The 56,746-nt window shown below is 64.0% G+C and carries 53 protein-coding genes and 2 tRNA genes (1 of these 55 cut by a window edge); 33 read left to right on the top strand and 22 right to left on the bottom strand.

Going from position 1 to position 56,746, the window contains the following annotated elements:
* Positions 1–766, top strand: the 3' portion of a protein-coding gene (locus tag G7Y50_RS06170) for a hypothetical protein (protein WP_165053298.1). The gene continues 374 nt to the left of window position 1, outside the view; the window shows 766 of its 1,140 coding nt (coding positions 375–1,140); its start codon lies off the left edge, out of view; its stop codon occupies positions 764–766.
* Between the two features lie 4 nt (positions 767–770).
* Here the strand turns inward: G7Y50_RS06170 and G7Y50_RS06165 are convergent, their stop codons facing one another.
* The 8 genes from G7Y50_RS06165 to G7Y50_RS06130 are packed head-to-tail and all read right to left on the bottom strand — an operon-like array spanning position 771 to position 8,064.
* Positions 771–1,241, bottom strand: coding sequence for a hypothetical protein (locus tag G7Y50_RS06165; RefSeq protein ID WP_165053301.1), 471 nt, complete (start codon positions 1,239–1,241; stop codon positions 771–773).
* Positions 1,205–1,525: a hypothetical protein gene (locus G7Y50_RS06160; RefSeq protein ID WP_165053304.1), complete on the bottom strand. Its 321-nt coding sequence runs from the start codon at positions 1,523–1,525 to the stop codon at positions 1,205–1,207. The genes G7Y50_RS06165 and G7Y50_RS06160 overlap by 37 nt, the downstream gene beginning before the upstream one ends.
* Before the next feature lie 10 nt (positions 1,526–1,535).
* The gene (locus G7Y50_RS06155) at positions 1,536–3,038 is read right to left on the bottom strand and encodes a protein kinase (protein WP_165053319.1); all 1,503 of its coding nucleotides are present in this window, start codon (positions 3,036–3,038) and stop codon (positions 1,536–1,538) included.
* Positions 3,028–3,801, bottom strand: coding sequence for a PP2C family serine/threonine-protein phosphatase (locus tag G7Y50_RS06150; RefSeq protein WP_165053321.1), 774 nt, complete (start codon positions 3,799–3,801; stop codon positions 3,028–3,030). Before G7Y50_RS06150 ends, G7Y50_RS06155 begins: the two co-directional genes overlap by 11 nt.
* 1 nt (position 3,802) lies before the next feature.
* Positions 3,803–4,351, bottom strand: coding sequence for an FHA domain-containing protein (locus tag G7Y50_RS12245; RefSeq protein WP_370457999.1), 549 nt, complete (start codon positions 4,349–4,351; stop codon positions 3,803–3,805).
* Positions 4,351–4,986: a 4Fe-4S cluster-binding domain-containing protein gene (locus G7Y50_RS06140; RefSeq protein WP_165053325.1), complete on the bottom strand. Its 636-nt coding sequence runs from the start codon at positions 4,984–4,986 to the stop codon at positions 4,351–4,353. Before G7Y50_RS06140 ends, G7Y50_RS12245 begins: the two co-directional genes overlap by 1 nt.
* On the bottom strand, positions 4,977–6,962 hold the full coding sequence (locus G7Y50_RS06135) for an AAA family ATPase (RefSeq protein ID WP_165056983.1): 1,986 nt from the start codon (positions 6,960–6,962) through the stop codon (positions 4,977–4,979). The genes G7Y50_RS06140 and G7Y50_RS06135 overlap by 10 nt, the downstream gene beginning before the upstream one ends.
* Entirely contained in the window at positions 6,952–8,064 is a 1,113-nt protein-coding gene (locus G7Y50_RS06130) for a hypothetical protein (RefSeq protein ID WP_165053329.1), read from the bottom strand. The genes G7Y50_RS06135 and G7Y50_RS06130 overlap by 11 nt, the downstream gene beginning before the upstream one ends.
* 265 nt (positions 8,065–8,329) lie before the next feature.
* Here G7Y50_RS06130 and G7Y50_RS06125 point away from each other — a divergent pair, with 265 nt between their 5' ends.
* On the top strand, positions 8,330–8,689 hold the full coding sequence (locus G7Y50_RS06125) for a YccF domain-containing protein (RefSeq protein WP_165053331.1): 360 nt from the start codon (positions 8,330–8,332) through the stop codon (positions 8,687–8,689).
* Positions 8,690–9,009: 320 nt separating this feature from the next.
* On the opposite strand, the gene G7Y50_RS06120 is transcribed toward G7Y50_RS06125, so the two are convergent.
* From G7Y50_RS06120 to G7Y50_RS06110, 3 genes are read right to left on the bottom strand one after another with little or no spacing between them, the layout of a single operon-like run.
* Positions 9,010–9,576: an ORF6N domain-containing protein gene (locus G7Y50_RS06120; protein ID WP_165053333.1), complete on the bottom strand. Its 567-nt coding sequence runs from the start codon at positions 9,574–9,576 to the stop codon at positions 9,010–9,012.
* Positions 9,537–10,169, bottom strand: coding sequence for an MFS transporter (locus tag G7Y50_RS06115; protein ID WP_370457993.1), 633 nt, complete (start codon positions 10,167–10,169; stop codon positions 9,537–9,539). The genes G7Y50_RS06120 and G7Y50_RS06115 overlap by 40 nt, the downstream gene beginning before the upstream one ends.
* Positions 10,170–10,223: 54 nt before the next feature.
* Positions 10,224–10,370: a hypothetical protein gene (locus tag G7Y50_RS06110; protein WP_165053339.1), complete on the bottom strand. Its 147-nt coding sequence runs from the start codon at positions 10,368–10,370 to the stop codon at positions 10,224–10,226.
* 214 nt (positions 10,371–10,584) lie between these two features.
* On the opposite strand from G7Y50_RS06110, the gene G7Y50_RS06105 reads away from it, so the two are divergent.
* From G7Y50_RS06105 to G7Y50_RS06070, 8 genes are all read left to right on the top strand, one after another.
* Positions 10,585–11,331, top strand: coding sequence for a DUF4143 domain-containing protein (locus G7Y50_RS06105; RefSeq protein ID WP_206214785.1), 747 nt, complete (start codon positions 10,585–10,587; stop codon positions 11,329–11,331).
* Positions 11,295–11,831: a DJ-1 family glyoxalase III gene (locus G7Y50_RS06100; protein WP_241156465.1), complete on the top strand. Its 537-nt coding sequence runs from the start codon at positions 11,295–11,297 to the stop codon at positions 11,829–11,831. The genes G7Y50_RS06105 and G7Y50_RS06100 overlap by 37 nt, the downstream gene beginning before the upstream one ends.
* Before the next feature lie 200 nt (positions 11,832–12,031).
* Positions 12,032–13,033 carry a spermidine synthase gene (locus G7Y50_RS06095; RefSeq protein WP_165053344.1) on the top strand — a complete coding sequence of 334 codons (1,002 nt, stop codon included), beginning with the start codon at positions 12,032–12,034 and terminating at the stop codon, positions 13,031–13,033.
* Positions 13,027–14,241, top strand: coding sequence for an acetate/propionate family kinase (locus tag G7Y50_RS06090; RefSeq protein WP_165053347.1), 1,215 nt, complete (start codon positions 13,027–13,029; stop codon positions 14,239–14,241). Before G7Y50_RS06095 ends, G7Y50_RS06090 begins: the two co-directional genes overlap by 7 nt.
* A gap of 270 nt (positions 14,242–14,511) precedes the next feature.
* Positions 14,512–16,764, top strand: a complete 2,253-nt coding sequence (locus tag G7Y50_RS06085; protein ID WP_165053350.1) for a molybdopterin-dependent oxidoreductase — start codon at positions 14,512–14,514, stop codon at positions 16,762–16,764.
* 138 nt (positions 16,765–16,902) lie between these two features.
* Positions 16,903–17,121 (top strand): DUF4332 domain-containing protein, encoded by a 219-nt coding sequence (locus G7Y50_RS06080; RefSeq protein ID WP_165053353.1) that lies wholly within the window; start codon positions 16,903–16,905, stop codon positions 17,119–17,121.
* A gap of 9 nt (positions 17,122–17,130) precedes the next feature.
* Positions 17,131–17,409 carry a hypothetical protein gene (locus G7Y50_RS11935; protein ID WP_206214783.1) on the top strand — a complete coding sequence of 93 codons (279 nt, stop codon included), beginning with the start codon at positions 17,131–17,133 and terminating at the stop codon, positions 17,407–17,409.
* A 95-nt stretch (positions 17,410–17,504) separates the two neighbouring features.
* On the top strand, positions 17,505–18,386 hold the full coding sequence (locus tag G7Y50_RS06070; RefSeq protein ID WP_165056441.1) for a TetR/AcrR family transcriptional regulator: 882 nt from the start codon (positions 17,505–17,507) through the stop codon (positions 18,384–18,386).
* A 286-nt stretch (positions 18,387–18,672) separates the two neighbouring features.
* Here G7Y50_RS06070 and G7Y50_RS06065 read toward each other — a convergent pair whose 3' ends face one another.
* The 4 genes from G7Y50_RS06065 to selA all read right to left on the bottom strand — a co-directional run bounded on the left by G7Y50_RS06065 (position 18,673) and on the right by selA (position 23,095).
* Entirely contained in the window at positions 18,673–19,230 is a 558-nt protein-coding gene (locus G7Y50_RS06065; RefSeq protein WP_165056440.1) for a C-GCAxxG-C-C family protein, read from the bottom strand.
* Positions 19,231–19,282: 52 nt separating this feature from the next.
* Positions 19,283–19,379, bottom strand: a tRNA-Sec gene (locus tag G7Y50_RS06060).
* 255 nt (positions 19,380–19,634) lie between these two features.
* Positions 19,635–21,617 carry a selenocysteine-specific translation elongation factor gene (gene selB, locus G7Y50_RS06055; RefSeq protein WP_165056439.1) on the bottom strand — a complete coding sequence of 661 codons (1,983 nt, stop codon included), beginning with the start codon at positions 21,615–21,617 and terminating at the stop codon, positions 19,635–19,637.
* Positions 21,614–23,095, bottom strand: coding sequence for an L-seryl-tRNA(Sec) selenium transferase (selA, locus tag G7Y50_RS06050; RefSeq protein ID WP_165056438.1), 1,482 nt, complete (start codon positions 23,093–23,095; stop codon positions 21,614–21,616). Before selA ends, selB begins: the two co-directional genes overlap by 4 nt.
* Before the next feature lie 671 nt (positions 23,096–23,766).
* Here selA and G7Y50_RS06045 point away from each other — a divergent pair.
* The 10 genes from G7Y50_RS06045 to G7Y50_RS06000 all read left to right on the top strand — a co-directional run bounded on the left by G7Y50_RS06045 (position 23,767) and on the right by G7Y50_RS06000 (position 30,515).
* A complete protein-coding gene (locus G7Y50_RS06045; RefSeq protein WP_165056437.1) occupies positions 23,767–24,246 on the top strand; it encodes a DUF3990 domain-containing protein in 480 nt (159 codons plus the stop codon).
* A complete protein-coding gene (locus G7Y50_RS06040) occupies positions 24,246–24,497 on the top strand; it encodes a hypothetical protein (protein WP_165056436.1) in 252 nt (83 codons plus the stop codon). Before G7Y50_RS06045 ends, G7Y50_RS06040 begins: the two co-directional genes overlap by 1 nt.
* Positions 24,490–24,699, top strand: a complete 210-nt coding sequence (locus G7Y50_RS06035; RefSeq protein WP_165056435.1) for a DUF3791 domain-containing protein — start codon at positions 24,490–24,492, stop codon at positions 24,697–24,699. Before G7Y50_RS06040 ends, G7Y50_RS06035 begins: the two co-directional genes overlap by 8 nt.
* Positions 24,700–25,547: 848 nt before the next feature.
* Positions 25,548–26,711 carry a YedE family putative selenium transporter gene (yedE, locus tag G7Y50_RS06030; RefSeq protein ID WP_165056434.1) on the top strand — a complete coding sequence of 388 codons (1,164 nt, stop codon included), beginning with the start codon at positions 25,548–25,550 and terminating at the stop codon, positions 26,709–26,711.
* Between the two features lie 56 nt (positions 26,712–26,767).
* Positions 26,768–26,974 (top strand): sulfurtransferase TusA family protein, encoded by a 207-nt coding sequence (locus tag G7Y50_RS06025; protein WP_165056431.1) that lies wholly within the window; start codon positions 26,768–26,770, stop codon positions 26,972–26,974.
* 70 nt (positions 26,975–27,044) lie between these two features.
* A complete protein-coding gene (locus tag G7Y50_RS06020) occupies positions 27,045–27,305 on the top strand; it encodes a DUF3343 domain-containing protein (protein ID WP_165056429.1) in 261 nt (86 codons plus the stop codon).
* 16 nt (positions 27,306–27,321) lie between these two features.
* The gene (locus G7Y50_RS06015) at positions 27,322–28,473 is read left to right on the top strand and encodes an aminotransferase class V-fold PLP-dependent enzyme (RefSeq protein ID WP_165056427.1); all 1,152 of its coding nucleotides are present in this window, start codon (positions 27,322–27,324) and stop codon (positions 28,471–28,473) included.
* A 283-nt stretch (positions 28,474–28,756) separates the two neighbouring features.
* Positions 28,757–29,017, top strand: a complete 261-nt coding sequence (locus tag G7Y50_RS06010) for a DUF3343 domain-containing protein (RefSeq protein ID WP_165056425.1) — start codon at positions 28,757–28,759, stop codon at positions 29,015–29,017.
* A gap of 54 nt (positions 29,018–29,071) precedes the next feature.
* Positions 29,072–29,695 carry a sulfurtransferase-like selenium metabolism protein YedF gene (gene yedF, locus G7Y50_RS06005; RefSeq protein WP_165056423.1) on the top strand — a complete coding sequence of 208 codons (624 nt, stop codon included), beginning with the start codon at positions 29,072–29,074 and terminating at the stop codon, positions 29,693–29,695.
* Positions 29,696–29,951: 256 nt separating this feature from the next.
* Positions 29,952–30,515 carry a TetR/AcrR family transcriptional regulator gene (locus G7Y50_RS06000; RefSeq protein WP_165056421.1) on the top strand — a complete coding sequence of 188 codons (564 nt, stop codon included), beginning with the start codon at positions 29,952–29,954 and terminating at the stop codon, positions 30,513–30,515.
* Between the two features lie 141 nt (positions 30,516–30,656).
* Here G7Y50_RS06000 and selD read toward each other — a convergent pair whose 3' ends face one another.
* Entirely contained in the window at positions 30,657–31,733 is a 1,077-nt protein-coding gene (selD, locus tag G7Y50_RS05995) for a selenide, water dikinase SelD (protein WP_165056419.1), read from the bottom strand.
* A 792-nt stretch (positions 31,734–32,525) separates the two neighbouring features.
* On the opposite strand from selD, the gene G7Y50_RS05990 reads away from it, so the two are divergent.
* From G7Y50_RS05990 to G7Y50_RS05975, 4 genes are all read left to right on the top strand, one after another.
* Entirely contained in the window at positions 32,526–35,732 is a 3,207-nt protein-coding gene (locus G7Y50_RS05990; RefSeq protein WP_165056417.1) for a molybdopterin-dependent oxidoreductase, read from the top strand.
* Positions 35,732–36,664 carry a 4Fe-4S dicluster domain-containing protein gene (locus G7Y50_RS05985; protein ID WP_165056415.1) on the top strand — a complete coding sequence of 311 codons (933 nt, stop codon included), beginning with the start codon at positions 35,732–35,734 and terminating at the stop codon, positions 36,662–36,664. Before G7Y50_RS05990 ends, G7Y50_RS05985 begins: the two co-directional genes overlap by 1 nt.
* Complete coding sequence (locus G7Y50_RS05980; RefSeq protein ID WP_165056413.1) at positions 36,657–37,418, top strand: cytochrome b/b6 domain-containing protein; 762 nt, start codon at positions 36,657–36,659, stop codon at positions 37,416–37,418. Before G7Y50_RS05985 ends, G7Y50_RS05980 begins: the two co-directional genes overlap by 8 nt.
* A 164-nt stretch (positions 37,419–37,582) precedes the next feature.
* Positions 37,583–38,476 carry a formate dehydrogenase accessory protein FdhE gene (locus G7Y50_RS05975; RefSeq protein ID WP_165056411.1) on the top strand — a complete coding sequence of 298 codons (894 nt, stop codon included), beginning with the start codon at positions 37,583–37,585 and terminating at the stop codon, positions 38,474–38,476.
* Between the two features lie 77 nt (positions 38,477–38,553).
* On the opposite strand, the gene G7Y50_RS05970 is transcribed toward G7Y50_RS05975, so the two are convergent.
* The 4 genes from G7Y50_RS05970 to G7Y50_RS05955 form a co-directional block, all read right to left on the bottom strand.
* Positions 38,554–39,210 carry a hypothetical protein gene (locus tag G7Y50_RS05970; RefSeq protein ID WP_165056409.1) on the bottom strand — a complete coding sequence of 219 codons (657 nt, stop codon included), beginning with the start codon at positions 39,208–39,210 and terminating at the stop codon, positions 38,554–38,556.
* 436 nt (positions 39,211–39,646) lie between these two features.
* Entirely contained in the window at positions 39,647–40,699 is a 1,053-nt protein-coding gene (locus tag G7Y50_RS05965; RefSeq protein WP_241156591.1) for a DUF5692 family protein, read from the bottom strand.
* A 133-nt stretch (positions 40,700–40,832) separates the two neighbouring features.
* The gene (locus G7Y50_RS05960; protein WP_165056407.1) at positions 40,833–41,450 is read right to left on the bottom strand and encodes a TetR/AcrR family transcriptional regulator; all 618 of its coding nucleotides are present in this window, start codon (positions 41,448–41,450) and stop codon (positions 40,833–40,835) included.
* A gap of 452 nt (positions 41,451–41,902) precedes the next feature.
* The gene (locus G7Y50_RS05955; protein ID WP_165056405.1) at positions 41,903–42,703 is read right to left on the bottom strand and encodes an SDR family NAD(P)-dependent oxidoreductase; all 801 of its coding nucleotides are present in this window, start codon (positions 42,701–42,703) and stop codon (positions 41,903–41,905) included.
* Positions 42,704–43,075: 372 nt separating this feature from the next.
* Between G7Y50_RS05955 and G7Y50_RS05950 the strand changes: the two genes are divergently transcribed.
* The 3 genes from G7Y50_RS05950 (at position 43,076) to G7Y50_RS05940 (ending at position 45,275) form a co-directional block, all read left to right on the top strand.
* Positions 43,076–43,402 (top strand): Veg family protein, encoded by a 327-nt coding sequence (locus G7Y50_RS05950; RefSeq protein ID WP_165056403.1) that lies wholly within the window; start codon positions 43,076–43,078, stop codon positions 43,400–43,402.
* Between the two features lie 186 nt (positions 43,403–43,588).
* Positions 43,589–43,664: transfer RNA gene (locus G7Y50_RS05945), tRNA-Ala, on the top strand.
* A gap of 399 nt (positions 43,665–44,063) precedes the next feature.
* The gene (locus G7Y50_RS05940; RefSeq protein ID WP_165056401.1) at positions 44,064–45,275 is read left to right on the top strand and encodes an MFS transporter; all 1,212 of its coding nucleotides are present in this window, start codon (positions 44,064–44,066) and stop codon (positions 45,273–45,275) included.
* Positions 45,276–45,433: 158 nt separating this feature from the next.
* Here the strand turns inward: G7Y50_RS05940 and G7Y50_RS05935 are convergent, their stop codons facing one another.
* Complete coding sequence (locus tag G7Y50_RS05935) at positions 45,434–46,900, bottom strand: PLP-dependent aminotransferase family protein (protein ID WP_165056981.1); 1,467 nt, start codon at positions 46,898–46,900, stop codon at positions 45,434–45,436.
* Between the two features lie 109 nt (positions 46,901–47,009).
* Here G7Y50_RS05935 and G7Y50_RS05930 point away from each other — a divergent pair, with 109 nt between their 5' ends.
* Genes G7Y50_RS05930 through nrfD (G7Y50_RS05920) form a run of 3 tightly spaced genes read left to right on the top strand, consistent with a single transcriptional unit; the run spans position 47,010 to position 51,331 of the window.
* Entirely contained in the window at positions 47,010–49,433 is a 2,424-nt protein-coding gene (locus tag G7Y50_RS05930) for a molybdopterin-dependent oxidoreductase (RefSeq protein ID WP_165056397.1), read from the top strand.
* 8 nt (positions 49,434–49,441) lie between these two features.
* Positions 49,442–50,059, top strand: coding sequence for a 4Fe-4S dicluster domain-containing protein (locus G7Y50_RS05925; RefSeq protein WP_165056979.1), 618 nt, complete (start codon positions 49,442–49,444; stop codon positions 50,057–50,059).
* Positions 50,060–50,071: 12 nt separating this feature from the next.
* On the top strand, positions 50,072–51,331 hold the full coding sequence (gene nrfD, locus G7Y50_RS05920; protein ID WP_165056392.1) for an NrfD/PsrC family molybdoenzyme membrane anchor subunit: 1,260 nt from the start codon (positions 50,072–50,074) through the stop codon (positions 51,329–51,331).
* A gap of 175 nt (positions 51,332–51,506) precedes the next feature.
* On the opposite strand, the gene G7Y50_RS05915 is transcribed toward nrfD (G7Y50_RS05920), so the two are convergent.
* Positions 51,507–52,796 (bottom strand): ATP-binding protein, encoded by a 1,290-nt coding sequence (locus tag G7Y50_RS05915; RefSeq protein ID WP_165056390.1) that lies wholly within the window; start codon positions 52,794–52,796, stop codon positions 51,507–51,509.
* A 226-nt stretch (positions 52,797–53,022) separates the two neighbouring features.
* On the opposite strand from G7Y50_RS05915, the gene G7Y50_RS05910 reads away from it, so the two are divergent.
* The 3 genes from G7Y50_RS05910 to nrfD (G7Y50_RS05900) all read left to right on the top strand — a co-directional run.
* The gene (locus G7Y50_RS05910) at positions 53,023–55,458 is read left to right on the top strand and encodes a molybdopterin-dependent oxidoreductase (protein WP_165056387.1); all 2,436 of its coding nucleotides are present in this window, start codon (positions 53,023–53,025) and stop codon (positions 55,456–55,458) included.
* An 8-nt stretch (positions 55,459–55,466) separates the two neighbouring features.
* Positions 55,467–56,084 (top strand): 4Fe-4S dicluster domain-containing protein, encoded by a 618-nt coding sequence (locus tag G7Y50_RS05905; RefSeq protein ID WP_165056977.1) that lies wholly within the window; start codon positions 55,467–55,469, stop codon positions 56,082–56,084.
* 12 nt (positions 56,085–56,096) lie between these two features.
* On the top strand, positions 56,097–56,746 hold a 650-nt coding region (nrfD, locus tag G7Y50_RS05900; RefSeq protein ID WP_165056975.1), incomplete at its 3' end, for an NrfD/PsrC family molybdoenzyme membrane anchor subunit.

Genomic DNA, 56,746 nt, shown 5'->3' with positions numbered 1-56,746 from the left:
TAGTGAGCTAGAGGCCTTAGGCAACTATCGTGGTGCTGTCAGCTTGCTAGACAGATTGAAGAGACAAGATCTCCTTCTTCGGAAAGCTCATGCCGCTTTTGACTTGGGAAACTATTCTGAGGCGCTACGCTTGCTTGATGGCGCGGGTGATTACAGAGATTCTTTGGAGCTGAGGGATGCGATTCTTCTTGAAGAAAAGCGACACGAAGCCGAAGCCCGGCGAAATAGCATTGAGTTGTCATTAGCAAAGCATAAGGAGGAGAGAAGGGGGCTTCGCGGCTATCTCTCTAGCTTAGAGGAGCTAGACTCTCTAAAGAGTCCAAAGAAGAACCTGTATCTACAGATTGCGCTTAACTCCGTGATTGCGTTTCTTGTGGTTGGTCCCGTCTCGCTGTACGGCCTTTTCAGCGGTAGCATTCTCTGGACAGAATGGGATTCTGCAGTAGGAGCATTTTTGAACCTGGCAATCCTTCTCTCCATCGGTCTCTCGTTTGCATGGATTGCGTGTTTGATTATAGGCTTGGCAAAAAAATACGAGCAGATGAAGACGGAGCAACGAGCTGCAATAATTCGAGAATCGCTTCCTACGCGTTTCGCCTATACCGAACTTGGCATCGATGATTTGCGAGCAAACCGGTCTAGCCGAAATAGACAGTTCTCTGTTGAGTTGTCGAAAGACGCCTTAGAAAAGCGTATAGGAGAACTCGACTCTGTAGTTGCTAAGCTGGAATCCGAGCTGCAAGAGATAGCGTCGTTGATGGATTAGACTGTCAAGATGATCGTCTTACAAACACAATCTGGCTCACATCAACAGGCATTTGGGACGGATCATTGTTGTCGACAAAGATTGCTCCTTCGAATTTCGATTGCGCCAACGAGTCCCTGATCGCATCAAAGTGCACTTCAATTTGGTCTGGCGTGATGACCTCAATCAGCAGCCAGAATTCTTGTTTCTTTGTCTTGTCGTACGCATACGGCCTTCCCTCGTCGATGCTTTTAGCGTATTCGGCAAAGGCATCGACGTATCGCTCTTCTTTCTGTCCTTTCTTTTCTATTTCATCTTTAATGTTGTCTTCTAATTGCTTGCTCGTGTAGGTAAAACTTTCCACCTCGGCAGAGAACTCATCCTTAGTTATTTTACCTGCCCTTAGCTCACCGAGGGCTCTTTCGTAAACGCTTCCAGCGTCGTTTCCCCTTCTGTCTTCTATATGCTCATAGCCATCAACTCTGAAGTGATCCACGTAGATGACGTATTTCGGACGAACGATAACCAGGTCGACGCTTCCTTCAATCTTCTCTTCTGGGGCAATGCAGATATCACTTCCGAAAAAACGATCATTTGCTCTGAGATGTCTTCAAATCCGAACATATTAACCGGGTCATTCCGATGTTCACGTACTGCATCATTAAACAGTCCCACAATGTGAAGGTAAAGCTCGTACTCAGCCCCGTTTTCCACGTTTCGTTTCGCAGTTGGCTGTCCATAGGGCTTCGATCTTCCCTCTTTAATATAGTCTACAGTCATGCCGCCACTCCTACTCCTCCTCGAAAGCCGCTACGAACATATCAGGAAGTGCTTCCCTCAAGGCGACTCTCCCTATTTCGGCCTGCCTTTGGGGGAGTTTTGCGATGAGTGCCCTTCCCTGCTTCTCCCACTCGTCAAGGAGGTAATCTGCCCTTGCCGCAGATTTTGATCCAGTGACTTCAGAATAGGCTTTCAAGATACGATGATTCTTGATGTCAATGAGGTGCGCCATCGCTTCGTTGTCTCCGCTGTGGGCGAGCGAGACGATATCATTGAGACCATTTCTATTGAGGTCATATCCTCTGAAAAGAATCGGCCCAGATGGGTCTAGAATTGCCTGCAGTTTAACCATCTTCACTTCAGGGTTGTCGCCTGCTTCGATGATTCGCACGGCTTTCTGACAACCCGGAAACTCTTCGAGAAAATCGATCAGCTTTTGATCGGGTCTTCCTGCAAGGCAATTCGCAGCGCTCTTCCAGTTGTTTCTGAGCAACGTTGCAAGTTCGATTGGGCTGCTGGCTACATCTGGGCTCCAGATGGGACTATAGTGAGCCGTCGTTTGCCGCCGCGTATATGCTCTTTTTCCCTCTTGAACTGCGGGCGATCCGCCGCTCAGCCATTCGCCTACCTCTCTTGCACCCCACCTGTTGTCCTTCTCCCATACGAGAAGACCGTCAATAAGCAACTTCCACCTAGGGTCGTCGATGCTGGTAGTTGAGTAATTACCCGCCAGACATCGTGCGCGCGCATCGTCTTCAGAAACCTCTGTTCCGTCAGCCATTGAGAAAAGTTTCGTCCCTGTATAAAGTTCGTAAAGCATCGCTCCGAGCGAAAACCAGTCGGATTTTGGTGTCGAAACTTTAAAATGAACCTCAGGAGCTGAATAGTGCCAGGTGCCTTTTGCCATGGTGGTTAGATGGGAAAACGTTTGCTGTGATTTTGCTAGGCCAAAATCAGCAAGAACAAGGTCAAGAGGGTCGTCGGACCTCACCAGAACATTAGCTGGTTTCAAATCCCGATGGGCAATGCCAGATCCAAGTCCGTGCAGATATTCTAGCGCCGAAGCCATTTCCTTCAGCACATCGACAAGCGTCTCCTTGGCTAATCTTCCTTCTTGACTGCTTGCCCAATCTTGGATGGAACCCAGCTGACAGTATTCTTGAATCTCCCATGTTCCGTCATCTTCGTCATGGAAGTCTATGAGGCGAACAACGTGCTTTGGATCTGCCGAGCGAAGAAGCAGCATTGCCATAGGGTCGGGAGAAATACCCGCACGGTAAAACTTAAAGAAAAGAAGCTGCTTCGTCTCTTTATCTTTGAGTAGGGCAACATCTGCCTCGCCTCCAGATGCTGGCAGATCATAGAGATACTCGTAACGGCTCGACACTTCTTTGGGAAGAAGAAGCCTGCGGGTCTTCGAAGCGGATGTCTTGCCAGTTTCCCTTCTTGTCAGCTCTGTTTCTCTTCGAGTTTTTCCCGCTGTAGCGTTCTCGATCCTTGTTTTATCGGACACGACCCTCTCCTTGACGCGGCTCTTCTTCTTGGGTGATAGCATCAATGATCAATGCTGAGAAGTTATCTGTGATTTCATGATTTTGCATTTCGTTCCAGATCCGATTTACGGCATCTATGGCCGTGACGTTCTCGCGGCATATCCTCAGTAGCGTCTCCTGGCTCAATGTACCCCAGATCCCGTCGGAGCACAGAAGATAACGCTCGTTTTCGCTACCTGGATTCTGAGACCACGCATGCGGGTCGATATTATTTGTGCCCCCAATTGCTTGCGTGATGGCTGAAGTTTCAGTTGATATACGATCATCCACGCTCATTTGTCCCAGGTAGTTTCCGTTGATCTTGTAAGCGCGGCAATCGCCAACATTCAAGAAAAGAAGAGACTCTTTTGCGAGACACAGTGCAGCAAAAGCAGCCCCCATTTTTGGAGCTCCCCATGCTTTTCCTGCTTCAGATACTCTATTCGATATATTGCGAAATTGCTCGACAGTGGCACTTAGGTCTGTAGGCATTTTGTATCTGGCCATTGCCGCAGCAACCAAAGCAGCAGCTTCTGCGCCGCCATCATAGCCGCCCATGCCGTCAACGACGGCAAAAGTAACAGACTCTTCGCAAAGCCCGGACCATTGCAAGATCGCATGGTCTCCGAGTCCGATAGTCGTTCCCAGAACAATGGCATCTTGGTTATGCGAGCGGCTTGGCCCGACGTCAGTAAACCCTGCGGCGCTTATCTGCGCGATAACGCGTTTTGCGTTGCTTGTCACATTAGGGCTCCTTGTCAATAGTTAGCTCTATGCTAGTTCCGAGTTGTATTCTCGTCGGAAGAGAGAGCTGGTGTTTTGTTCCAGCGGTAATGGGGTGATCTAGTTCGGGAATACGAGTGCCGTTGGTTGATCCGCAGTCAATCACAGAGATGTAATTCCCGCTTTCGTCTACGGTGATCACGCAATGCTTTCGCGAGATAGTGTCGTAGTGCCTCGCGGCAGCAGCAACGTCTTTGTTCGAGCTTTCTCGTCCGATGGTGACAGTTTCGCCATATGCGATTTGGATGCTTCTTGCAGAGGGGAAGTGGATTGCCACGAAACTATTGCCGGATGCTCCAACAGGGGTTCCGCATTGCCAGCATTCTTCGTTTGTATTTCCAATCGCTCCGCAGCACGGGCAGATTGCAGTACCAGATATTGACTTTTCGACTTCGGTATCATCTTGCGCTGATCTGGTGGTTGCGGGTGTGATTTGCGAAATCTCTGCCCATACAACATTGCAAAACGTTGTTCCCTCGGGATGTCGGCCTCCGCACAGCGGACAATTCATTAATTTGACCATGAGGTTTCTCCGATCTGGACGCCTTTCTTTTCCAAGATCTTTTCAATGGCGATCATGTCCTCATTTCGCGGTATTCCTGAAAAGGTGATAGTAGCTCCAGCTACATTTACCTGCAGTTGATTGCTCGCATTGATAAGAGCCTCCTTGAACGCAGCGCTGCAGGCTCTCATGAATACGAGTTGCTGGTTTTCGCTTGCGATAAGTGACCCGCTGCAGCTTTGCTCGGCAATATATGGTCCGAAAACGCAGGCATCCATTAAAGAGATAAGCTGAGGGCAGATCAGCTTCGCTTCTTGCTCGGTTCTGCCTGTAAACATTATTAAGTCGATCTGTTTCTTGCCCATCTGGCGAACTCTTCGTACAAGGTCGGCTAGCGCCCTGCTTTGCTGCGTGGGCTCTCCGCCTGTAATGGTTATACCGCAAAGATTATCACGCTGGATCATGCTCATTATCAGCTCAGCAAGTTCGATCGTTTCAACAATTTGTCCGGCTCCTGTTTCCCAGGTGTCTTTGGAGACGCAACTTGGGCAGCGAATGTCGCATCCTTGTAGCCAAAGACCGAGCCGTCTGCCAGGACCGAGAGTGGTGACAGGTGAGCAGATTCTGTTTATCTCTATGAGCACAGCCTTAGCTCCACTGCCATGTGGTCTTGCTCGTTCAGAGCAAAATCAGCTATCTCTGCTGCGGTATTTGGTGCCAGGTCAAAAAGAGATCTGCCTAGCGGGTTTGTAAGATATGCTTCAAGCGCAAGCGCAATTCCGCGTCCGCCCATATCAAGATGCTCGGGCTTCGTTGCCATGAGGATAAGTTTTTGTCGCGCGTTGTCTCGTATGGTTATTTCGTTTCCAACACGAATCCTGACGTTTGAGAGAATCGTGTCTATGAAATTATTGGCAAGGTTTTCAGCCGTCTCTCCGTATATCGGCTTGAACACAACGATGTTATCCCCGATGCGTCCAAGCAGCTCGGGCCTTCGAAGCGTATCGCGGAAGTGACTCTCGACCGCGCTACGAATGGTTTTTTCGTACAAAGCAGCTTGAGAGGGATCGTTCATGTCAACGCGAAGTATGTCGCCTGCCGCTGCAACGCCTTGGTTGGACGTGAAGATGATGATCGTCTCCCCGAAGTGGACAGTTTGTCCTGAGCCATCAGTGAGCCTGCCGTCGGATAGAATTTGAAGAAAGAGATCGTAAACTTCTGGCCCTGCTTTGTCCATTTCATCGAACAAAACAATCGAGTGAGACCGTTGTCGAACTGCGTTCGTCAATTCTCCGCCGGATCCGTATCCAACATAGCTGGGTGGTGCTCCGATGAGGCGAATCTTTGCGTGGTCATCTTGAAATTCCGACATATCAAAACGGATTAGAGCCTGGTCATCTGCAAAAACCAGCTCTGCGATCGCTTTGGCCATTTCGGTTTTGCCAACACCCGTTGGTCCAGCAAAGTACAGTACGCCCTTCGGTGCGGTTGATGGCTTTCTCTGATGGGCCCCTGTCAAGCCAAGGGCTGATCTCTTCAGAATGTCGAGCACCTTTGAAACGGCTTCAGGTTGACCCAGAACGCGTCTCGTTAGTAATTCTTCGCCAATAGTGAGTTGCTCTCTCAGTCTAGGGCTTTGCCAAGGATTGTCCGAAAGGCCCTCTCGATAAGATCGGACGGCTGCTTCGATGCTTTCTGTAAGTGCGCCGGCGCTATTTGCAAGTTGGATGGCCTCGAACATGCCGCGTGTGGAAAAGCCTTCGGTGGCGTCTGCAAAACGTTTTGCAACTTCGGTAATGTTTTTGTCGTCAACTTGCCCGGTAATCAGCAGTTCGGCAATTTGCTGTCGAGTGTCAACGCTTGGCTTCGGTATAGGGATTTGTCTAATGCCGTCGCCGTATGTTAGCCATGTTGGCAAGTCATCGAGTTTGTCAACTAGCCAAATGATAGGACGTCGAGTCAGCCCCGCGCCGTTTTCTCTCGGGAAACGCAGGGGCTTCCCGTTGTACAGCGCATGTGCATTTGCTATTTCCAGACTTGAGAGCATTAACTTCTCAAGTGCTGGATCTGGCCCTTGACTGGTGTGTGCCGCTTGGGACGTGTAGTCAATTACGAGAGCGAGCGAGGGGTCGTTACTTTGTGCCACAATTTCTGCAATCGCATCCAGCCCCTCGAAGGAAGCAGTTGAGGGACTTTGCTCCCCTCGGCTATTTGCCGCTCTCTCTAATGGCGTTTGCATTAATCTTGAAAGAGTTTTTTTGTCCATGCGGCTTTCAAGATGCTTCATGATAGCTGCACGATCGTTTCCGGCAGAGCTTTTTTCTATTGCTAATCCTCTGAGTGGGTCAAAAGTTAGAAGGCCATCAAATTTCGATTCGGTAAGTGCTCGCCAGATAGCGTTGATTGTCGTATCGGGGCGAATCGCGTCTCCGGTATGCAACGGATGAAGATCATGAACTTCTCCGTAAATGATGCAAACTGCAGCGATTGGCAGAGAGGCGTAAAGGGTCCTTAGCCATAGGGGGGCAGCTCGGTTTGAGCTCATAAGCCATGATTCTGGGATAGATACGCCGCTCTTTTGGCGGATGGGCTCTTCTTGGTTGTGGCAATTACCGTTCACGGATTATTCCTGTCTCCTGCTGCTTCTTTCGGCCGTCGCTTCTCTTTTTGCGTTCTTTTTCGATTAACTCTACGGGTCGAGTGCCAGCTGCTCTTTCGCTTGTCAGCGTTAGCTCGATTCCTTGGTCGCTCATCTTTTCTCGCATTGCGTGAATCTGACTGCAGCTAGCTTTCTCTACCTCAGTATCCTCTTCGAGGCCATGTTCTTCAAACGCAACTATTCGTGTGAACATCATCCCATTGTTCGGGTTTATTTGGGTTCTAAGTGCATAATCACTGTAATTCGGATGTTCTGCGAGCACTACATTTCCGAAATCTGTAACGTCGAAGCTTTCTAGGGGGCTGTATCCCAATTCTGCGAGCGCATCCTGGAGAGCCTTCGAGATGTAATCTTCGTCTTGCTTTTTGGCGTGTTCTATCTCGGCTTTCTTTATCAAACGTTTGAGCTCTTCGTACTCTGCCTGGGTTGAGATTTCGATGGCGACATCGCGTGCTCTTGCAGCGGCAGAGTTTGTTATACCTTCAATGCGCAAAAGCTCATTAGCAGCAAGCTCTCTGAGGTTTTGAATGTAGAGCAGTTGACTCAGTTCAGTTTTCACTGTCAGCAAATCGCCTCTTGCTTGTGCGATGTCATCGCTTTTGCTTAGACTGATTATCCTTTCGACTAAGCTCGCAGCGTTACGCCTATTTCTCACGGTTGCTATAATTGATAGGAGTTTATCGATCTCTTCAAAGCTTATTCTTGTTTGATCGTCCTGTTGATTTGCCTGGGGCGCATGCGTGTGCATTCTTATTGCGGAGGTGTCGAGTGGGGCGGCGCATCCTTTCATTTTGCCCACAATTCTTTTTGCGTAATCCCTATCAGATTGCAGCTGGATTTTCGATATTGTCGAACGGAGTTCGTCTTCCCACTTGATGAGCTCCGCGCGGTCATTTGACTTTGCTTTTGGGATGGATAAAAAGTCTGGGTTATCGAGTTCGGCTAGCGCTTTCTGGCACTTGCCGACTAAAGCTTCACATCGCCGCTCAAGGGCTTCGCTCTCCCTTCGGAGTAACTCCGCTTCGGAGACAACCTTGCATTTATAGCACTTTGGCCCGCTCATAAAAACCTCTTAGTTGCTGGAGAAACCATTAGGCTTTGCCTAGTATGTGACGAATAGTTTACCAGACCATCGTTGTGACATCCGAGCCTCTGTCATATCATGGGGATGATCGTATTGCGTCTATTGCATCGTTTGGGTAGCTTAATCTGGAAAGCAGTGGTTGACCCTGATAGTTTCGTCTAAAGTGGTGAAACGCATCTCCTGTTGAGCAATTGCCAGATAATGGCGTTGAGGTGTTGAATCACGCGACGACGGAAGGAAGGCTATGCGCACAGTCGGGAACATCATCTGGATCATCTTCGGCGGGCTGTTCACGGCTCTGGGGTGGGTGCTCGCCGGAATCATCTTCTACGTGACCATCGTGGGCATTCCGCTGGGGCGGCAGTGCTTCAAGTTCGCGAGCCTCACCCTGGCGCCGTTCGGCAAGGAGATCAGCTACGGCGGGGGAGCGCCGTCGCTTCTGGCTAACATCGTCTGGCTGCTGGTCATCGGCCTGTGGGAGGCGATCTCGTACGCCGTCCTCGGCGCGCTGTGGTGCATCACCATCGTGGGGATCCCGTTCGGCTTGCAGCTGTTCAAGCTGGCGAAGCTGAGCCTGTTCCCCTTCGGTGCCGAGATTAGGTAGGAGCTCTTTGCGGCCGCAGCCGCCGCAGCCGCATTGCTCCAAAAACTATGCTTAACGGTAATAGAGTAATTTGAGGCGCTCCACCCTTTTTGTGCGGCGGTGGGGGAAGGCGATAAGGCGTTCTGTCCGCTGCCCTCGCGGGGTGCTGTCTATTATTGCAATGGCTTCGGGTGCGATAGTTCTCGCCAGATCAGTTTCGAAACTTTAAGATTTTTGAAGTTTTGAAACTGATCCTAGGTTGCGGGGATGCGAAAGGCACCCCTTTGATCATCAGGGATGAGAGACATCCGAATGCGGAAAAGGCCCTGCGGACGAGGGTCCTACCTCTCGAGGCGCGCGAGGACGGCGCGCACGGACTCCTCGTCCTCGATGCGCTCGTCGGTCGTCCTCTGGTACTCCAGCTGGCACAGCTCCACGGCGCGGATTTGCTCGAACATGGCGGCGTTGCCGGCGATGAAGTGGCGCATCTCGACGAAGGCGTCCATGATTTGGACGCTCACGCGAATGGCAGTCTCGCTTCTGAGCACGGCGGAGAGCATTGCCACACCCTGCTCGGTGAACATATTCGGGAGCTTGCGGCGTCCGCCGCTGCCCTCTGCCCGTTTTGAAGTCACAGTTTGTGATTTCGAAACTCCCCACTCGTCCTTGCTCAGCTGAAAGCAGAAGTGTTCGGGGAAGCGTTCTTGGTTACGGCGAACAGCTTGGTTGATGATCCTGGTTTCCACCCCGTAAAGCATCGCCAGGTCGCTGTCGAGCATGACCTGGGTGCCGCGTACCGTATAGATAAGGTCGCGTATGGCCGGCTCGCTCACGGGGACGATCGCGGCCAACGCGCCTTCTTCCGCCTTCACGGGCTCGGTGGACGGGCCCCTCTCTTCGCTTGCCATAGCTTCCGCCTCTTCGCTCTTTGTCTGGTGAGGCGGATTATACCAATCGGGGAAGGCGCTTGCGTGGGAGAGCCATCTAGGGCATGGTCGCCTTTGCCACATCTTAAGCGGCTCCTCTTTCCAATGGCAACGCCCTCGCCATTCTCATTGACGCCTACGGTGCCGACGAAAGCCTCGTCGCCAACGCCTCCGTCGACGATGAACAATGCCATCATGTACAGAACCGTGAAGTAGCACAGGCAGACGAAGAGCACTTCAATCGTCAGGGGGATCGTCGCCTTCCGCCAGCCAGGCTTGACCTCGTCCTCCTTCTCGTCGTCCTGGGCTGCCCCCTCTGCCTGGCTCGCCATGGCCTTGGGCCTCATCGACGGCAGGAAGGCGATCAGCATGATGAGGATCGGGATGGTGATCAGGTAGACCTTAAACGCGTCCTGCCATCCTCCCACGGCGAACAGACCGGCGCAAAAGGACATGATCGTGCCCATGACGGACATTGCCGCGTTGTACCAGCCGACCATCTTCCCGTGCTCTTTGTCATCTTGGGACACAGGCGACAAAGGGCCATGCGCCAAGTGACAAATAATGCAGGCCATGCTGCCGTTGGGTGATACGTGCCGTTAGGCGTGACCCTATGGCATCTGCTGCGCTTATGCCGACAGCATGTTGACGTGCTCGACGGGCTTGCCAAGAAGGGCGTTCCGTGCGAGTTCTGCCGCGCTGGAAAGAGCTGCGACGATGTCGAGCTCGTACCTTGCGATGCCGGCGATGGCTTTCAGCTCTCCTTTGCGAGCCATTTGGTGACTGGCAATCCCTCGCGGTACCGTCAATCACCTGACTGCCGGCGCCAAAGCGGGTTGTCAGCCAGCACATGTTTTCAAGATGCGCCATGGAGGAAATCGCGTGGTTGTATAAGGTTTCGCCGCGCATCTTCTGGTTGGGAGGCATGTAATTCTATTGACAAAAGCATTCCCATGGGCGGCAACTTGTCATTAGCTGAACGTGCTCGCCTTGGCTACCGGCTCGCTCACCAATGCCTCAAAGATCCAAGCCACATTCAAGAGCGTGCTGAAGAGCGACATCAGCCTCAACACCGTGAAGTCATATATCGGGTACCTGGAGGACTCGTTCCTGGTGAGCGCGGCGAGCCGTTATGACGTCAAAGGGCGCAAATACATCGGCGCGCCGCTCAAGTACTACTTCGAGGACGTGGGATTGCGCAACGCCCGGGTGGGATTCCGCCAAGACGAGGAGAATCACCTGATGGAAAACGTCGTCTACAACGAGTTGCGCTACCGGGGCTTCTCGGTCGACGTCGGTGTTGTTAGGGACCGGGAGTACGATGAGGGCGGAGTTCGCCGCTCTGTGACCCGTGAGGTGGACTTCGTGGCAAACCTTGCCGGCAGGCGCTATTACGTCCAATCGGCATTCGCCATTCCGGACGTAGCGAAAGCCGATCAGGAGAAAGCTTCGCTCCTTGGAGAAGCTGAGCTTGCTTCCCTTCGGCGCCGAGATCAGGTGATGGGCTCTTCGGCGCATGGAGATTTCGCCGTCGATCTGACAGGTTGCGAATTCGCGCGGCGATCGTGCCCTCGGGGCGTTATGCTCGATGCATTCATGAATGGCCAACTGCAAGTGCTGTTCGCAGGTGCTGTGAGGAAGGGGACGCTATGGGATGCGCTGTGGAGTGCAAGGCTGCCGAGGACTGCCGGGTGGCGGTCATGCTGGGCGGGGGCTTCGAGACGATTGAGGCTCTGACTTCGGTTGACGTGCTGCGCCGCGCAGGCGTGGAGGTGGTCACGGCGTCGGTCATGCCCACGCGCGAGGTGAGCTCGGCACAGGGGGTACCCGTCACGGCCGACGTGGCGGTGTCCGACGGCGACGTTGACCTGGGCAGCTTCGACGCGATCATCCTGCCGGGCGGCATGAGGGGCTACGAGAACCTCTCCGACTGCGAGCCCTTGCGCGCGGCGCTCGCTTCCCAGCTCGAGGAGGGGCGCCTGGTCGCGGCCATCTGCGCCGCCCCTATGCTCCTGGCGCACCTGGGCCTGCTCGACGGCCGCCGCGCCACATGCTACCCGAGCTGTGAGGACGTGTTCCCCGCGGGCGCGTACCAGCCCGACGACGTGGTGCGCGACGGCAACCTCATCACGGGAAGCGGACCGGCGAAGTCGCTGCCGTTCGCACTCGCGGTGCTTGAGGCCCTGGCGGGCGAGGACGCGGCCGCGCAGGTGGCGTCCGACATGCTCGCCTGCTAGGCAGTATGAGCTGGGCGGCGCCGTGGTGCTCGGTGCCGTGGTGACTGTGCTGTGGTGACGCCGCCGATACCGTGATGATAGTTGCCATCGCGTGAACGCGATGGGGCAACGTCGCGCCGTTCGGGGGATCCAGCAGGTATCATGGGATGAGCTGAAAGACGACGCGCCCTTGCGGGCGCGCTTCGGGAAGGGGGCGTGCTATGGCGAAGACGGGCGCGGGCAGAGTTGCCGGCCTGGCGGGACGCGCGAAGGGCGCGGCGCTCGTGGCGGCGGGCGTCGGCGTGACGGCGGCGAACGCGCTGGCGGTGCGCAAGCTGCTCCAGCTCGACCCGCACGTGCGGCGCACGGACGCGGGGCTCGCGCGGGTGTACACCGTGTGCGCCGAGGACGGCGAGTGCATTCGCGTGCTCAACGTGGGCGGTGCGTACCAGTCCGCCACCTACCTGGGGGAGCGCTGGCATGAGCCGGTGTTCGAGTACCACCGTGCCTTCGACCGCATGTTCGAGGCTGCGGGCGCGGACGCAGGAGCGGCTGTCGGCGCCGACGCCGAGGGCGCCCAGCCTGTCGGCGCCGCCCAGCCCGTTGGCGCCACTCGCCCCGCCGACGGCGCCCAACCCGCCGGTGTCCCCTTCGCCATCCGCGACGTGCTCATGATCGGGGGCGGCGGGTGCGCGTGGCCCAAGCACGCGCTCATGACGCGGCCCGGCCTGCGCGTCGACGTGGTGGAGTCGGATCCCGCCATCGCCGAGATCGCGCGGCGCTTCTTCTTCGTCGACAAGCTCGAGCGCGAGCTCAGCGCGTGCGAGGGATCGGCGCAGCGCTTCAACCTCGTCGTCGACGACGGCCTGGGGTACCTCGCCGGCTGCGAGAAGCGCTACGACGCCATCTGCAACGACGCGTTCGCGGGCGCTGCCGCGGTCGCCGACCTGGCGGGCGCCACCGGCGTGCGCGCGGTGAAGGACCGCCTGAACCCGGGCGGCCTCTACCTGGTGAACGTGGTGAGCGGGCCCGAGTGGCGGGAGTTCCGCCACCTCATCCGCCTCATCAACGAGCTGGACCGCCTCTTCGCGCACGTGACGGTGACCTTCGCGTCTGACGAGCGGTTCAGCGACAAGGACAACTACCTGGTGATCGCCTCTGACGCGGAGTACGCGTTTTCCGACGTGATCCCGACGCCTGAGAGGAATGATGCCGCATGCTAGTGCTCGTGGTGAACGCGGGGAGCTCCTCGCTCAAGTCGCAGCTCATCGAGACCGAGGGCAAGGACGCGCGCATGAAGTGCCTGGCCGAGAAGGTGGGCACGGAGCGCGCGTTCATGAACGTGTCGTTCGCGCCCGACTTCCAGAAGGTCACGTACAACGTGGCGGGGCTCACGGTTGAGCAGTGCCTGCGCAAGCTGCTCGACATCATGGTGGACGACCCGGAGAGCCCCATCAGCGGCCTCGATCAGATCGACGCCATCGGCAACCGCATCGTGGCGGGCGGAGAGTTCTTCACCAAGGCCACGCTTATCGACGACGAGGCGCGCGCCAACCTGGCCAAGTGCGAGGAGCTCGCGCCCCTGCACAACCCGCCGGCTGACGCGTGCATCGACATGACGCGGAACCTCCTGCCGAACACGCCGCAGGTGGCCGTCTTCGACACGGCGTTCCACCAGACCATGCCGCCGAAGGCGTACATGTACCCGCTGCCCATGCGCTACTACGACGAGTACTCCATCCGCCGCTACGGCGCGCACGGCACGAGTCACCGCTACGCGGCGCAGCAGGCGGCGAACCTGCTCGGGCGGCCCCTGCGCGACCTGGGCCTCATCACGTGCCACCTGGGCAACGGCGGCTCCATCACGGCGGTCAACCACGGAAAGTCCATCGACACCACCATGGGCTTCACGCCGCTCGAGGGCCTCATGATGGGCACGCGCTCGGGCTCGATCGACCCGGCCATCATCACCTACATCATGCGCCGCGAGGGCATCACGTTCGACGAGATGGACGAGGTCCTGAACCGCAAGAGCGGCATCCTGGGGATCGCGGGCTCGAGCGGCGACATGCGCGATGTGCTCGACGCGGCCGCGCGCGGCGACGAGCACGCGGAGCTCGCCATCGACATGTACGTGTACCGCGTGCAGAAGGCCATCGGCAGCTACTACGCCGCCATGACGCGCACCGACGCCGTGGTGATGACGGCGGGCATCGGCGAGAACTCGGCTGACCTGCGCGAGCGCATCTTCCGCGGGCTGGCGCACATGGGCATGATCCTGGACAAGGAACGCAACAACGTGGAGGGCGCCATCGGCATGAACCGCGTGATCTCCATCGACGACAGCCCCATCAAGATCTGCGTGGTGACCACCGACGAGGAGATGCGCATCGCTCGCGAGACCGACAACCTGGTGAGCCAGCTGAGGTAGGGCGCGCGGCACGGGGGCGCGGCAGGCGCCCAGGCGAGACGGGGCGCGCGGGCTGCGGCGCCGGCGCCGCGTTGGCGCTTGCGCCCGGCAGGCGCCCGGTACACGCGCATCAGCGCCGCGCGAAACTAGCCGCCGGGGTACTTTTGGCCATGGCGGCTGGTCGCGCGCGGCTTCTATAGTGGAGCCATGATCTGCGGCGAGGGAAAGGGGGATTCTTTCGGTCTGCACCGACGGCGACCGCGGTCGGTATCCTATCAAAAGGAGAGAGTCATGGCTGAGAACGAGAACGTGGAAGTCTCTGGATGCGCTGATGAGAACGTGGAGGTCCTGAGGGCCGGCTGCTTCTTCTGCCACGTGCGCTGCGGCGTGCTGGTCACGAAGAAGGACGGGCGCATCGTCGACATCAAGGGCGACCCCGACTGCCCGCACAACAAGGGGTACGTGTGCTCGCGCCTGGAGAAGGGCCGCTTCCTCGACGGCTTCGTGTACAACGAGAACCGCCTGCGCCGCCCGCTCAAGCGCGTCGGCGAGCGCGGCGCCGGCCAGTGGGAGGAGATCACGTGGGACCAGGCGTTCGACGAGATCGCCGCGAAGCTGAGCTCCCTGCGCGACGAGTACGGCCCCGAGACGCTGGCCTTCACCGAGGGCACGGCGCGCACGTGGAGCTGGCTGCACTACAAGTTCACCAACCTGTTCGGCAGCCCGAACACCGGCGGCAACGGCACCATCTGCTACAGCTCTGACATGTGGCTCGAGCCCTGCACCTACGGCGGCTTCTGCTCGGACAAGTCCGACTGGGTGAACGCCGACCTGGTGGTCCTGTGGGGTCGGAACACCATCGCCTCCGAGCCGCTCCTGTGGCACTGGGTTGACACGAACCGCAAGGAGCGCGGCGCGAAGCTGCTGGTCATCGACCCGCGTTGCTCGGAAGTGGCCCAGCAGGCCGACCTGTGGCTGCAGATCCGCCCCGGCACCGACGCGGCGCTGGCGCTCGGCTTCATCAACGTCATCATCGCCGAGGACCTCTACGACCACGAGTTCGTGGACGAGTGGTGCATCGGCTTCGACGAGCTCGCCGCGCGCGCAGCCGAGTACCCGCCCGAGAAGGTCGCCGAGATCACGTGGATTCCCGCTGACAAGATCGTCCAGGCCGCGCGCATGTACGCCACCATCAAGCCGGCGTGTTTGCCGTGGGGCCAGAAGGGCGGCGACGCGAGCGGCATCAACGCCTCGAGCGCCATCCAGGCCAAGGCCATCCTGCGCGCCATCACGGGCAACCTCGACAAGAAGGGCGGCGATCAGCTGGCCCCGCCGTCGCGCTTCCCACCGGCGTTCTACGAGCACTACGCGCTTTCCCAGGAGCAGCGCGACAAGATGATCGGGAACGACCGCTTCCCGGGCCTCACGTTCAAGGGCTGGGACGTCATCTCGCAGGCGTACCCGTCGTTCTACCCGTACTCCAACGCGCCGCTTCTGTTCCGCGCCATGCGCGACGGCGACCCGTACCCGGTGCGCGCGCTCATCGTGCAGGCTGACAACCCGGTCATGGCGTTCTCCAACACGAAGCTCGTGGTCGAGGCGCTCATGAACCTCGACCTTCTGGTGGTGCATGACTACTTCATGACGCCCACCGGCGCCCTGGCCGACTACGTGCTGCCGGCGGCCACGTGGCTCGAGCGCCCCGACAACTGCTACGCGGTCATGAACCACCGCCCCATGTACTTCGGCGCGCAGGCGCGCGTGATCGACCGCTTCGAGGGCGGCGCCGACATCGACTTCCGCGACGACTACGAGTTCTTCTACGGCCTGGCCGTCCGCTTGGGGCAAAAGGACAAGTGGTGGGGCCCGAAGGCCGAGGACATGCTCGACTTCCAGCTGGCGCCCATGGGGCTCACGCATGAGAAGTTCTACAACGACGTGAAGTACATGGCCGGCCAGAAGAAGTTCGAGAAGTACAAGGAGCCCGGGTTCAAGTTCCTCACGCCGTCGGGCAAGGTGGAGCTCAAGTCGTCGGTGGTGGAGAAGCTCGCCGCGGAGACGGGCCTGCCGTTCGACCCGCTGCCGCACTTCGAGTACCCGGCGGCCAGCGTGGAGAACCATCCCGAGTGGGCAGGCGAGTATCCGCTCGTCATGATCACGGGCGCGCGCTTCATGCCGTTCTACCACTCCGAGCACCGCCAGCCGGGGCCGTACCGCGACTTGCATCCCGACCCCATCTTCGACATCCACCCGTCGACGGCGGTTGACCTGGATATCTGCGACGGCGACTGGTGCTGGATCGAGACGCACATGGGCCGCATCAAGCAGCGCGCGCGCAAGACCTCCAGCGTGGACCCGCGCGTCATCAGCGTGCAGCATGACTGGTGGTTCCCCGAGAAGGAGGAGGCGTACCCGTCGCTGTTCGGCGCCTTCGAGTCGAACGCCAACGTGCTTCTGGACGACGACCCCAACTCGCTCGACCAGCTCATCGGCGCGTGGCAGCAGACGGGCGTCGCCGTGAAGGTGTACCGCTGCGAGGACTAGGATCGCTTGAGCTTCGGTTGACGAGCGAGAACGAGGCGAGCGCGCCCGAGCTTGGGCCTTCGGGCGCCCTGGGTGCTCCGGGTGCTCCAGGTGCTCTGGGCGCGCTCGCAGAGCCGATTCGAGGAAAGGATGGCCGCCATGGCTGCCGAACTGGACAAGCTGTTTGGAATCACCCCCGAGGGCATCGAGAAGCTGAACGAGCAGGGCATTGCCACCATCGAGGAGTTCTACGAGGTTGCCAAGCACGTCGACTCGCGCGGGGAGCTGGCGGAGAAGACGGGCCTCGACCCGTTCAAACTCGAGGAGTGGTCCTCGACGGCGGGGAACTTCATCCTGATGACCAACTGCGAGTGGTAGGAGACTTCCATGTGCTTCCGACCTCCTGAGGCCGCGGCAGGCGAGATCGTGTGCCCCGGCTGCTATATCGTCGTCATGCCCAACCCCGACGGCACGTGCCCTGAGTGCGGGGCCATGATGCGCCCGCCGGCAGGCGTCGCGCGTCCGGGCGCTCCAGGTGCGCCGGCGGCCCCGGGTGCGCCGGGCATGCCGGCGGCCCCGGCTGCCCCGGGCGCCCCGGGCGTGCCTGCGGCCCCGGGCGCTCCGGTGCCGCCGCCCGCGCCCCGATCACCGCAGGGTGAGGAATAGACGACGCAGCGTCTTCGGCCGGCGCGCTCGTTCTGACGGGCGCGCCTGCTTTGGCGGGCGCCGCGCGGGTGCTTACCGAGAGACAGGGGGGCGCTGTGGTTCGAAGAAACGTTGAGGCGAAGCTGAGCTTGGCGGAGTCGTTCGCCGAGCTCGCGGAAGCGATGCCGCTTGACCGCATCACCGTCAACATGGTTGTCGACCAGCTGGGCAAGCATCGCAAGACGTTCTACTACCACTTCTCCGACAAGAGCCAGCTCGTCGTCTGGCTGTTCCGCTACGAGCTCGCTTGCAAGCTGGAGAAGACGTTCGAGTCCGGCCAGCTGGTGTACGAGGCGTCGGACGACCGATACGCGGCGTTTCCCTACTACGTGCGCAACGTGGACGAGGACGGCCGCATCTACAACGCGCTGTTCTTCGACGCGGCGTACAGCTGTTTCGAGCGCCGTCGCGCGTACTATCGCAACGTGCTCTCGTCGCTGGGGCCGGGGACGCTCGAGCACTACCTGCTTGAGCTGTACCGCCCTGCCCTGACTGACGACATCCGCTACCTGATCGACCGCGAGCTGGCGAAGTGCAGCGCCATCTCGCGCGAGAGCCTGCGCATGCGCATCGACCGAGGAAGCTCGGTCGCCTTCCTCGCGGACTTCTTCACGGGCGCGTTCATATCGCGCTACATCCAGCGTCTGAACTACGCGCCGATCGGGCGCACCGCCGAGCAGGTCTCGCCGTTCGAGAACGTGATCCACGACTCGCTCGGCTGGATCATCCGTCAGGAGGTCGCGCGGGTCTCCTCGGCGCTCGACGACGTGAGGCTTTCGGCGGCGGACTCGGAGGGCTCGACGGGTTTGGGGAGTCCGGCGGAGGCGGCGGGCTTGACGGAAGCGGGGAGTCCGGCGGAGGCGGCGGACTCGGAAGGTTCGGTGGACTCGGAAGGTCCGACATGCGCGGCGGGCCTGGCGGAAGCGGCGGGACGCTGACCGAGGAACGTGTAGCAGGACGGGCAGCTGACGGCGCCGGGCTCCACGGGCGCGCCGCAGGCAGGGCAGAGCCCGTCATCGGCGGCCTGCCCTGCGGCGCTCATGCAGGCGCCGCACATGACGCATGGTATGCACATGACCCCTCCTCCTCGCGCGGGCGTGTCCTTGCGGTCAAGCTTACGCGCTTTCTCGCATGTGCGCTATCCACGTGCCGTGATGTGGGCATGGCGCTGGTCTGAGCCTGCGCGTGGGCTCAGGCGTCAGCTTCGCGTTGACGTCTGCGCGCTTATGCCAGGTTGTGCTTCTGGAGGGACTCGAAGAGCAGCCGCGCGCCGCTCTCCAGGTAGGCGTCGCAGCGGTGCGGGGCGGGCACGCTGCTGAGCTCCTTCAGCTCGCGGCAGCAGGTGGTGCCGTGCGCGGCGCGAAACGCCTCCGTGAACTCCTTCGCCACTTCGTAGGTGTGCTCCTTGGTGGTGCGCTGGGCGCTTCCGTCGCTCGCGCACGCGCTGATGACGGCCACGCCGGCCGACACCACGCCGCAGGTTTCGGCGTTGCCGCCCATGCCCGCGCCGAACCCCTCCATCATGCGGAAGAGCGTGTCCTCGTCTACGGGCGTGAAGCGGGAGAACGCGCAGGCGACCGACTGCGCGCAGTTGTGCCGCCGCTCGTGGCGCGCGAGCACCTCGGATGTGAGCGCGCGAGCCGAGGGCTCGGCGAGGTCGGCGGACGGGGCGTGATCGGAGGGCTCGGTTTGCTTGGTGAGTGGGGCGCATTCGGCAGGCTCGGCTTGCCTGGCGGGCTCGACGGCTCCGGCAGGTCTGGCGGCTTCGTTGGGGTGGGGCATGGCGATCCTCGCGTGGACTCAGGCAGCGTGCGTGCTGCGGGCTTGCGGATGCTGGCGGAGACGTGTGCGAATCGAACACACCCGAGACGTTCTGCGCGTCTCACAACGGCTTTGAAGGCCGCGGGAGCCACCAGGCCCCATCCGTCTCCCCGTGACGTGCGGTCGGGCGCTCGCGTTGCGCGCCTGCGCCCGCTTGCCCGAACCCTGTCGATAATAGCGCGGAATGCGCCTGCGCTGCGTGGAAATCGCCTTCCAGTCGACGGCGCGCGGCGAGTGTTCGACAGGCGCGAGTGGCTCGGGCGCTGCGGGCTCCGCGCGCGTTCTGCCCCGCCCCGTGCCTGCTGTGGGCGGCTCGGGCGCTGCGGGCTGCGAGTCTCCGCTCTGCCTCGCTTCGCGTCCGCCCGCTACACCAGCGTGCGGAGGTCGCCTGCGCGGCGGGTCACGCCGGTGTTGTCGAGCAGCTCGAGCAGGGGCATGGCGAACTTGCGCGAGACGCCCATGGCCTCCTTGAGGTCAGCGGCGGTTGACGGCCCGTGCGCGCTGATGTGGGCGACGACCGCCTCCCGGCAGCGCTCGATCGCGCCGGCGGCGTAGCAGCGGCTGGCGTCGACGCGCACGATGCGCCCCTCGCGCTCGAGCGCCGTGGCGGCCTTGCGGGCGATCGCCGGGTCGATTCCCAGGTCGGAGGCGATGCTCTCCAACTCGGGCGGGGTGACGCCCGCCTCGACGAGCGCCTGCTCCAAGGTGTCTGCGGCGCGCTTCTCGGCGGCGCGTGCCCCCGCACCTGCCCGGGGGTGGCTCACCTCGCCGTCGGCGTGGGCTGCGATGCCGCGCCGCTCCGCCTCGTCGAGCAGCGCGCCGAAGCACCCGGCGTCGGCGAGGTGAGCCACCTGCTGGCGCAGCGCCTCCTTGGAAAGCCCCGTGGCCTGCGGGTTCGCCGTGTGGAAGTTCAGCAGCGCCCGCTCCATGCGTGCGAGCGTCTTCTGCACGAGCGCGCTTGGCGCGTACCGCGCGGGCCGCGCGCCGAGCACGGCGACGCCTCCCGCCTCGTGCAGGTGCGCAAGGCTCGCGCGCACCTGCTCCTCGTCAAGCCCGCAGGCGCGCGCGACATCGTCGGCCGTCTCGGGGAGCGCGGCCAGCTTGAGGTGCGCCCCCACGGCCGCGTCCACGTCGCCTTCGGCCAGCGCCTCGAGCAGGACGTGCTCCTCGGGTGCGAGGTTGGTGCGCCGGCGCGGGTGCGGGCTGAGGACCGTGCCGCCGCCGATGACGTGCACGGGGGAGTACGAGCGCACGACGAACTGGTCGCCGTAGGCCACAGGGAGCGGCTCTTCAAGCCTGATCTGCGTAAACGCGTGCTCTCCCGAGTTCATGGACGCGGCGCCGTCCATGAGCAGCACGCGCCCGAGGACCTCGCGCGTGCCGTGCGCCACGTGGACGCGCGCGCCGGTCTTGAGCGGGCGGCCGAACGCGAGCGGGTCGAGGTAGGTGAACGCGGCGTCGAAGCGGTCCGATGTGCTCGCCGCCTGCGGCGCGCACAGAAAGTCGCCGGGGCGCACGTCATCGGTGGAGAGCCCCGCGAGGCTCGCGGCCACGCGGTTGCCCGCCGCGGCCTGCTCGCACGCGATGCCGTGCATTTGCACCGATCGCACGCGGGTGGCGCGGCCCGAGGGCAGGACGCTCAGCGCGTCGCCTTCCGAAAGCGTGCCGCTCCACAGCGTTCCCGTGACCACGGTGCCGAAGCCTTTCACGGTGAACACGCGGTCGACGGGCAGGCGCGCGGGCCCCGCCCCCTTGGTGCGCTGCGCATGGCGGCACGCTTCGTCGAGCGCGGCGCGCAGCTCGTCGAGCCCCTCGCCCGTGCGGCTCGACACGCCTATGACGGGCGCGTTCGCAAACGGGCCGCTGGCCAGGCGCGACCTCACCTCGTCCTCCATGAACGCGCGCCACTCCTCGTCAACCAGGTCGACCTTGGTGAGCGCCACCACGGCGGTGCGCACGCCGAGGATCTCGAGCACGGCCATGTGCTCGACGGTCTGCGGCATGATGCCGTCGTCGGCGGCGATCACGAGCAGCGCCACGTCGACGCCGGTGGCGCCTGCCACCATGTGGCGCACGAACTTCTCGTGCCCGGGGACGTCGACCACGCCCAGGGCGCGTCCGCTCGGAAGCTTGAGCTGGGCGAATCCCAGCTCGATGGTGATGCCGCGGCGCTTCTCCTCGGCCAGGCGGTCGGGGTCGGTGCCGGTGAGGGCGCGCACGAGCGACGACTTGCCATGGTCGATGTGCCCGGCGGTGCCCAGGATCAGGGAGGGCGCGGGTGAGGGCGAGGGCGAAGGCGAAGGGGAGGGCGAGGACGGAGGCGTGGTTGAGGGCTGCGCGGCGCTCATAAGGCGCTCCTCTCGTCGCCTGCGTGCGCGACGTGCGCGAAGTAGGCTGCCAGCGCGCGCGTGATCTCGCCGACCTCGCCCTCGCCGAGGATGGTGCGCGCGTCGAACAGGAGCGCCTCCTGGTGGATGCGCGCGATGATGGGCACGGGGTTAACCCTGACCAGGTACTCCTCGCATTCCTGCGCGCTGCCGCGCGCGAAGCCCAGGCGCACGGCGTAGGTGTCGATGTCGCGCATGGGCAGCGCCCCGCCGCCCGCGCGGCTGATCTCGGGGACCACCGCCACGTCGGCGCAGCCTTCCGGCAGCACGGCGCGCATGCGGGCCGCAAGCGCGCAGGCGCGCTCGCGCACCTGCTCGGCGGGCGCCTCGAGCATGCGCAGCGTGGGGATCTCGGCGCGCGCCAGCTCGGGGTCGAGGTAGAGGCGCAGCGTGGCCTCGAGCGCGGCGAGCGTCATCTTGTCGAGGCGCAGCGCGCGGGCGAGCGGGTTTCTCTTCAGGCGCCCGATGAGCTCGGCCGACCCGACGACGATGCCCGCCTGCGGGCCGCCGAGGAGCTTGTCGCCTGAGAACGACACGAGGTCGCATCCCGCCGCGAGCGAGGCGCCCACGGTCGGCTCGGCGTGCTCGCCGAGGCTGCGCATCTCGAGCAGCGCGCCCGAGCCGAGGTCTTCGTACACCAGGATGCCGGGCGCGGAGGCGTCGCGCGTGCGGCGCGCGGACGTGGCGGCGTCGGCGATGCGGCGCAGCTCGCGGGCGCTCACGCTCTCGGTGAAGCCGATCATGCGGTAGTTCGACGTGTGCACCTTGAGCAGCATGGCGGTGTCGTCGCTGATGGCGCGCTCGTAGTCGAACGCATGCGTCTTGTTCGTGGTGCCCACCTCGCGCATGCGCGCGCGGGAGAGCTCCATGATGTCGGGGATGCGGAACGATCCGCCGATCTCCACCAGCTCGCCGCGCGACACGACGGCCTCGTGCCCGGCGGCGAACTCGGAGAGCACCATCATGACGGCCGCGGCGTTGTTGTTCACCGCGATGGCCGCCTCGGCGCCGGTGAGCTCGCAGATGAGCTGCTCGCAGTGGGCGTGGCGGCTCCCGCGGCACATGCCCTCCGTGTCGTACTCGAGCGTGGAGTAGCCGCGCGCCACCTCGGTCACGGCTGCCACGGCGCTCTCGGCGAGCACGCTGCGCCCGAGGTTGGTGTGCACGATCACACCCGAGGCGTTCACCACGTGGCGCAGAGACGGCATGAGCATGCGCTCGGCGAGCGTGCGCGCCTGCGCGGCCACGGCGTCGACGGCGACGTCGGCCTCGCGCCCCGCGCGCAGGTCAGCCCGCGCGCAGCTCACCGCCTCGCGCACCGCGCCCAGAAGCGCCGCGTGGGGGAGCACGGCGCGCATGTGGTCGAGCAGCGAGCTCGCCAGGACGTCGTCGACGCTCGGAAGGCTCCGAAGCCGCTCGTTGAGGGAAGAGGTGGTCATAGGTGCTCCGTTCGCTGCTTGAGGGTTCCGCGCCAAGGCTCTGGGCGCAAGGGCGCGCACCCGACGCCGCGCGGGGTTTTGCGCGACGTCGGGAAACATCGAATTCTGAGTATACCCGTATGGGGAAATCGTCAGGGGCCTTTACGGCAAAAACGGCAGTTTATCGCGGAAGCGGCGCGAGCGGCGAAAGGGCTGGCAGGCGTCAGGGTCCGGCAGATGCCAAGGATTGACAGGAGGCAGGGCTCGGCGGGCGACAAGGGCCGGCGAGCAGCGGCGCTCGACAGATGACAAGGCTCGGCGGGCGACAAGGGCTGGCGAGCAGCGGCGCTCGACAGGCGGCAGGGCCTGGCAAGCACCGATAACGGCGTCTTTTCATCCACCCCGCACCAAAACGTGGATGAAACAAGGCCGTTATCGGTGGTCTAGCCTCTTGAAACCGCCGATAACGGGCCCTTTTCATCCACTTTCGCCGGGAAACCGCCGATATTGGGATGTTTCCATCCAGAATTTTCCTAAGGTGGATGAAAAGGCACCGTTGTCGGTGTCGTGAGTGATTCAGGGCTGCGGGAGGGGGATTGCAGACGCGAGCCCGATAGGAGCTATAATGGCGAAAAGCGACAGGCGCTTCTGACGGGAGGATGCGAAGACCGAAGCGAGGAGGCGAGCTCGGCATGGAGCTTTATCACGGGAGCAACGTTGAGGTGCGAAACCCCAAGCTTCTAAAATCGGATAGACGTCTCGACTTCGGGGCGGGGTTCTACTTGACGAGCAGCTATGACCAAGCCGCTCGGTGGGCGGTTCTCACCGCGAAAAGGCGCGGCAAGGGGATTCCCACGGTTTCGTCGTTTGAGTTCGATGAATCACGTCTGCCTGAGTTGAGCGTTCTGCGTTTCGAGGACGCTACGGTGGATTGGCTCAAATTCGTCGGCGATAATAGGTTCGGGCGCATTAAGTCAGATAATTGGGATATTGCGATAGGCCCCGTGGCAAACGATGCCACCATGCCGGTCTTGAGTCTCTTCTTCGCCGAGGTGTACACGGAAGAAGAAACGATACGCCGCTTGCTTCCGCAAAACCTCAAGGATCAGTATGCGTTCAAAACTCAAAGAGCAATCGACTTGCTGAGGTTTCGTGAGGTGGTGAGGGCGTGATGGGCATTCGGTCGCACATTAACAGCTACTATGACAATGCAGTGGTGGGGCGTATCGTCGAGAAGTATGGCATTGCGCCCATGGAGGCGCTGGAGTCGTATCTGCACTCTGAGGCGTATCGGATGTACCTTGACCCTGAGCTCGAGATGCTGGAGTTCTCCCCTGCGGGGATTTTCGATATGTGGGAAAGCGAGCAAGTCACAGGTGATCCGCGCAACTCCCTTTACATAAGGAGGGATGAGTGTGCCTAACGAAATGGAGTTCTTCATCTTCCTTCTTGAGAAATACGCGGAGGAGAAGGGCGTGACCGCGACGAGCGCATTCGACCAGTGGGATGCTCATGGCATTACGCAGGAGATATACGACAACTACGAGATGTACCACAGCGAGCGCATCGAGAACGCCTTCGAGGATATCGACAGCCTGCTGACGACGGGAAAGCACGCGTGGTAGAGCATCCGGCGGCGGTCGACAGGGGGGCAAGACTCGGCGGGCGACAAGGGCCGGCGAGCAGCGGCGCTCGGCAGATGACAAGGCTCGGCGGGCGGCAAGGGCTGGCGAGCAGCGGCGCTCGACAGGTGGCAGGGTCCGTCAAGTACCGATAACGACATCTTTTCATCCACCACGCACCAAAACGTGGATGAAACAAGGTCGTTATCGGTGGTCTAGCCCCTTGAAACCGCCGATAACGGGCCCTTTTCATCCACTTTTGCCGGGAAACCGCCGATATCGGGATGTTTCCATCCAGAATTTCCTGAGGTGGATGAAAAGGCACCGTTGTCGGTGTCGTGGGTGATGCAGGGCTGAGGGAAGGGTATTGTATGGTTCGGCGTGCTTTGCGCGCTCCCTCTGGGCGCGCGATTCGGGCCGATGGGCGCCTTGCACGCTTGTCGCGCGCTTTCGGACGTGCTTATAGTAGGGGAGTCGCGAGGCGGGCTGTATTCTGCGCTGCCCGTCGCTTCTGCTCATAGGCGACGCTTCCCATATGGCTCCGAAGGGAGCCTGCGCATGCGGCTATTCTGCTTGCGGCTCTTGAAGAGAGCCCGTGGACGTGGCTGCTCCGCTTGCGACTTCGAGAAGAGCCCGCAGGCGCGGCTGCTCCGCTTGCGGTTTCGGGAAGAGCCCGCGGACGCTGCTCTGCATGCGGCTCCGAGGGGAGCCCGCGGGCGCGGTTCTGCTTGCGCCCGTCTTTTTTCTGCACCGTTTTCCCAGTTAGGACCTCCTGCGACGCTTTCGCCGCGCCGCATGACGTGCGCGTGGCAAAGGCGTCTTGCAGGGACGTTTTTCGAAAGAAGGAACTTGTGGACCTGTTCACTCAGAAGAAGGGGCTCGCGCTCGTGGGCCTCATCGTCGGCGTGGGGCTGGCGATCCTGGCGTTTCTCGGCAACCCGTCGAACATGGCGCTGTGCGCCGCCTGCTTCATCCGCGACATGGCCGGCTCGCTCAAGCTGCACACCGCCGCCCCCGTGCAGTACTTCCGTCCCGAGATCGTGGGCCTGGTGGTGGGCTCGTTCTTGATCGCGGTGGCCACGCGCGAGTACCGCTCGACGGCGGGGTCGTCGCCCATGACGCGCTTCGTGCTCGGCTTCATCATGATGATCGGCGCGCTCGTGTTTCTGGGCTGCCCGCTGCGCATGGTCATCCGCATGGCGGCAGGCGACCTGAACGCGTGGGTGGGCCTCGTCGGCTTCGTGCTCGGCGTGGCCACCGGCGCGCTCTTCCTGAAGCGCGGCTTCTCGCTCGGGCGCGAGTATGACACCAACAAGGCGGCTGGCGCAGTGCTGCCCCTCCTGCTCATCGTGGGCCTCGTGATCAGCGTCGCCACGACCGTGTTCGTCGTGAGCGAGACGGGCCCCGGCTCCAAGCACGCGCCGTGGCTCGCGGCCCTCGTCGTCGCGCTCGTGGTGGGCGCGCTGGCGCAGAAGGCGCGCATCTGCTTCGCGAGCGGCCTGCGCAACGCGTTCCTCGTGCGCGACTTCGAGATGCTTCTGCCCATCGCGGGCATGTTCGTGGTCATGGTGATCTACAACCTGGCCACGGGCAACTTCAAGCTGAGCTTCGACGGCCAGCCCATCGCGCACTCCCAGCACCTGTGGAACATCCTCGGCCTGTACGCCGTGGGCCTCGGCGCGGTGCTCGCCGGCGGCTGCCCGCTGCGCCAGATGATCCTGGCCGGCCAGGGCTCGTGCGACGGCGCCGTCACCTTCCTCGGCATGCTGGTGGGCGCTGCGTTCGCCCACAACTTCGGTTTGGCGGGCGCGGCAGCGGCGGCGGCCACGGCCGAGACCGCCGCGGTGGCGGGCGGCCCGGCCTTCGCCGGCCAGCTGGTGCTCGTGTGCGGCATCGTCGTGCTGCTCGTGATCGGCGCGGCCAACGTGCGCAGGCAGAAGGCCGCCGCATCGGCGCCTGCTGCGGCGAAGGCTCCGGCGCTCGACGCCGACGAGGCCGCTCCGGCGGCCAACTAGCGCGAAGCGCGTGGAAATGACAGGTGGGCGCGTGCGCCCGGCGAGAAAGGAATATCATGATCGAAGTAGATGCCCGCGGGCTTTCCTGCCCCGAGCCCATGCTGATGGCCACCGACGCTGTGCGCTCCTCGAACGGCGAGGAAGTGCGCGTGCTCGTGAGCTCGGCCACGGCGCGCGACAACGTGAGGAACGTGGCGCGGAAGGCCAAGCGCGAGGCCGTGGTCGAGGAGCTCGGCGCCGACTTCGCGATCACCATCAAGTAGCGAGGGCGGGCGAAGGTAGGCGAAGGCGAGAGGCGAGGGCAGGCGAAGGCGAGAGGAGGCGGGCAGCGGAATGGGGAAGGCGACGCCGCACGTCGTAGCGACGTTCTACACGACCACGGCGGCGCTCGCCATGCAGAAGGCGGGCGTGCGGCACGGCCTGCGCGGGCGGCTCGCCCCCATCCCGCGCCAGCTCTCCGCGGGCTGCGGCTTCGCGTGGCGCGAGCCGGCCGAGGGCGGCGCGGAGGTCGCATCTGCGGCCGCCGACGCCGTGCGCGCCGTTCTCGAAGCCGAGGGGATCGAGGCTGAGGGCGTGGTGCTGCTCGACCTGTGAGACGAGGATGACGACGATGATCTACTTTGACAACGCGGCGACCACCTTGCAGAAGCCGCCCGAGGTGGCCCGCGCGGTGACGGCGGCGCTCTCGTCGTTCGGCGGCGTGGGGCGCGGCGTGCACCCGGCCTCCCTGGCCGCGGGGCTCGCCGTGTACGAGGCGCGCGACGCGGTGGCGAGCCTGCTCGGCGCGCCGGGCGCCGACCGCGTGGCGTTCGCGGCGAACGCCACGGCGGTCCTGAACATCGCCATCCGCGGGCTTCTGCCGCAAGGCGGCGTGGCGGTGACCACGGCGGCGTCGCACAACTCGGTGCTGCGCCCGCTGTTCGCCGCGCGCGACGAGCGCGGCTGCGAGGTGCGCGTGGCGCCGCATGACGCGCGCGGGTCGCTCGACTACGCCGCGCTCGAGCGTTTGGTGCGTGGCGCTGATCTCGTGGTGCTCACGCACGCTTCGAACCTCACGGGGGACGTGTACGACGCCGCGCGCGTCGCGCACGTTGTGCACGAGGCCGGCGCGCGTGTGATCCTCGACGCGGCGCAGACCGCCGGCGCGCTTCCCGTCGACATGGCGGCGCTCGGCGTGGACGTCCTGTGCTTCACGGGCCACAAGAGCCTGATGGGGCCGCAGGGCACGGGCGGTCTGTGCGTGGCCGCGGGCACCGACGTGCCGCCGCTTCTGGAGGGCGGCTCGGGCACGCACAGCTTCGACGAGCGCCACCCGCGCTTCATGCCCGAGTCCCTCGAGGCGGGCACGCTCAACGCGCACGGCCTGGCGGGCCTGGCGGCGGGCGTGGCGTACCTGCAGGCGCGCGGCATGGCCGACGTGGCCGCGCACGAGGCGTGCCTCGTGCAGCGCCTGCGCGCGGGCCTCGTGCGCATGCCGGGCGTGCGCGTGCTCGGCGGCGGGGAGGCTGCGGGGCATTGCGGCATCGTGGCGCTCAACGTGGGCGAGGCCGACTCGGCCCTCGTGGCCGACCGCCTGGCGACCGAGTGGGGCATCTGCACGCGCGCGGGCGCCCACTGCGCGCCGCTCATGCACCGCGCGCTCGGCACCGAGTCCCAGGGCGCCGTGCGCGTGAGCTTCGGCGCCTTCAACACCGAGGAGGAAGTGGACGCGTGCCTGGAGGCCCTGGAGGTGATCGCGCATGACGTATCGCGTGGGCGTTGACATCGGCTCGACGGCGGCGAAGGGCAGGTCGACACGCGCATAGCGGCCTTCGTCGAAATGCTGTAGGCTGGTGCGAAGCAAGGCCGGTGCGAGGGAAGCGCGGGCTGACGCGTGGCGAAGGGGCGCGGGCGGCCGCGCAGCGGAAGCTCAGCGGGGGCCAGCGGAGGCTCAGCGTGGGCCAGCGCAAGCCAGCCCCGGGCCAGCGGAAGCCGGTCCCAGGCCAGCAGCAGGAAGCAGCAGGAAGCAGCAGGAAGCAGCAGGAAGCGGAAGGGAAGAGGGTTTCGTGTCAACGTACGTGATCGCATTCGAGTCGACCCATGCGGCCATGGCGGCGTCAAAGACGCTCGCCTCGGGCAGCGTGGACTTCCAGACCATCCCCGTGCCCACGGCGATCAGCGCGGGCTGCGGCATCGCCGTGAAGTTCGACGCGCCCGACCCCGAGGAGGTGCTCGCGCGCATCTTCGGCGCGAAGCGCGACACGGGCCTGGCCTCCCTCTACCGCGCCGCCGGTGACAAGACCTACGAGCGCGTCTGCGCCCTGTAGCCAAGGATGCGGCGGGCCATCGCCCGCGCGCCGTGAAGGAAAGGAAGCTCAACCATGACCAAGATTCTCGACGGGTTCGGCAAGCCCTGCCCCATGCCGCTCGTGATGGCGAAGAAGGAGATCGACGCGGGCTGCCACGACCTGGCCGTCCAGGTTGACAACGAGACGGCGGTGAAGAACCTCACGCGCCTGGGGAAGAAGACCGGCCTTGCGGTGGCGTGCGACGTCATCGAGGGCGGCTGGCTCATGACGTTCTCCGAGGGCGACGGCACCGCTCCCGCCGAGCCCGACCTGGCCGCGGCCATCTCAGCGGGCTCGGCCTGCTCCGTGGGCGGCGGCTGCGGATACGCGGTGTTCGTGGGGAAGGACCACGTGGGCGAAGGCGACGGCGAGCTCGGCTACAATCTCATGAAGATGGCGCTCTACACGCTCTCCGAGAGCGACGAGGTGCCGGCGAGCCTGCTGTTCATGAACTCCGGCGTGAAGCTCGTGGCGGGTGACGAGCAGCAGATCATCGACAGCGTGCACGCGCTCGAGGAGAAGGGCACCGAAGTGCTCGTGTGCGGCACCTGCCTCGACTTCTACGGCGTGAAGGAGAGCCTGAAGGCCGGAGAGGTGTCCAACATGTACGACATCCTGGGACGCATGCAGGAGGCGGCGAAGGTCATCACGCTGTAGCGTTCCGACCACCCCGCCGGCGCAAGGCTGACGGGGCGCGTCCCGCTTTTCCGTCGTCTTGCGCGCGCTCGGCTTGAGGCGGGAAGGCGGGTGGCGCGTCTGCGTGAGCGGCGCGCAGAGCAGACCGAGCGGCAGCGGGCGGTGCGTGAGAGGCGCGCTGCCCGAGGTAGCTCCGATGGAAACATCTTTCTAAATTTACGCGTATTTGCCCCAACGTATAATCGCACGCTGTGAGAAGGGAAGCTGGTGAGAGTTCGTGGGTAAGTACGAGGACATGAGAGACGCGGCGTTGGCCATCATGAGCGAGAGCGGCATTCGCGCGCTCACGCTTCCTCTTCTGTTTGAGCGCGCGCATACGGGCGCGGGTACGTTCTACCATTACTTCAAGGATCGCGAGGACCTGATCGAGGCGGTGTTCGTCTACTGCTACAACGTGGCGGTGTGCGAGCTGGCCGACAAGGACGACCCCGCGGCCCCCACGCGCCAGCGCTTCGACGACCTGTGCAAGCACATGTACCACGCCTACGTGGCCTACCCCCAGGAGCTGAACTTCCTGTACTGGCACACCTTCGGCTACGTCGAGCCCGATGTGAACTACTGCCGCGTGATCCCGTCGGTCATGCTGCTCACGGGCATCATCGACTCCGCGCAGAAGGAGGGGCTCGTGCGCACCGACGTGGCGCCGTCGGTCATGGCGCGCGTGGTGCGCGGCATGGTGGCGAGCGTGTTCTGGGGATACGAGCGCGACGCCTACGTGATGGACGAGAGCGCTGCCGAGCGCTTCGCGGCGAGCGCCTGGCGCGCCATCGAGGAGTTCTAGCGCCTGCGACTGCTGTGGTGGCGTGCCCGCGCGGCGGCCTGCGGCATCCGCTTGGCTCGCGTCTGCCGTCCCGCAGCGGTTGCGGCGGCGCGCGTTCGCCGTCCCGCGGCGCTTGAGACGGCGCGCCTTGGGCGGCGCGCCCTAATCTGAGAACGCGATCTTGCAGGCAGCGTCTTCCACCACGCGCCCGATCTTCCAGGGGGCCCGCCCGCTCTCGCGTGCGAACGCCGCCTCGAACTCCGCGGCGCGCTCGGGCGGCACGGCCGCCAGGATCCCGCCTGAGGTCTGCGGGTCGCAGATCACCGCCATGCGGTTGTCGAACTCGTCATCGTCGAGCCCGCCCTGGGCGACGAACGGCGCGGCGTAGTCCATGATCGAGAACGTGCGGTTCGGGCGGCAGTACGCGCACGACAGCCCCCATGCGCCCTCGAACAGGGGCAGCGCGTCCCAGTCGAGCACGGCGCCGACGTGGCTCGCCTCGAGCATCTCGTGCAGGTGCCCGGCCAGGCCGAACCCCGTCACGTCGGTGGCCGCGTGCGCGCCCGCCTCGAGCATGGCCGTGCCGCCGGCGCGGTTGAGCTCCTTCATCGACGCGATGACCGGCGCAAACGTCGCGGCGTCCACCTCGCCGATCTTGTACGCGGCGCTCACGAGCCCCACGCCGAGCGGCTTGGTGAGGTAGAGCACGTCGCCGGCGCGCGCGCCCTCGTTGCGCACGATGCGCGCGGGGTTCACGGTGCCGAACACGCACAGGCCGTACTTCGGCTCGGGGTCGTCCACCGAGTGCCCGCCTACGATGAGCGCGCCCGCCTCGGCCGCGGCGTCGGCGCCGCCCGCGAGCACCTCGCGCGCCACGGCGTTGCCGAGCGCGCAGTCGAGCGCGAGCACGTTCAGGGCGCACACGGGGGTCGCCCCCATGGCGAACACGTCTGAGAGCGCGTTGGCTGCGGCGATGCGCCCGAAGTCGTACGGGTCGTCCACCAAGGGCGTGAGGAAATCCACCGTGAGCACGGCAGCCACCTCGTCGCTCAGGCGGAGCACCGCCGCGTCGTCGCTCGTCTCGAAGCCGAGCAGCAGGTTGCGCGCGAAGGGGGAGCTATCGTTCGCGCCGCTCAAGATGGGCGCGAGTATGTCGGCGAGGTCGCCCGGACCCCACTTCGCCGCTCAACCGCCCTTCGACGTCAGCTCGGTGAGGCGAACGCGCTCCTTCTCGCTCACGGCACCCTCCTTTCGCATTGCTCGCATCGCCCCATTATAGGCCAACCCCCGCTTGCGCGTCTGCGTGCGCAGCCCTGCGCCGTCCCGCGTGTTGCAGCTCCACCCCCGCTTTCGCGTCTGCGCGTGCGCGGCAGTCCCACGTCGTCCCAAGTGAGGCGCCCGCCGCGAAAGTGCTCAGCGCTGGCGCACTTGCTTTCAACGCCACGAGGTTTGGGCGATCCCGCGCATTATGACGCGGACACGCGCGCTTGAGATCACCTCTCAATGTCGTACCGTGCGGTTGGTTGTCCTTGTGTGTCATCCTGAGCGGAGCGCCCGCAGGGCGCGGAGCCGAAGGATCTGGTCGCGCGCGGGCTGCGCATGCGGGCGCGCCGTGCCCGGGGCCAGATCCTTCGACTCGCTTCGCTCGCTCAGGATGACATGGGGAGAGGCTGCTCGCCCGGGGCTGCGCGTGCGGGCGCGTCGTGCCTGGGGCCAGATCCTTCGACTCGCTTCGCTCGCTCAGGATGACATGAGGAGAGGCTGCTCGCCCGGGGTGGCGCATGCGGGCGCGCCACGCCCGGGGCCAGATCCTTCGACTCGCTTCGCTCGCTCAGGACGACACGGTACGGGCGGGGCACCTGCGGCCCCGCTCTTGGCAATTCCTGCCTGAAGAATAATTCCAGTGAAGGTTTTGTGAACAAGCTGGTATGTTCACGAAGGAGATCTGGGGCCGCAAGGCTCGCCGCTTCGGCGCGCCCTGGGCTTCGGGTCAAAGGAGGAAAGCGAGAAGAGGAAAGGAGTGGGTAGCTCATGCAACTGACACGCAGAGGCTTCTTCAAGAGCGTCGGCGCCGCGTTCGCAGCGACAGCGGCCTTCGAGGTCGCGGCAGCGTCTCCGGCCCTGGCTGTTGAGACGTCCAAAGAGTGGAAGCTCGTGAACACCGAGGAGCACACGAGCATCTGCTGCTACTGCGCAGGCGGATGCGGATCGTTGTGCTCGGTGCGCGACGGCGAGCTCGTCAACCTCGAGGGCGACCCCGACCACCCCATCAACAAGGGCGGCCTGTGCCCGAAGGGCGCCTCGATGTTCCAGCTGCGCAACATCGTGGACCCGGAAACACGCGAGGTCATCAAGAACCCCGAGCGCGTGACCAAGCCCATGGTGCGCCGTCCCGGCGGCAAGGACTGGGAGCCCATCACATGGGAGGACGCGATCAAGGAGATCGCGCGCAAGGTGAAGGACACGCGTGACGCCACCTTCATCGAGAACGAAGGCGGCATGACCGTCAACTGGACCCCCGGCATCGCAAGCCTGGGCGGTTCGCAGGAGAATTCCGAGGAAGAGTACCTCATCTTGAAGATGATGCGCTCGCTTGGTGTCGTTGCGATCGACAACCAAGCCCGTGTTTGACACGGCCCCACTGTCGCCGGTCTGGCGGCATCATTCGGTCGCGGCTCCATGACGAGCCATTGGTGCGACTTCCAAAACACCGACGTGATCCTGCACTGCGGGTCGAACTCCGTCGAGAACCACCCCGTGAGCTCCAAGTGGCTGAACAAGGCGCATGAGCGCGGGGCGAAGTGGATCGTGGTCGATCCGCGCTACACCCGTACTGCCGAGATGGCCGACATCTACTGCCCCATTCGCTCGGGCACGGACATCGCGTTCTACGGCGGCATGTACCACTACATCATCGAAAACCTGATCGAGCCGAACCTGGCCGACTACCTGGCGGGCAAGGAAGTTCCCGTCTATAACTTCGAGTACCTGCTCAACTACACCAACGCGAGCTACCTGCTCGACCCCGAGTACTCCTTCGACGTCGAGTCGGGCCTGTTCTCCGGCTACGACGAGGCGACTAAGACCTACTCCAACCACTCCTGGCACTACCAGACCGAGTCCGAGGAGCAGTGGGACACCGCGGGCGACTACGCTTGGGCCGTGGCGCCGGGCGTACCCGAGTTCACCACCCCCACGCTGCAGCACCCGAAGCGCGACATGACGCTGCAGGACCCGATGTGCGTGTACCAGCAGTTCAAGAAGCACTACTCCCGCTACGACATCGAGACCGTGTGCAGCGTCTGCGGCATGGACCGTCAGACGCTCGAGCTCGTCTACGAGACGTATACGGCCTCCGCGGCGCCGGGCAAGGCGGGCATGATCCTGTACGCCCTCGGCCAGACGCAGCACACCTACGGCGCCCAGAACACGCGCGCCATGTCGGTCATGCAGCTGCTCCTGGGCAACATCGGCGTGCCCGGCGGCGGCGTGAACGCGCTGCGCGGCGAGCCGAACGTCCAGGGCGCCACCGACATGGGCATGATGGTGAACGAGCACCCCGCGTACCTCAAGTGGGCCAACACCACCGACCGCTCGTCTTTGCGCAAGTGGCTCGAGTCCCAGACGTACTCGGACGGCTACTACACCAACAAGCCCAAGTTCATCGTGTCGTCGCTCAAGGAGTGGTTCGGCGAGAACGCCACCGTGGAGAACGACTACGGCTACGACTGGTGGCCGAAGGTCCCCTCCAAGAAGACCGACCAGGACTACACGCACATCTCCACGTTCGAGCTCATGAGCCAGGGCGTCATCAAGGGCTACTTCAACTGGGGCATGAACCCCTGCCACTCGGCCCCGAACGCGTCCAACGTGCGCCGCGCCATGGCCAACCTCGACTGGCTCGTGGTGGCCGACCAGGTGGCCACCGAGTCCGCCACCTTCTGGAAGGCGCCGGACATGAGCCCCGAGGAGATCAACACCACGGTGTACTTCCTGCCGTGCGCGCTCATCTACGAGAAGCCGGGCGTCATCCTGAACTCCGGCCGCTGGCTGCAGTACCGCTACCAGGCCGTCGAGCCGTGGGACGAGGCCAAGCCCGACTACGAGATGTGCGACCTGCTGTGGACCGAGATCTGCAGGCTCTACGAGGCCGAGGGCGGCGCGAACCCCGACCCGATCCTCAAGACCAAGTGGGACTACTACATCGACGGCAAGATCGACCCGCGCCCCGTGGCATGGGCCCTCAACGGCTATCGCGTGGCGAGCTCCGACTTCGCCGACGAGAAGGTCGACCTGCTCTCCGGCTACTCCGAGATGGCCGCTGACGGCTCCACGGCATGTGCCATGTGGATCTACTCCGGCTTCTGGAACAACAGCGACGCTCCGCTCGACCCGGCCGCCCAGCCCATCGGGCGCCGCGACAACGACGACAAGTCGGGCCTCGGCCTGTACTCGAACTGGGCGTTCAGCTGGCCCTCGAACCGCCGCATCCTGTACAACCGCAACTCGGCTGACATGAACGGCAAGCCGTGGGCTGCCGACAAGAAGCTCGTCGAGTGGACGGGGGCGAAGTGGGACCTGGTGGACCAGGCCGACTTCGTGGCTGCCAAGAACGGCACGCCCGTGCCGCCCAACAACAAGACGTTCTTCATGCTCTGGGAGCAGAACGGCCGTCTGGAGAGCTACGGCATGGAAGACGGCCCCGTACCCGAGTTCTACGAGCCCTTCGAGAGCCCGGTTGAGAAGAACCTGCTCAACGGCGCGCTGTCCTCGCCGTGCATGCGCTTCGCCGAGTACGAGTCCACCAAGCACGGCGACGCCTCCGACTACCCGATCGTGGCCACCACCTACTCGGTGACCGAGCATTGGCAGACCGGCGGCCAGTCGCGCGCCTGCCCCGCGCTCGTGGAGGCCATGCCCGCCCAGTTCGTCGAGATCTCCGAGGAGCTGGCGGCTGAGAAGAGCATCAAGCCGGGCGACAAGGTGCGCGTGTTCAACAACCGCGGCTCGGTCGTGGTTGACGCGGTGATCACCAAGCGCCTGAAGCCGATGCGCGTCCACGGCGTGACCCAGCACCTGGTGGGCCTCACGCACCACTACAGCTGGGCCGGCGTGTTCGGCACCGAGGCTGCCACCGTGAACGACCTCACCCCGAACGTGGGCGACCCCAACTCGTTCACGCCGGAGTACAAGGCGTTCCTGGTTGACATCGAGAGGGCGATAGGGGGTGCGAAGTAATGGCGGAGAAAGCTATCCTGTTTGACACGTCCCGCTGCACGGGGTGCCACGCTTGCCAGATCGCGTGCAAGTGCTGGAACAACCTGCCCTCGCCCACGGGGCTGAACGAGAACAAGTTCTCGGGCACCCATCAGAACCCGCCTGACCTGAACGGCCAGACGCGCCTGATCATGACGTACCACGAGTCCGAGGGCACGCTGCCCACCAAGACCGTCCAGTGGGCGTTCGGGCGCCGCGCCTGCCAGCACTGCACCGACGCGCCGTGCGCGAGCATCTGCCCGGCGGGCGCCATCTGCAAGGACGAGGCCACCGGCATGGTGACCACGGACAACTCCAAGTGCGTGGCCTGCCAGTACTGCTCGACGGCCTGCCCCTTCGACGTGCCGCGCTACGACGGCGTGCAGGGCACCATCAACAAGTGCACGGGCTGCGTCGACCGCATCGAGCAGGGCATGCCCCCGGCCTGCGTGACCACGTGCCAGCCCGAGGCGCTCGCCTTCGGCGACCGCGACGAGATGCTGGCCGAGGCCGAGAAGCGCCTTGAGATGCTCAAGCAGCGCGGCTACGAGAACGCCGTCATCTACGGCGCCGAGGAGATGGGCGGCCTGCACGTCATCCAGGTGCTCAAGTACGGCGTTGAGGCGCATGGCCAGGTGGCCAACCCGACGGTGAGCCCGGTGACCACGCTCACCAACCTCATGAAGCCGGTCACGGGCGTGGTGTCGGGCGTCACGGTGCTCGGCCTGGCCGCCATGTTCGGCCTGGCTGCCGGCTACAAGCGCGACAAGGTGGTGTACAACGCCGAGACCGAGGACACGATCAGCCTCATCACGGGCGACGTCGTGAAGCACGGCGACGGCCAGGACACCACGTCGGTGAAGGACCACATCTTGGAGAACCTTCCCGGCAAGAAGGGAGGCGACCATGAGTAACGTGCATGTTCAGGTTACCCCCGAGCAGGCCGCGAAGGACGAGCGGTTCCTGGAAGCTCGCGAGCAGAAGGGCACTGAGCGCTACATCGTCCGCCACTCCAAGCAGGCGCGCATCACGCACGGCGTCACCATCATCGCGTGCATCCTGCTGTGCGTCACGGGCCTGTTCGTGTTCGTGCCGCCGCTGTCCCAGGCGGTCGGCGCGGACGTGGTGTTCGTCATCCGCATGGCCCATCGCGTGATCGGCGTGGTGTTCGTGGCAGTGCCGCTCGTCAGCGCCATCATGGCGCCGAAGGGCGTGGCCCACATCTTCAAGAACCTCTTCGCCAAGTGGGATGCCGACGACAAGAAGTGGATGATCCTGTTCTTCCCCTACCTGTTCATGGCGAAGTGGATCCACATGCCCGACCAGAGCGAGGTCAAGTCCGGCCAGCGCTTCGCTGACGGCATGCTGTGGTTCGCGGGCGCGCTCATGGGCGTCACGGGCGTCGTGATGCTTCTGGGCTCCACCGTGTTCGACCTGGACGGTGGCGTGTACGCCGTCATGCTGCTTCTGCACGACATCGGGTTCTTCCTGGTCGCCGTGTTCGGCATGGCCCACATCTTCCTGGGCGCGGGCATCTTCCAGCCCTACCGCGGCACCCACCGGCTCATGTTCGGCGACGGCCTCGTCTCCGAGTCCGACGCCCTGTACCACTGGGGCCACTGGGCGCGCGAGGAGATCGCAAGCGGCAAGAACGTCATCGAGAAGTAGGCGGCGCGCTGCTCCCGCCCGTCCCTTCGGGGGCGGGCGGGGCGCCTGCCTGCGCGGTTGTGCTGCCCTCTTTATCCCTGCTTGAATGTGCTGCTGCAAGCCCCATGGGCCTTGGGAGAAGACGCACGGGGTTCGCAAGCAGACTATGACGAAGGAACGGTTCCATGAATCTGAAGCTCATCGACGCGGCGATCGCCGCGTACGCCGACAAGCTCGACGACGCCGACGCGGCGCGCCTGGCGTTCTTCCGCGCGCTGTGGGACGTGCAGGCGGCCTGCGCGGCCGAGGCGCCCGCCCCGGTTGCCTGGGAGGCGCCGGCGCCGTCTGACATACGCGCCGCCTACGAGGACGCCCGCCCCGTGCTGGGCATCGCGCCCGTCGTCGTCGACGCTGACGCGCTCGCCGCGGCGCTCGGCAAGCTCGCGGGCGTGTTCGCCGACGCAGGCGGCTTCCCCGACAGCGTGGTCGCGGCGTTTGCGCGCGTGAAGTGGGACCGCGTGGTGCGTGCGAGCGACCTTGCGCTCGCAGGGTCGGACCCGAGCGCGTGGCTTGCCGACTTCGCGGCCGTGCTCGCCGACGACGGCATGGCTGAGGACCAGGCGCACCTCGGCGCCCTGGCGGCGTCTCTGGCGCTCAAGGTGCAGCTCGAGCGCCCGGCGCAGGCCGCCCTCGGCGCGCTGCGCGCCGCCGGCGCCGCCGAGCCGCACCCGCTTCTGTGCCCGGTGTGTGGCAGCGCGCCGCACCTGGCGCACGTCGGTGGGACCACCTCGTCGGCGGGGCGCGGGCGCGTGCTCGTGTGCCCCCAGTGCGCGGCATCGTGGGAGTTCGAGCGCGTGCGCTGTGCGCGCTGCGGCACGCGCAACCAGGCGCACCTGCACTTCTTCAACGTCGAGGGAGACGACGCGCACCGCCTGGCCACGTGCGACGAGTGCGGCGGCTACATCCGCACGCTGTACTCCGAGGACGCCCTGGCGCCTTGCTCCTACGAGGTCGAGGACGTGGTGATGGCCCGCCTCGACGCCATCGCGCAGGATCCGGGCAGGGAAGGGGAGCGCTAGCGGTTTCCGTTTTGCGGACGAGGGGTCGCGGGCGCAGGCGGCGGCCGCGGCTGCAGGGCTTACGCGCGAGCTGCGCGCTAGGCGCGGGTGTCGCTCACGTGCTGGCAGGCGTCGCCGTAGAGCGTGTAGCCGTCGGAGGCCGTTATCTCGTTCCCGTACACGGGGTCGAGCGCGACGAAGTTGCCCAGCGTGAGGTTGTCGGGGTCGTACGCGTCCTTGAAGCCGATGAGGCAGATCCAGTGCTCGCCCCACGAGCCGGCCACGTGGACGACGGTCGGGCGCCCGGCGGATATCTCGTCGTAGGCCTCTCGCAGCAGCGCGGCGTCGGATCCGAGGCTGCGGAACGACGAGTTCCCGCCGCCCCAGCGGGGCCACGTGCAGCAGCCGCAGCCGTAGAAGGAGTGGTCGGTGGCCTGCCCGGTGATGATGGCGTCGCCGTAGGCGCAGGCGTAGCCGGGGCAGCAGATCATGTGGCCGTCAGCCACCTGGTTGCCTATCTGGGCGATGACGGCGGGGTCGTAGGGAAGCGTGCGGTTGGCCTTGAGGTCGGCCTGCGCCTGGGTGACCTTCGCGGCAACCTCGCGTGCGATGGCGGGCACGGCGAGCGCGCCTGACGGTCCTTCGGCGGCGAGGGCTGGCGCGGGCGCTGCTGCCAGGGAGAACGCCGCGAGCGATGCGGCGAGGGCGGCGGCTGCGAGGGGTCGCGCGAGGCGTTCGAATACGCGTTGGGGCACGTGAAAGCGTCCTTTCCCGGCCGCGTTGGGTACGTTTGGCGTGGATGCGGCCGCGGAAGAGGTTACCAAAGCGTCGCCGCCTCGTCGGAAATCGCCTCAATCTGTGCGAGCTGTCCACATCCGATGCACCCAACCCTCACGTCTTGCGCATCCATTCTCCACGCCCGCTGCTCCCTTTCCCCACAACGTCTTCGAAAGAAAACCAACACCCCAGGTGAGAGCCTTGTCCAGCCCCTTCGGCGCCTGTCGGGCCGGTGTCAGAGGGCGCAGGGCCCCCGAAAACGCGGAGAGCCCGCATGGCGGGCTCTCCGAAGGGGGCGCTTGCGGTGAGCTTAGGCGCGGCCTTGCGGTGTGGCTGCTGGCGCGGCCCTGCGGTGCGCTTGGGCGCTTGCGGCGTGCTTGGGCGCGACCTTGCGGCTGTCGTGCAGCCGGCGCGCTACCGGTGCGCGGCCTCGAGGCGGGCAAGCTCCTCGGGCGTCGCCGACTTCGGGGCGGTGGCCAGCACGCGCTCGGCGGACTCGCGGCGCGCCATGGCGTGCGCGAAGTCCCTCGTGCCCACGAAGACCTCCTTGAGCCACGGGTTCACGCCGATCTTCTTCGCACGGTACAGGATGTAAGCGAGCGCAGCGACGTTGGCGGCCAGGGCCACGGCGGAGACGGCGAGGTTCACGTCGGGGTTGTTCACCGACTGCGCGGCGAAGACCGAGTCGTTCACGAACATCGGGAACAGCTGGACGAACATGCACCAGGTTGCCAGCGTGAACGCGCGGTTCTGGATCCAGCCGCCCTTGTTCCACAAGAAGCAGGCGATGGTGGGGGCGAGCAGCAGGGCGACGCCGCAGTACCAGGAGTGCGTCGGCAGGCAGTTGTAGGTGTAGCAGAAGTTCCACAGGTCGTAGGCGATGATGAAGACCCACGTCATGTCGGGCCACAGCATGTCCTTGCGGTCCTTGGAGATGTAGATGCCGAACCAGCCGGTCATGCAGGCGATGTTCAGGATGCCGGCGATGCCGTTGAGCACGTTGTGCCAGCCGCCGTAGAGCACGACGCCCTCAGAGGACACCCAGGTGGTGCCGAACGCGCGCACGGCGCTCTCGAAGTCGCTCACCACGGCGATCAGGATGTTGACGGCCACGATGACGAACGGGAAGCACTTGAACCACTGCGAGCGGCCGACCTTGGTCCACGAGTACTTCAGCATCATGAAGCCGATGCAGCCCGCGGTGGCGGCGTACACCTTCGCGTAGTGGAACCAGCTGTTCATGTCAGTGTGCGTGGGGTTTGAGAGCGCCCACTCGGCGCCCATAGCCGCGCCGACCTCCACAACGAGGCAGTACACCGTCATGGCGCCGCACAGGCCCACGAACACGGTCAGGCCGCCGGCCTTCGTGCGACGCTCGAACTCGTTCAGCAGGATGAGCGCGACGAGGACGACGATCATCCCAGCCCATTGGTATAGGGCTTGGTCGCCATATACGTCAAACAACATGAGAACCCTCCTTTAGGTTTGCGAGGCGGATCTGCCCCGCGCTTCGATTCCAGTCGTCTGGCGGCTGCAGCCGCTTTTCCGCGTCCACCCGAGCTTCGCGGTCACTTCCGAGCTCCGCAGCTGCCCGCGGCGCTCAGCGGTCCATGTGCAGCGTCTGCGCGATGAGATCCTTGAGCACCTCGTCGCTCACGTCGGGGTTGCGGCGCAGGTAGGCCGTCACCCCGATGAGCAGCACGTAGAACGTCTCGTACACGTGCGTGATGCGCACCTCGTGCAGCGCCTCGTAGTCGCGCACGGTGTGGCTCTCCATGAAGCGCGCCACGTTGTCGGCCACGCGGTTGATGAACTCGAGGTAGAGCGACGCGTTCTCCTTCGAGGCCAGCGCGATGCGGAACGGGACGTCCTCGAACAGCGCGAGCCGCAGCAGGCGCACCGCGCTGGTGAGGGCGTCCTCGATCTCGCCGACCGTGCGCTGGGCGTCCCAGTAGTGCACGGCTTCGATGAAGTCGGCGACGTACGTGTCGAGCACGGCTGACGTGACGGCTTCCTTGTTGGGGAAGTAGTGGTAGAACAGCGAGCGCGTGACGCCGACCCGCTTGGTGATGTCCTGGATCGAAGTGCGGGACAGTCCTTTCTCCTCGTACAGGCTGCGGGCGGCGTCGATGATCTCCTCACGTCGCTCGCGTACGTTTGCGCCTCTGCGCGTCGGGGGATGGGAAGCGCGTGCTGCTTCGTTTTCCTGCGAGTGCATAGGCCCTCCTTTAACGGCTGGTTTGCGCGCGTCCAGCAGCATGATGGCGCCGTGGTCCCGGCCTTCGGCGCGTTCTGCGAAGAGTTCGCACGAGCGTGTGCTCTTCGCGGGCGGCCTGGGGTTTTGCGGGCGATTCATCGTGCTGCGGTCACGATACGTCGCTTGTTGACGGATCGTCAATCGACAGATTCGGCAATTCGTCAATCAGTTTACGCAAATCGCGAAAACGTCAATGGTTTTGGGGAGATTCCGCCTCCAGACGCAGCGCGACCCGCCGACGATGGGGGCATCCGTCAGCGGGTCGCGTTAGGGGGTATCGAATTGTTGGGTCGCTCGTGGGTGCAAGCCGGCAGGTGGGCGCGGGCCTGCGAGCGCGGGCGGGTCGCATGCGGCAGCGAGCGCGGACTCCGTCACGTGCTCGCAGGCACCCGGGTGCTTGCGAGCACGGGCGCTTACGGGCGTTGGCCCATGCCGCCCTCGAGCGTGATGGTCTCGCCGCTCATGAACTTGAAGTCGGGGCTTGCGAGCTGCACCACCACACGGCCGATCTCGGTCTCCACGTTGCCGTAGTGACCCATGGGGGGCATGTGCACGTTGGCCTCGAACGCCTCGGGGTAGGCGTCCTTGAAGTTCTCAAGCGCCGCGGTCCACGCCAGCGGGCACACCACGTTCACGTTGATGCCGTCGGGGCCCCACTCGGTGGCGGCCACGCGCGACAGGCCGCGGATGCCCTCCTTGGCGGCCGCGTAGGCGCACTGGCCGAAGTTGCCGAACAGGCCCGCGCCGGAGGCGAAGTTGATGACTGAGCCCTTCGTCTCCTTCAGATGCGGGTAGCACGCCTGCATGTAGTAGAAGGTGGCGTAGAGGCCCGAGTAGATGGCCAGGTCGAACTGATCGGGGGTGTGGTCGGCGAGCGTGACGCCCGAGGCGGACGCCTGCGCGTTGTTCACGAGCACGTCGATGCGCCCGAACTTCTCGATGGCCGCGTCGACGACGCTCTGCGCGACGGCCTTGTTGTCGGCGTCGGCGTTCACGTCGGCGGCCATGATGAGGACCTGGATGCCGAACTCAGCCTCGAGGCGCTCCTTGGCGGCTTCGAGCTTCTTCACGTTGCGGCCGGTGATTACCAGGTTCGCGCCCTCCTTGGCGTAGGCCGTGGCGATGCCGTAGCCGATGGAGCCGGCCGAGCCGTCCTTGAGCGCCGCGAAGCCGGCGCCGGTGATGATGGCGGTCTTGCCTTCGAGAAATCCCATGGGGCCTCCTTGTGGACGAGCGCGCCAGGCGAGGGGTGCGCAGCGCGCGTGAGCGTGTGGGAACGAGTTCATCCTAGGCGAAGGGATGGGGTGGGGGTGAAACGAAAAGGCCAGATGCTGCGAGGGGCAGGTGGAAGGCGGCGCGAAGGCGCGCAAGCGCGCGCAAGTGCGCGCGGGCGGCGGTCAGCGGGAGGGACGCCGCGCGTCAGCAGGAGGATCGCCGCGTCGTTGCGCGCGGCGGGCGGCGCGTCAGGCCGTTCTCAACCTGTTCGAACTGCGGATAGTTGGTGCTCATCTGACGTTACCTTGACAAACGTGGTACAATGTGCAGCTGTTATCTGTATCTGCAACATACGATAGGATGTTTCGAGCATGGATTTGGCTAAGCAAGCGAAAATCGTTGACTCCATTCATGATACCCTCAACGACTTTGTTGGTCAACGACTCAAGGTCCGCGCCAACATGGGCCGCTCCAAGATCGTCGAGAGCGAAGGCGTTCTGACCCAGGTGCACCCGCAGCTGTTCATCATGGAGGTCGACCGCAAGCGCGGTCGCACGGCGCGTCAGTCCTACCAGTACGTCGACGTGCTCACCGGCATGGTCGAGCTCTCCCAGAACGGCGAGCCTCTGTTCGCTCCCTTCATCGAGGAGATCGCCGCCGAGGAGGAGGCTCCCGTCGAGGAGCGCGTGCTGATCTAGCAGGCAGCTTCCGCGAAGACGAGGCGCCCGCGCAGCCCGAGGGTTGCGCGGGCGCCTCTGCGTTTCCCCTCCTTGGAAGGCGGCGGCGTGTTCAAAATGTGAATGCAAGTTTTCCGTTGACAAAAGCGCGCTCAAGTGCCAAAATACTGCCTTGCGCATGGCGCGAAAGCGCTGCGCCGCACACGTGGGGATGTAGCTCAGCTGGGAGAGCATCACGTTCGCAACGTGGGGGTCGTGGGTTCGAATCCCATCATCTCCACCACGTATTCTCAAGCGCCTCGGACTCCGGGGCGCTTTTCGTTTTCGGAGGCCTCGCAGGGGATTCGAACCGTGAGGTCGGGCGCCGTCAAGAAAACAGCCCGGCGGGCTGTTTTTAGGCGACCGCCCGAAGGCGCTTGCGCCGAGGGCCGAGAGCGTTCGCCGAAGGCGGACGCGGGAATCCCATCATCTCCACCACGTATTCTCAAGCGCCTCGGACTCCGGGGCGCTTTTCGTTTTCGGAGGCCTCGCAGGGGATTCGAACCGTGAGGTCGGGCGCCGTCAAGAAGGTACAGGGTTAAGTTTCAAAAACTGTCCGTATTGATTTCCTCTCTCCTGCCCGTTTTGTGCCGAACAGACTTTGGGTATCAAAGAAATACCGTCATTATTTGGAGGAGAGGCTGTGGAAGACAAGGATCCCACGCGCATAGTCACGCGCGATTTCGTGCTGCTGTTCATCGGCAACTTCATCGTGGTGTCCGTCTACTTCCTGCTGATGACCACCATGGCCTACTACGCGGCGAGCTCGTTTGGCGTTGACTCATCCCTGGCGGGGCTCGCTGCCTCGGTGTTTCTGGTGGGAGGCGTGCTCGGGCGCATCTTGAGCGGCAAGTACGCGCAGGGCTTCGGGATGAAGCGCATGGCGATCGTCGCGCTCGTCGCCCAAGTGGCCATGTGCGTGCTCTACTTGGCGGACGGCCTGGGGATCGGCTTTCTCATAGCCGTGCGGTTCGTCCACGGCCTGTCGTTCAGCGTGGCGAACACCGTGATGCCGGCTTTGGCCGTGAACGCCCTGCCGCCGACGCGCATCGGCGAGGGCACGGGGTACTTCATGCTCTCGAGCTCCCTCGGCCTGGGCATCGGCCCCCTCATGTCGGTGCTGACGGCGCTGGGGTTCGACTACTCGCTTCTCTTCTATGTGTGCATTGCGCTGTCGGTCATAGCGCTTTTGGTCACCGTTCCCGTGAGGGCGTCTGATCGCCCGGAGGGGATGCATGGCTCGGAGGAGGGCGCCTCTTTCGCAGCGGAGCCGAAGCGGGGCCTTGCGTCCGTCATCGACACCTCGACTATCGCCTTCTCGATGTTCATGTTCCTGGTGGCGCTTTCGTACTCGTCGATCAACGCGTTCATCAACAGCTACGCCATCGACCTGGGCATGGGCGTGTACGCTCCGCTCGTCTTCTTGGTCTATTCGGTGACCCTGCTGATCACGCGGCTGTTCACGGGGCGCCTGCAAGACCGCTACGGCGAGAACTGCGTGCTCTACCCCTCCATTGCGTCGATGAGCGCAGGGCTGCTGCTCGCCGCGTTCGTCAGCTCTCCCGCGATGCTCCTCGCGTGCGGCGTGTTCATGGCGACGGGCTTCGGCACGTGCATGTCGGTCGGGCAGGCCGCCGCCATAAAGCTCACCGCCGGCAACGACACCTCGCGCACCATCTCAACCTTCTTCCTGCTCTGCGACGGAGGGTGCGGCATCGGCCCGTTCATATGGGGCTTCGTCCTGTCGGGCTTCGGATACCAGGGCATGTACGTCACGTGTGCCGTCGTGGCGCTCTGCGCAGTGCTGTACTATCGCGTCGTCTGCAGCCGCAAGATGCTGCGCTGCCGAGCTTGAGGGGCCCTGGCCTCCGCGTGCGCTCCACGCGCCCGATCGGCTGACAGGACCGCTAGGCAAGCGATGGCCGCCCGGCTGACAGGACCGCGAGGCCGCCCAGCGGTCGACAGCCGGGCTGTGCTCAGCCGCCGCACCCGACGGCAGGGCTGCCTGCCGGCTCAGTCGCCGAGCCAGGCGCGGCGCAGGGCCCTCACGCCCGGCTCGATGTCCTCGAACGCTATGGCGGAGAAGCCGATCATCACGCTGCTCGTGGGCGCGGTGCTGGGGAAGCGCATGCGGGCGGTGCCGTACACCTTGACGCCCTGCGCGAGCGCGGCATCGATCAGCTGCTGCTCGCTCATGCCGTTGCGCACGGTCACGTACAGGTGCATGCCCGTGTCGGTGCCCGAGATGTCCAGCACGCCGCCCATCTCGGCGCGCAGGCAGCGCAAGAGCTCGTCGTGCCGGCGGCGGTTGCCCTTCGCCGTCCTGCGCACGTGGGCGTCCCAGTGCCCCTGGGCGATGAACCGGGCGAGCGTCTCCTGGTCGAGCCACGAGACGGACGGGTGCGCGTAGTTGAACAGGTCCCAGTAGCGCTTGAGCAGCCGCGGCGGCAGCACCGCGTAGGCGATGCGCAGGCTCGGCGAGAGCACCTTCGACACGTTGCTCAGGTAGATGACCCTCCCGTAGGCGTCGAGCGACTGCAGCGACGGGACGGGGCGCGTGGCATAGCGGAACTCGTTGCAGCTGTCATCCTCGATGATGTAGGCATCGTGCTCCTCGGCCCACTTGAGCAGCCGCGTGCGCGCGTCAAGGGGCAGGAGCCTCCCGGTGGGGAACTGGTGCGAGGGGGTGCAGAACACGATCGTGGGGCAATGCCGCTCGACGGCCGCGAGGAAGGCCTCGGCGCCCTGGTCGGCAGAAAGCGGGACCAGGGAGAAGTCCTGGCGGCGCGCCACCTCGTGCACGGTGGCGTAGCCCGGGTCCTCCATGCCGACGACGTCGGTCGCGCGGTCGAAGAGCTGCATGATCATGGTGAGCGCCTCGCCCGTTCCCGCCTGCACGACGACCTGCTCGGCAGAGCAGGTGACGCCGCGCGTTCGGCAGAGCAGCCGCGCCAGCTCAACCTGCAGCGAGCCCACCTCGTCGGTGTAGGCGTAGCGGGCGAACTCGGGGGCCGTCCTGGCGTACAGGACCTCGTCGAGGAGCTGCCGCCAGGTGCGCACGGGGAAGGAGTCGGCCTGCAGGTTGGCGTAGGAGAAGTCGTAGCGCATCTCGCCGCCGCTTCGGTTCTCCGCGAAGAACGCCTCGCGGTCGCGGGTTGCGGCGAGCTTGCGCACCTCCTCCTCGCCCGACGCGCGCTCCAGCTTGAAGTAGTCGGAGTCGACGTGCTCGACGACGTACCCCGAGCGCGGCACGTTGGCGACAAGGCCCTCGGTCGCAAGCTGCAGGTAGGCTTGCTCGACGGTCGTGTGCGACACGCCCAGGTCCGACGAGAGCTTGCGGATGGAGACGAGCCGGTCGCCTTGGACGAGCCTGCCCGACATGACGGCGTCGCGGATCTGCTCGTAGATCTGCTGGTAAAGCGGTGTCTGCGCCGCCTCGTCAAGCTGCAGGAGCACCTCTGCCTTCTTCTTCGCGCTCATCTTGAACCTCACTCTGTCCGTATTTGTATTACACGAACTGTCCGTTTTTCAACGGGCAGATTCATTTTACCCTGCCAGTTGGGTGAATGACGAGAAGAGGAGGGATTCCATGAACGAAACCAAACGCAATTCACTCGCAAGCGCGATGACGATGTCGCGCCGCGGCTTCATGAAGGCCGCAGCCGTCGCGGGCGCCGTGGGCGCCGCGGCGGGCGGCATGTTCAGCGCCGGCTCCTGGTTTGCGCCGGCAGAGGCGCACGCCGAGTCGGAGGAGCGCACCTTCTACACGTTCCACCAGACGCTGTGCACCGGCAACTGCAGCTTGAAGTGCTCGACGCGCGACGGGCGCCTGTGCAAGGTGGAGCCCAACGACATGCTCGACGAGGAGTACTCGATGTGCTGCGCCCGCGGCATGTCCGAGATCCAGCACATCTACGGCGACACGCGCCTGCAGACGCCGCTGCGCCGCGCAGGCGAGCGCGGCGAAGGCTCGTTCGAGGCCATCACCTGGGACGAGGCCATGAAGGAGGTGGGCGAGAAGCTCAAGGCCACCTGGGACAAGTACGGCAAGAAGAGCGTGTACGTGTCGCTTTCCAGCGAGCCGCGCTTCGGCCTGCTCGCCGGCCTGCTCTCGGCTTCGACCTACGTCGAGCCGGGCATCGACATCGGCATCGGCAACGGTCTCGACCCCGCGACGGGCCAGAGCGGCTTCTATCCGGGCACGAACGAGACGCGCGACATGGTCAACGCGAAGTTCATCATGATCAACGGCCACAACTTCGCCGAGACGTGCATGATGCAGGCGCGCAACCTCCTCGACGCCATCGAAGCCGGCGTCGAGGTTGTGGTGATCGACCCGCACTTCTCCACCACGGCGGGCATCGCGAGCAAGTGGGTTCCCATCACGCCGGGCGCCGACGCAGCGATGTACCTGGGCATGATCAGCCACATCCTGGACAACGAGCTGTACGACGAGGAGTTCATGCGCGCACACAGCTCGATGCCCTACCTGGTGAAGGGCGACGGCTCGCTTCTGCGCTGGCATGAGGTCTCCGGCGAGGCCCCGCGCCAGATCGAGGACGAGAAGACCAAGAAGGTCAAGGAGTTCGACCCCTTCGTGGTGTGGGACGCCAAGACCAACGAGCCGAAGGTCTACGACGACGCCGCCGTCGAGCCGGCGCTCTCGGCGCCCGCGTCGAGCGGCTACGCCACGGTGTTCGACCAGCTGAAGGAGAGCCAGAAGGCATACACGCTGGACTGGGCGTCCGAGAGGACCGGCATCTCCGTTGACGATCTCGCCTACCTCGCCGAGCGCTACGCGACGAGCGGCGCCTCCACGCTGGGCCTCGGCATGGGCGGCTCGGACAAGTACAGCAACGCCGACGTGCTGGGACACGCGGTCGCCATCCTGGTGGCGCTGACCGGCAACATCGGCGGCCCGGGCAAGGCCGTGGGCAGCCTGAACGGCGGCCGCGGCTACAGCGCCTCGCTGGCCTCGTGGAAGTTCCCCGATGTCGCGATGAAGGCCAACACGCTCCCGATGTTCGCCTACGACTTCCGCACGCAGGAGAACGACGTGCACGCGGTCATCTCGGTGGGCAACACGCTGCAGCAGTTCTTCGCCAACATGAACCTCACCGAGGAGTGGCTGAAGACGCTCGACTTCGTGCTGGAGATCGACATCTACGACTGCGAGAGCGCCCGGTTCGCCGGCATCGTGCTGCCGGCGTGCACGAAGTTCGAGTGCCCCGAGGAGGTGGGCGACGTGAAGTGCGCCGCCAACCACATCATGACGGTGGGACGCGGCCTCGACCCGCTCTTCGAGAGCAAGACCGACTTCCAGATCATGCTGGAGATAGCGCGCGCGGTCGGCCTCGACGACGCCATGCCGCAGACCGCCGAGGAGTGGGTGCGCCATCAGGTGGACAACAACACGGCCAAGGCGCTCGAGGGCGTCACGCTCGACAAGCTCCAGGAGAACCACGGCCTCATGCCCCTCGCCGGCATCGAGAAGCCGCGCATCGGGTTCGCCGACCAGAAGTACAAGACCGAGTCGGGCCGCCTGGACGTGTACTACGAGAAGATGGTGAAGTGGAACCAGGCGCTTCCCACCTGGGAGGAGTGCAGCGAGATCTACGCGGACAACCCGGCTCGCTCCGAGTACCCCTACCAGATCACGCAGACGCGCAGCCGCTTCCTCATCCACTCGATGTTCTACGACGCCAAGTGGATGAGCCAGTACGTGGACGCGCACGTGGAGATGAACCCGGCCGACATGGCCAAGGAGGGCATCGCCGACCGCGACCTCGTCGAGTGCTACAACGATCGCGGCTCGTTCAAGTGCGAGGTCGTGGCCAACGAGGCGGTTCGCCCGGGGTCCGTGCGCACGACCGAGGGCGCATGGTCGCGCAACATGGATGACGGCAACATCCAGACCGTCACCAACGACTGGATGCCCGACCGTCGTGTCGACCTCATGAAGGGCGGCGTCACGCCGTTCAACGACACGCTCGTCGCGATCAGGAAAGCGTAGGTGAAGAGATGACGAAACTGGCTATCGCGATAAACACCGCACGCTGCATTGACTGCATGACGTGCTCGAACGCCTGCAAGATGCAGAACAACGTGCCGTCCGGCATGCTGTGGAACCGTGTGATCACCGAAGGGGCCGACTCCGTGAACGGCGCCGTGGGCTCCTATCCCAACCTCACGCGCACCTTCCTGCCGCTGGCCTGCCAGCACTGCGAGAACCCGGCCTGCGAGAAGGTGTGCCCGACCGGCGCCACCTACAAGGACGACAAGGGCCGCGTCGAGATCGACTACGACAAGTGCATCGGCTGCCGCATGTGCATGGCGGCCTGCCCCTACAACGCCCGCGTGTTCAACTGGGCCGAGCCCGTGCGCGATCCCGACTTCAACTACGGGGATCCGCGCGTGCCGGTTCGCCCGCGCGGCGTCATGGAGAAGTGCACGCTGTGCAAGGAGCGCACGGATGACGGCGACGTCCCCATGTGCGTAGCCTGCTGCCCGACCAAGGCGCGCGTCTTCGGCGACCTCGACGACCCGGGCTCCGAGGTGTCGAGGCTCAGGCGCGAGAAATCTGTCCGCATCCTGCTTGAAGACAAGGGCACGCGCCCGCAGGTCTTCTACGTCAGCTAGGGGGTGTCAACCATGCAAGGAAACAAGTTCGGAAGGCCCGTCCTGGGCGCGTTCGCGGCGCTCGCCGCCGTCGGCGCGGCGTGCTGGGCCTACCAGCTGGCATGCGGCCTGGCCGTGACCGGCATGTCGAACGCCAACTCGTGGGGCCTCTACATCTGCGCGTTCATGCTGTTCGTGGGCCTCTCGGCCGGCGGCCTCATCGTGGCGAGCTCGGCGCACGTGTTCGGCGTAGAGCGGTTCAAGGCCGTGGCCAAGCCCGCCGTCATCTGCTCGACGGCGTGCATCTGCGTCGCCGGCATGCTGGTGCTCGTCGACCTCGGCGGCGTCGCGCGCGTGTGGCGCATGCTGACGGGGCCCAACTTCGCGTCGCCTTTGCTGTGGGACATGGTCGTCATCACGGCCTACCTCGCCATCAACGTCCTCGACCTCGTCTGGATGCAGAGGGGCGACGAGGGGAGGGTCCGCAGGCTGTCCTACGTGGCGCTGCCGGTGGCCGTCCTCGTGCACAGCGTGACGGCGTGGATCTTCGGCCTGCAGATCGCGCGGGCCTGGTACACGGCCGTCATGGCGCCGATCTTCGTGGCCTCCGCGCTCGACTCCGGCCTCGCGCTGCTGCTGCTCGCGCTGCTGCTGCTCGACAGGGCGGGCATCTCCAGGCTCGATCCCGGCCTCATGGCGTCGCTCGCCAAGCTGCTGGCCGCGTTCGTCGCCGTGGACGCGTTCCTCATCGCGTGCGAGGTGCTCACGATGGCCTACCCGGGGGCGGGCGAGGCGGTCGCCCTCTCCGAGATGCTCTCCGGCGCCACGGCCCCGTTCTTCTGGGCCGAGGTCGTGGGCGGCCTGCTCGTGCCGTTCGCCGTGCTCGCCGCGGCCGGGAACCGCGAGAGGTGCGGCGCGGTGGCGCTCGCCAGCGCGCTCGTCGTGCTGGGCGTGGCGTGCAAGCGCGCGTGGCTGCTGCTCACGAGCTTCGTCCACCCCAACGTCTACGGCGGGCCCGGCGTCTCGTCCGGCACCCTCGCCGCGCAGCAGGACCCCGCGGCCATGTGGGCGCTGCTCGGCTCCTACGCGCCGACCCCCGTCGAGGTCCTCGTGGTCGTCGGCGTCGTGTCGGTCGGCGCGCTCGTGTTCATGGTCCTGTCGAACAAGCTGGTCGCGGGCGGTGCCGCCCCGGCCGCCAGCGCCGCCGGGGCCGACGGTTCCGGCGGGGCCGGGCGTTCTTCCGGGGCCGACAGCTCTGCCGGCGCCGTCGCCGCCGCCCCGGCCTCCGAGTAGCCCCTCCCGAGGGCGCGCCGGGGCCCCGCCCCGGCCGCGCCCCTTCCCCCTCCGGCCCCCGCGCCTCCCACCCTCCCTTGGCGCGGGGGCGCTTGCGGTTTTGGCACTGCAAGCGTGTCGTGCAATCACCTTTTGGCTCGCCGAAGGCGTGTGGCGCGTTGATGCGCCTCTTCGATCAGATATCCAGGCTGCGTGGGTCGAGGAGGAAGTCGGTGAGTCCGATGATGAGGAACCCGTCGTCGTCGTAGTGGGGCATGAGCGCATCGCGCACCACGATTATCTTCTTGAAGCCGTCCGGTATTCCCTTGAGCGAGCGCTTCTCCTGCGCTTCCTTCCCGGGGTCGTCAAGTCCTTGCGCAACTTGCAGGTAGTAGCGCCTGTGGCCCAGGTTCGCCACGAAGTCGACCTCAAGCTGCTCCCTTCTCTGCTTGCCCTCCACGGTTCGACGCTGCTCGACGACGCCCACGTCAACGGAGTAGCCGCGGGCCTTCAGCTCGTTGTAGACGACGTTCTCCATGATGCGAGGCTCGTCGAGCTGCCTGAATCCGAGGCGCGCGTTGCGCAGCCCCACGTCCTCGAAGTAGAACTTCTTCGGGCTGCCGATATAGCGCCTTCCCTTGACGCTGTAGCGCGCTGCTTCGTCTATGACGAAGGCGTCTTTGAGGTGGTTGACGTAGGAGGCGATGGTGTGGTCGCTGATCTTCGAGTGGAGCACGCTCTCAAAGGTCGCCTGCAGTTTGGCGACGCTCGTCAACGATCCGATGTTCGAGGCGAGGACGTTGACGACATCTTCCAGCTCCTGGGTCCTCTCGATCCGGTTGCGCTCGATGATGTCCTTGAAGTACGTCTCTGCGAAGAGGTTGCCCAGGTACTTCATCTTTTGCTCGGCGTCGCGCATGGACAGGGTGAGGGGCATGCCGCCGAACACGGCGTATTCGTCCCAGCCGCGGCGCGGGTCCCCGTCGTATGCCTGCATGAACTCGGCGAAGGAGAGCGGATGGACCCTCACTTCGTCGCCGCGCCCGCGGAACTCGGTCATCACGTCGGTGGAGAGCAGCTTGGAGTTGCTGCCCGTGACGTAGACGTCGACGTTGCGCTTGCGCAAAAGCCCGTTCAGCACGCCGTAGAGGCGTGGTGGATTGTCTCGGTCGCGCAGCTCGTCGTTGCTTATGGCGTATTGGACCTCGTCCAGGATGAGGTAGTGCGTGCGGGCGTCGTCCCCGATGCGCGAGCTCAGGTGCTCCGCGAGGCGCACCGGGTCGCGCAGGGCGGCGTTCGACTCGTCGTCGAGGACGACTTCGACGATGTGGGAGTCGTCGACTCCGTTGGCGCGAAGGTGGTCTTCGAACAGGTTCAGCAGCAGGTAGCTTTTCCCGCAGCGCCGAACCCCCGTGACGACCTTCACCATCCCGTTGCCCATGCGCAGGACAAGGTCGTTCAGGTACTTGCTGCGCTTTATCTCCAAGATGGCTCCTCTCGTCTGTATTTGCGAAATTATGGCATGCTTGCCACGATCTCGCAACTGAATGCGTCGAGTCGGACGGCGTGACTTGGCGCTGGTGATGCTGCCGTCTTTCGTGGGTGATTCGAAATCTACCTGCCCGTATTTGTATTGCTCAATCTGTCCGTTTTTGAGCGGGCAGAGCAAGTTTACCCTGCTCGTTGAGTGAATGAAGGGAAGAGGAGGTTTCATGAACGAGACTAAATGCGATTCACTCGCAAGTGCGACGACGATGTCGCGCCGCGGCTTCATGAAGGCCGCAGCCGCCGTGGGCGCCGTGGGCGCCGCATCAGGCGATATGTTCAGCGTTGGCTCTTGGCTTGCGCCCGTCCAGGCCCACGCCGAAGGACAATCGGAGGAAAAGACCTGCTATCTGTGCCACAACTTCCATTGCCTCGGCGGATGTGGATTGAAGGTGACGGTACGGGACGGGCGTCTCGCAAAGATCGAGCCGCGGCCCATGAAAGATGATCGGTATCGCAAGATCTGCCTGCGCGGAATCAACGAGGTTCAGCACGTCTATGCGACTGACCGGCTGCAAACTCCGCTCAGGCGCGTTGGCGAGCGGGGCGAGGGCAAATTCGAGGCAATTGGCTGGGACGAGGCTGTCAAAGAGATAGCCGACAACGTGAAGGCCGTGCAGGAGAAATACGGGACTGGCAGCCTGTATGTGAAGAAATCGGTCGAAGCGAGCCTGGGTCAGGGGTTTTCGTTCGTAGACGTGCTTCTGAACGCCGAAGGCGGCGGGCTTACGGGCCTCGACCGAGGCATCGCCAACGGCTGCGAGCCGGCGCTTCAGACGGTCAACGGCAACTCGGTCAACTCGATCTGGGAGATGAAGCACGCCTCCACCATCATCAACATCGGTGATAACCTTGCCGAGAGCGGCATCATCTGGACGCAGGCGCTGCTTGATGCACGCGAGGCGGGTGCGAAGATCATCACTTTTGACCCGCGCTTGTCGCCGACGGCGGCGAAGTCCGACCAATGGGTTCCGGTCAAGCCCGCCGAGGATGCAGCCGTCATACTGGGGATGGCTCAGCACATTATTGGGAACAAGTGGTACGACGAGGACTACATGAAGAGCTACACGTCGTATCCCTTCTTGGTTGATCGTGAGACCGGTGAGCTCGTGGGCGAGAAGACGATCGGCACGAACCGCATCGGCAAGAAGAATGCCACGATCGTTCACTCGGTCGTGTGGGACGAAGCCGCTGGTGCAGCGGTTCCGTACGACGCGGCAGGGGCGTCCCCGGCGCTTGAAGGCGAGTTCACGGTAGGTGGCCGCGCAGTGGTCACTGAGTTTACGCTGCTAAAAGAAAAGCTGAAAGAGTACACGCTTGAATGGGCGGCCGAACGGTCGGGCGTCGACGCGCAAACGATAGCGCAGCTTGCCGACGACTACGCGAATCGAGGCCCCGCCACCATCAACTGCGCCGAGGGCGGTCCTGACAAGTACGGCAACGCCGACGTGCTTGGACACGCCATCGCGGTCATCGCCTCCCTCACGGGCAACTACGGCAAGCTGGGGGCGAGCGTTGGGTTTTACAGCGCGGGTGGCGGCAGCCTGTCGGGCACGCTTACCGCCTGGCCGCTTCCGGACTGGGCGAAGCTGTCCGAGAACAAGATGCGCCTGTACGAGGTCGCGTCAAAACCCAATGACATTCATGCTGCCATCACGTTCGGCGACGCGTTCACCTTGCGCGCGGCGAACGCGAACGCCACGATCGAATGGATCAAGTCGCTCGACTTCTTCGCCATCATCGACATCTACCACTCATCTGCCGTTGACTATGCGGACATCGTCTTGCCTGCGTGCAGCAAGTTTGAGAACACGGAGGACTACAAGAACGTGCGCGTCTCGCAGAACCACGTTTACATTGCCCAGAAGTGCATCGACCCGCTGTTCGAAAGCAAGACCGATCTGGAGATCGAACGGCTCATCCTGGCGGAGTGGGGGTACGCCCAGTATCTGCCGAAAAGCTACGATGAGCTTAATCGCAAGCAGCTGTCTGGCCTCAAGGGCAATCTGGAGGGAATAACGTACGAGGACCTGATCGCCAGCGACTGCATGCTGCCGCTCAAGAACGGCGACGAGCCCGTTGAGGATCAGGTGGGCTATCACGAGCCGGTCTTCAAGACGCCGACCAAACGACTTGAGCTTTACTACGAGGACCTCGTCGACGAGGGGCAGGCGTTTCCCTCCTATGAGACGTGCGACGAGGCCTATGACGGCAACCCGCTCAAAGAGACGTATCCGCTCGTCTTCATGCAGGGAAAGACTCGCTATCGCATCCATGCGTTCTACAGTGCTTCCGAGTGGTTCCAGGAAAACTACAGCCCGTGCGTGACCATGCATCCCTCCGATGCGGCGGCTCGCGGAATCGAAGACGGCGATGACGTGCTGGTGTTTAACGATCGAGGAGACTTCGTCTGCCGAGCAGTTCTTGACGAGGGCATTCGGCCTGGTGTGCTGTTCATGGCCGAGACGACGTACAGCCAGTACTACAAGCAGGGCTTCCTGCAAAACGTCACCAACTCGAACCTCGTCGAGCGCTGCTACAAAATGAAGTTCGGTCCCCAGATACTCTACAACGACGTGCTCGTCGACGTGAAGAAGGCGTAGGTGGAACGATGACGAGACTTGCAATCGCAATCAACCTTGAGCGCTGCATAGGCTGCCAGACCTGCGCGTTCGCCTGCAAGATGCAGAACAGCGTGCCGTCCGGCATGGCCTGGAATCGCGTGATCACCGAAGGATGCGATCACGAAGATGGCTCTATGGGGACGTTTCCCCATGTAACCCGTACGTATTTGCCGCTGGCCTGCCAACACTGCGAGAACCCGGCCTGCGAGAAGGTGTGCCCGACCGGCGCCACCTACAAGGACGACAAGGGCCGCGTCGAGATCGACTACGACAAGTGCATCGGCTGCCGCATGTGCATGGCGGCCTGCCCCTACAACGCCCGCGTGTTCAACTGGGCCGAGCCCGTGCGCGATCCCGACTTCAACTACGGGGATCCGCGCGTGCCGGTTCGCCCGCGCGGCGTCATGGAGAAGTGCACGCTGTGCAAGGAGCGCACGGATGACGGCGACGTCCCCATGTGCGTAGCCTGCTGCCCGACCAAGGCGCGCGTCTTCGGCGACCTCGACGACCCGGGCTCCGAGGTGTCGAGGCTCAGGCGCGAGAAATCTGTCCGCATCCTGCTTGAAGACAAGGGCACGCGCCCGCAGGTCTTCTACGTCAGCTAGGGGGTGTCAACCATGCAAGGAAACAAGTTCGGAAGGCCCGTCCTGGGCGCGTTCGCGGCGCTCGCCGCCGTCGGCGCGGCGTGCTGGGCCTACCAGCTGGCATGCGGCCTGGCCGTGACCGGCATGTCGAACGCCAACTCGTGGGGCCTCTACATCTGCGCGTTCATGCTGTTCGTGGGCCTCTCGGCCGGCGGCCTCATCGTGGCGAGCTCGGCGCACGTGTTCGGCGTAGAGCGGTTCAAGGCCGTGGCCAAGCCCGCCGTCATCTGCTCGACGGCGTGCATCTGCGTCGCCGGCATGCTGGTGCTCGTCGACCTCGGCGGCGTCGCGCGCGTGTGGCGCATGCTGACGGGGCCCAACTTCGCGTCGCCTTTGCTGTGGGACATGGTCGTCATCACGGCCTACCTCGCCATCAACGTCCTCGACCTCGTCTGGATGCAGAGGGGCGACGAGGGGAGGGTCCGCAGGCTGTCCTACGTGGCGCTGCCGGTGGCCGTCCTCGTGCACAGCGTGACGGCGTGGATCTTCGGCCTGCAGATCGCGCGGGCCTGGTACACGGCCGTCATGGCGCCGATCTTCGTGGCCTCCGCGCTCGACTCCGGCCTCGCGCTGCTGCTGCTCGCGCTGCTGCTGCTCGACAGGGCGGGCATCTCCAGGCTCGA

Origin of the sequence: Adlercreutzia sp. ZJ176, assembly GCF_011038975.1 — a bacterium.
Classification (GTDB): Bacteria; Actinomycetota; Coriobacteriia; order Coriobacteriales; family Eggerthellaceae; genus CAAEEV01.
The sequence above is the reverse complement of the archived record's forward strand: the minus strand, read 5'-3'. Positions and strand labels throughout refer to the sequence as shown.

Coding starts and splice junctions, on each gene's coding strand:
- G7Y50_RS06160 (WP_165053304.1), bottom strand. CDS start 1,525: ATGACTGTAGACTATATTAAAGAGGGAAGATCGAAGCCCTATGGACAG.
- G7Y50_RS12245 (WP_370457999.1), bottom strand. CDS start 4,351: ATGAATTGTCCGCTGTGCGGAGGCCGACATCCCGAGGGAACAACGTTT.
- G7Y50_RS06130 (WP_165053329.1), bottom strand. CDS start 8,064: ATGAGCGGGCCAAAGTGCTATAAATGCAAGGTTGTCTCCGAAGCGGAG.
- G7Y50_RS06125 (WP_165053331.1), top strand. CDS start 8,330: ATGCGCACAGTCGGGAACATCATCTGGATCATCTTCGGCGGGCTGTTC.
- G7Y50_RS06120 (WP_165053333.1), bottom strand. CDS start 9,576: ATGGCAAGCGAAGAGAGGGGCCCGTCCACCGAGCCCGTGAAGGCGGAA.
- G7Y50_RS06115 (WP_370457993.1), bottom strand. CDS start 10,169: ATGGCCTGCATTATTTGTCACTTGGCGCATGGCCCTTTGTCGCCTGTG.
- G7Y50_RS06110 (WP_165053339.1), bottom strand. CDS start 10,370: ATGGCTCGCAAAGGAGAGCTGAAAGCCATCGCCGGCATCGCAAGGTAC.
- G7Y50_RS06100 (WP_241156465.1), top strand. CDS start 11,295: ATGCTGGGCGGGGGCTTCGAGACGATTGAGGCTCTGACTTCGGTTGAC.
- G7Y50_RS06095 (WP_165053344.1), top strand. CDS start 12,032: ATGGCGAAGACGGGCGCGGGCAGAGTTGCCGGCCTGGCGGGACGCGCG.
- G7Y50_RS06090 (WP_165053347.1), top strand. CDS start 13,027: ATGCTAGTGCTCGTGGTGAACGCGGGGAGCTCCTCGCTCAAGTCGCAG.
- G7Y50_RS06085 (WP_165053350.1), top strand. CDS start 14,512: ATGGCTGAGAACGAGAACGTGGAAGTCTCTGGATGCGCTGATGAGAAC.
- G7Y50_RS06080 (WP_165053353.1), top strand. CDS start 16,903: ATGGCTGCCGAACTGGACAAGCTGTTTGGAATCACCCCCGAGGGCATC.
- G7Y50_RS11935 (WP_206214783.1), top strand. CDS start 17,131: ATGTGCTTCCGACCTCCTGAGGCCGCGGCAGGCGAGATCGTGTGCCCC.
- G7Y50_RS06065 (WP_165056440.1), bottom strand. CDS start 19,230: ATGCCCCACCCCAACGAAGCCGCCAGACCTGCCGGAGCCGTCGAGCCC.
- selB (WP_165056439.1), bottom strand. CDS start 21,617: ATGAGCGCCGCGCAGCCCTCAACCACGCCTCCGTCCTCGCCCTCCCCT.
- selA (WP_165056438.1), bottom strand. CDS start 23,095: ATGACCACCTCTTCCCTCAACGAGCGGCTTCGGAGCCTTCCGAGCGTC.
- G7Y50_RS06045 (WP_165056437.1), top strand. CDS start 23,767: ATGGAGCTTTATCACGGGAGCAACGTTGAGGTGCGAAACCCCAAGCTT.
- G7Y50_RS06040 (WP_165056436.1), top strand. CDS start 24,246: ATGGGCATTCGGTCGCACATTAACAGCTACTATGACAATGCAGTGGTG.
- G7Y50_RS06025 (WP_165056431.1), top strand. CDS start 26,768: ATGATCGAAGTAGATGCCCGCGGGCTTTCCTGCCCCGAGCCCATGCTG.
- G7Y50_RS06020 (WP_165056429.1), top strand. CDS start 27,045: ATGGGGAAGGCGACGCCGCACGTCGTAGCGACGTTCTACACGACCACG.
- G7Y50_RS06015 (WP_165056427.1), top strand. CDS start 27,322: ATGATCTACTTTGACAACGCGGCGACCACCTTGCAGAAGCCGCCCGAG.
- yedF (WP_165056423.1), top strand. CDS start 29,072: ATGACCAAGATTCTCGACGGGTTCGGCAAGCCCTGCCCCATGCCGCTC.
- G7Y50_RS05985 (WP_165056415.1), top strand. CDS start 35,732: ATGGCGGAGAAAGCTATCCTGTTTGACACGTCCCGCTGCACGGGGTGC.
- G7Y50_RS05980 (WP_165056413.1), top strand. CDS start 36,657: ATGAGTAACGTGCATGTTCAGGTTACCCCCGAGCAGGCCGCGAAGGAC.
- G7Y50_RS05975 (WP_165056411.1), top strand. CDS start 37,583: ATGAATCTGAAGCTCATCGACGCGGCGATCGCCGCGTACGCCGACAAG.
- G7Y50_RS05965 (WP_241156591.1), bottom strand. CDS start 40,699: ATGTTGTTTGACGTATATGGCGACCAAGCCCTATACCAATGGGCTGGG.
- G7Y50_RS05960 (WP_165056407.1), bottom strand. CDS start 41,450: ATGCACTCGCAGGAAAACGAAGCAGCACGCGCTTCCCATCCCCCGACG.
- G7Y50_RS05955 (WP_165056405.1), bottom strand. CDS start 42,703: ATGGGATTTCTCGAAGGCAAGACCGCCATCATCACCGGCGCCGGCTTC.
- G7Y50_RS05950 (WP_165056403.1), top strand. CDS start 43,076: ATGGATTTGGCTAAGCAAGCGAAAATCGTTGACTCCATTCATGATACC.
- G7Y50_RS05935 (WP_165056981.1), bottom strand. CDS start 46,900: ATGAGCGCGAAGAAGAAGGCAGAGGTGCTCCTGCAGCTTGACGAGGCG.
- G7Y50_RS05930 (WP_165056397.1), top strand. CDS start 47,010: ATGAACGAAACCAAACGCAATTCACTCGCAAGCGCGATGACGATGTCG.
- G7Y50_RS05925 (WP_165056979.1), top strand. CDS start 49,442: ATGACGAAACTGGCTATCGCGATAAACACCGCACGCTGCATTGACTGC.
- nrfD (WP_165056392.1), top strand. CDS start 50,072: ATGCAAGGAAACAAGTTCGGAAGGCCCGTCCTGGGCGCGTTCGCGGCG.
- G7Y50_RS05910 (WP_165056387.1), top strand. CDS start 53,023: ATGAACGAGACTAAATGCGATTCACTCGCAAGTGCGACGACGATGTCG.
- G7Y50_RS05905 (WP_165056977.1), top strand. CDS start 55,467: ATGACGAGACTTGCAATCGCAATCAACCTTGAGCGCTGCATAGGCTGC.